Origin of the sequence: Streptomyces sp. NPDC086835, assembly GCF_044745705.1 — a bacterium.
In the GTDB taxonomy this organism is placed as follows: domain Bacteria; phylum Actinomycetota; class Actinomycetes; order Streptomycetales; family Streptomycetaceae; genus Streptomyces.
Window position 1 is genome coordinate 1 of record NZ_JBIVAU010000001.1, and the last position, 57671, is coordinate 57671.

45 protein-coding genes, 1 rRNA gene and 1 other RNA gene (1 of these 47 running past the window's edge) are annotated in these 57671 nt (G+C 70.8%); 29 read left to right on the plus strand and 18 right to left on the minus strand.

Annotated features, from left to right (window positions below):
• Nucleotides 1-147 precede the first annotated feature (147 nt).
• Nucleotides 148-264: ribosomal RNA gene (gene rrf / locus ACIPJI_RS00005) — 5S ribosomal RNA — on the plus strand.
• Between the two features lie 122 nt (nt 265-386).
• On the opposite strand, the gene ACIPJI_RS00010 is transcribed toward rrf, so the two are convergent.
• Genes ACIPJI_RS00010 through ACIPJI_RS00030 form a run of 5 tightly spaced genes read right to left on the minus strand, consistent with a single transcriptional unit; the run spans nt 387 to nt 5822 of the window.
• Nucleotides 387-1697, minus strand: coding sequence for a DUF58 domain-containing protein (locus tag ACIPJI_RS00010; RefSeq protein WP_402243658.1), 1311 nt, complete (start codon nt 1695-1697; stop codon nt 387-389).
• A gap of 7 nt (nt 1698-1704) precedes the next feature.
• Nucleotides 1705-2688, minus strand: a complete 984-nt coding sequence (locus ACIPJI_RS00015; protein ID WP_356622055.1) for a MoxR family ATPase — start codon at nt 2686-2688, stop codon at nt 1705-1707.
• A complete protein-coding gene (locus ACIPJI_RS00020) occupies nt 2685-3911 on the minus strand; it encodes a DUF4350 domain-containing protein (RefSeq protein ID WP_402243659.1) in 1227 nt (408 codons plus the stop codon). Before ACIPJI_RS00020 ends, ACIPJI_RS00015 begins: the two co-directional genes overlap by 4 nt.
• Entirely contained in the window at nt 3908-4594 is a 687-nt protein-coding gene (locus ACIPJI_RS00025) for a DUF4129 domain-containing protein (protein ID WP_402243660.1), read from the minus strand. Before ACIPJI_RS00025 ends, ACIPJI_RS00020 begins: the two co-directional genes overlap by 4 nt.
• 4 nt (nt 4595-4598) lie before the next feature.
• Nucleotides 4599-5822: a glycerophosphoryl diester phosphodiesterase membrane domain-containing protein gene (locus ACIPJI_RS00030; RefSeq protein WP_356622052.1), complete on the minus strand. Its 1224-nt coding sequence runs from the start codon at nt 5820-5822 to the stop codon at nt 4599-4601.
• Between the two features lie 182 nt (nt 5823-6004).
• Here ACIPJI_RS00030 and mtnA point away from each other — a divergent pair, with 182 nt between their 5' ends.
• The 7 genes from mtnA (at nt 6005) to ACIPJI_RS00065 (ending at nt 14488) form a co-directional block, all read left to right on the plus strand.
• Nucleotides 6005-7150, plus strand: a complete 1146-nt coding sequence (gene mtnA / locus ACIPJI_RS00035) for an S-methyl-5-thioribose-1-phosphate isomerase (protein WP_402243661.1) — start codon at nt 6005-6007, stop codon at nt 7148-7150.
• A gap of 4 nt (nt 7151-7154) precedes the next feature.
• Nucleotides 7155-7844, plus strand: coding sequence for a two-component system response regulator MtrA (gene mtrA, locus ACIPJI_RS00040; RefSeq protein WP_005316841.1), 690 nt, complete (start codon nt 7155-7157; stop codon nt 7842-7844).
• A 1-nt stretch (nt 7845) separates the two neighbouring features.
• A complete protein-coding gene (mtrB, locus tag ACIPJI_RS00045; RefSeq protein ID WP_307706715.1) occupies nt 7846-9843 on the plus strand; it encodes an MtrAB system histidine kinase MtrB in 1998 nt (665 codons plus the stop codon).
• Nucleotides 9833-11689 (plus strand): LpqB family beta-propeller domain-containing protein, encoded by a 1857-nt coding sequence (locus tag ACIPJI_RS00050; protein ID WP_402243662.1) that lies wholly within the window; start codon nt 9833-9835, stop codon nt 11687-11689. Before mtrB ends, ACIPJI_RS00050 begins: the two co-directional genes overlap by 11 nt.
• A 78-nt stretch (nt 11690-11767) precedes the next feature.
• Complete coding sequence (locus ACIPJI_RS00055; protein ID WP_356622050.1) at nt 11768-12481, plus strand: ComF family protein; 714 nt, start codon at nt 11768-11770, stop codon at nt 12479-12481.
• Nucleotides 12482-12826: 345 nt separating this feature from the next.
• Entirely contained in the window at nt 12827-13519 is a 693-nt protein-coding gene (hpf, locus tag ACIPJI_RS00060; protein WP_159691493.1) for a ribosome hibernation-promoting factor, HPF/YfiA family, read from the plus strand.
• Nucleotides 13520-13726: 207 nt separating this feature from the next.
• Complete coding sequence (locus ACIPJI_RS00065; RefSeq protein ID WP_356622049.1) at nt 13727-14488, plus strand: response regulator transcription factor; 762 nt, start codon at nt 13727-13729, stop codon at nt 14486-14488.
• 51 nt (nt 14489-14539) lie between these two features.
• Here the strand turns inward: ACIPJI_RS00065 and ACIPJI_RS00070 are convergent, their stop codons facing one another.
• Together ACIPJI_RS00070 and ACIPJI_RS00075 are read right to left on the minus strand one after the other, a co-directional pair.
• A complete protein-coding gene (locus ACIPJI_RS00070; RefSeq protein ID WP_402243663.1) occupies nt 14540-15700 on the minus strand; it encodes a winged helix-turn-helix domain-containing protein in 1161 nt (386 codons plus the stop codon).
• Between the two features lie 130 nt (nt 15701-15830).
• Nucleotides 15831-16406 carry a GNAT family N-acetyltransferase gene (locus tag ACIPJI_RS00075; RefSeq protein ID WP_356622047.1) on the minus strand — a complete coding sequence of 192 codons (576 nt, stop codon included), beginning with the start codon at nt 16404-16406 and terminating at the stop codon, nt 15831-15833.
• A gap of 239 nt (nt 16407-16645) precedes the next feature.
• Between ACIPJI_RS00075 and secA the strand changes: the two genes are divergently transcribed.
• Entirely contained in the window at nt 16646-19465 is a 2820-nt protein-coding gene (gene secA / locus ACIPJI_RS00080) for a preprotein translocase subunit SecA (RefSeq protein WP_307706711.1), read from the plus strand.
• 502 nt (nt 19466-19967) lie between these two features.
• Here the strand turns inward: secA and ACIPJI_RS00085 are convergent.
• Complete coding sequence (locus ACIPJI_RS00085; RefSeq protein ID WP_402243665.1) at nt 19968-20378, minus strand: Rv3235 family protein; 411 nt, start codon at nt 20376-20378, stop codon at nt 19968-19970.
• A gap of 278 nt (nt 20379-20656) precedes the next feature.
• On the opposite strand from ACIPJI_RS00085, the gene ACIPJI_RS00090 reads away from it, so the two are divergent.
• Nucleotides 20657-21163 carry a DUF6912 family protein gene (locus ACIPJI_RS00090; protein ID WP_402243666.1) on the plus strand — a complete coding sequence of 169 codons (507 nt, stop codon included), beginning with the start codon at nt 20657-20659 and terminating at the stop codon, nt 21161-21163.
• A gap of 99 nt (nt 21164-21262) precedes the next feature.
• Nucleotides 21263-21934: an HAD family hydrolase gene (locus ACIPJI_RS00095; RefSeq protein ID WP_402243668.1), complete on the plus strand. Its 672-nt coding sequence runs from the start codon at nt 21263-21265 to the stop codon at nt 21932-21934.
• 13 nt (nt 21935-21947) lie between these two features.
• On the opposite strand, the gene ACIPJI_RS00100 is transcribed toward ACIPJI_RS00095, so the two are convergent.
• Entirely contained in the window at nt 21948-22514 is a 567-nt protein-coding gene (locus tag ACIPJI_RS00100; RefSeq protein ID WP_005316866.1) for a DJ-1/PfpI family protein, read from the minus strand.
• A 371-nt stretch (nt 22515-22885) separates the two neighbouring features.
• Here ACIPJI_RS00100 and ACIPJI_RS00105 point away from each other — a divergent pair, with 371 nt between their 5' ends.
• Nucleotides 22886-27820 (plus strand): NAD-glutamate dehydrogenase, encoded by a 4935-nt coding sequence (locus ACIPJI_RS00105; RefSeq protein ID WP_402243670.1) that lies wholly within the window; start codon nt 22886-22888, stop codon nt 27818-27820.
• A gap of 57 nt (nt 27821-27877) precedes the next feature.
• On the opposite strand, the gene ACIPJI_RS00110 is transcribed toward ACIPJI_RS00105, so the two are convergent.
• The 3 genes from ACIPJI_RS00110 to ACIPJI_RS00120 are packed head-to-tail and all read right to left on the minus strand — an operon-like array spanning nt 27878 to nt 30678.
• A complete protein-coding gene (locus ACIPJI_RS00110) occupies nt 27878-28849 on the minus strand; it encodes a serine/threonine-protein kinase (RefSeq protein WP_356622041.1) in 972 nt (323 codons plus the stop codon).
• A 40-nt stretch (nt 28850-28889) separates the two neighbouring features.
• Nucleotides 28890-29744 (minus strand): ABC transporter ATP-binding protein, encoded by an 855-nt coding sequence (locus ACIPJI_RS00115; protein WP_402243672.1) that lies wholly within the window; start codon nt 29742-29744, stop codon nt 28890-28892.
• A complete protein-coding gene (locus ACIPJI_RS00120; protein ID WP_402244693.1) occupies nt 29737-30678 on the minus strand; it encodes an ABC transporter permease in 942 nt (313 codons plus the stop codon). Before ACIPJI_RS00120 ends, ACIPJI_RS00115 begins: the two co-directional genes overlap by 8 nt.
• Before the next feature lie 159 nt (nt 30679-30837).
• Here ACIPJI_RS00120 and ACIPJI_RS00125 point away from each other — a divergent pair, with 159 nt between their 5' ends.
• From ACIPJI_RS00125 to ACIPJI_RS00140, 4 genes are all read left to right on the plus strand, one after another.
• The gene (locus ACIPJI_RS00125) at nt 30838-31443 is read left to right on the plus strand and encodes a TetR/AcrR family transcriptional regulator (protein ID WP_307706703.1); all 606 of its coding nucleotides are present in this window, start codon (nt 30838-30840) and stop codon (nt 31441-31443) included.
• A gap of 162 nt (nt 31444-31605) precedes the next feature.
• The gene (locus tag ACIPJI_RS00130; RefSeq protein WP_402243674.1) at nt 31606-32862 is read left to right on the plus strand and encodes a glycosyltransferase family 39 protein; all 1257 of its coding nucleotides are present in this window, start codon (nt 31606-31608) and stop codon (nt 32860-32862) included.
• A 30-nt stretch (nt 32863-32892) separates the two neighbouring features.
• Nucleotides 32893-34422, plus strand: coding sequence for a methyltransferase domain-containing protein (locus ACIPJI_RS00135; protein WP_402243675.1), 1530 nt, complete (start codon nt 32893-32895; stop codon nt 34420-34422).
• A gap of 34 nt (nt 34423-34456) precedes the next feature.
• The gene (locus ACIPJI_RS00140; protein ID WP_229834870.1) at nt 34457-34831 is read left to right on the plus strand and encodes an SMR family transporter; all 375 of its coding nucleotides are present in this window, start codon (nt 34457-34459) and stop codon (nt 34829-34831) included.
• 126 nt (nt 34832-34957) lie between these two features.
• On the opposite strand, the gene ACIPJI_RS00145 is transcribed toward ACIPJI_RS00140, so the two are convergent.
• From ACIPJI_RS00145 to ACIPJI_RS00160, 4 genes are all read right to left on the minus strand, one after another.
• Nucleotides 34958-35857, minus strand: a complete 900-nt coding sequence (locus ACIPJI_RS00145; protein WP_402243676.1) for a carbohydrate ABC transporter permease — start codon at nt 35855-35857, stop codon at nt 34958-34960.
• Nucleotides 35854-37200, minus strand: a complete 1347-nt coding sequence (locus tag ACIPJI_RS00150; RefSeq protein ID WP_356622035.1) for a sugar ABC transporter permease — start codon at nt 37198-37200, stop codon at nt 35854-35856. The genes ACIPJI_RS00145 and ACIPJI_RS00150 overlap by 4 nt, the downstream gene beginning before the upstream one ends.
• 4 nt (nt 37201-37204) lie before the next feature.
• A complete protein-coding gene (locus ACIPJI_RS00155; RefSeq protein WP_307706697.1) occupies nt 37205-38569 on the minus strand; it encodes an ABC transporter substrate-binding protein in 1365 nt (454 codons plus the stop codon).
• A gap of 209 nt (nt 38570-38778) precedes the next feature.
• Complete coding sequence (locus ACIPJI_RS00160) at nt 38779-42036, minus strand: FHA domain-containing protein (RefSeq protein WP_402244695.1); 3258 nt, start codon at nt 42034-42036, stop codon at nt 38779-38781.
• A 434-nt stretch (nt 42037-42470) separates the two neighbouring features.
• Here ACIPJI_RS00160 and ACIPJI_RS00165 point away from each other — a divergent pair, with 434 nt between their 5' ends.
• The 4 genes from ACIPJI_RS00165 (at nt 42471) to ACIPJI_RS00180 (ending at nt 47627) form a co-directional block, all read left to right on the plus strand.
• On the plus strand, nt 42471-44093 hold the full coding sequence (locus ACIPJI_RS00165) for a serine/threonine-protein kinase (RefSeq protein ID WP_356622034.1): 1623 nt from the start codon (nt 42471-42473) through the stop codon (nt 44091-44093).
• 129 nt (nt 44094-44222) lie between these two features.
• Nucleotides 44223-45494: a serine/threonine-protein kinase gene (locus ACIPJI_RS00170; RefSeq protein WP_402243677.1), complete on the plus strand. Its 1272-nt coding sequence runs from the start codon at nt 44223-44225 to the stop codon at nt 45492-45494.
• Between the two features lie 61 nt (nt 45495-45555).
• Nucleotides 45556-46662 (plus strand): peptide chain release factor 2, encoded by a 1107-nt coding sequence (prfB, locus tag ACIPJI_RS00175; RefSeq protein WP_053557245.1) that lies wholly within the window; start codon nt 45556-45558, stop codon nt 46660-46662.
• A gap of 269 nt (nt 46663-46931) precedes the next feature.
• The gene (locus tag ACIPJI_RS00180; RefSeq protein WP_356622032.1) at nt 46932-47627 is read left to right on the plus strand and encodes a hypothetical protein; all 696 of its coding nucleotides are present in this window, start codon (nt 46932-46934) and stop codon (nt 47625-47627) included.
• A gap of 104 nt (nt 47628-47731) precedes the next feature.
• On the opposite strand, the gene ACIPJI_RS00185 is transcribed toward ACIPJI_RS00180, so the two are convergent.
• Nucleotides 47732-47917 (minus strand): hypothetical protein, encoded by a 186-nt coding sequence (locus ACIPJI_RS00185; protein WP_159691530.1) that lies wholly within the window; start codon nt 47915-47917, stop codon nt 47732-47734.
• A gap of 247 nt (nt 47918-48164) precedes the next feature.
• Here ACIPJI_RS00185 and ftsE point away from each other — a divergent pair, with 247 nt between their 5' ends.
• The 5 genes from ftsE (at nt 48165) to ssrA (ending at nt 52041) form a co-directional block, all read left to right on the plus strand.
• A complete protein-coding gene (ftsE, locus tag ACIPJI_RS00190; RefSeq protein ID WP_005316903.1) occupies nt 48165-48854 on the plus strand; it encodes a cell division ATP-binding protein FtsE in 690 nt (229 codons plus the stop codon).
• A gap of 32 nt (nt 48855-48886) precedes the next feature.
• Nucleotides 48887-49804 (plus strand): permease-like cell division protein FtsX, encoded by a 918-nt coding sequence (ftsX, locus tag ACIPJI_RS00195; protein WP_005316905.1) that lies wholly within the window; start codon nt 48887-48889, stop codon nt 49802-49804.
• 67 nt (nt 49805-49871) lie between these two features.
• The gene (locus ACIPJI_RS00200) at nt 49872-51029 is read left to right on the plus strand and encodes a S41 family peptidase (RefSeq protein WP_307706692.1); all 1158 of its coding nucleotides are present in this window, start codon (nt 49872-49874) and stop codon (nt 51027-51029) included.
• A gap of 18 nt (nt 51030-51047) precedes the next feature.
• Entirely contained in the window at nt 51048-51527 is a 480-nt protein-coding gene (gene smpB, locus ACIPJI_RS00205; protein ID WP_307706691.1) for an SsrA-binding protein SmpB, read from the plus strand.
• A gap of 144 nt (nt 51528-51671) precedes the next feature.
• Nucleotides 51672-52041, plus strand: a transfer-messenger RNA (tmRNA) gene (gene ssrA, locus ACIPJI_RS00210).
• Nucleotides 52042-52068: 27 nt separating this feature from the next.
• Here the strand turns inward: ssrA and ACIPJI_RS00215 are convergent.
• Entirely contained in the window at nt 52069-53415 is a 1347-nt protein-coding gene (locus tag ACIPJI_RS00215) for an MFS transporter (protein ID WP_402243679.1), read from the minus strand.
• A gap of 82 nt (nt 53416-53497) precedes the next feature.
• Between ACIPJI_RS00215 and ACIPJI_RS00220 the strand changes: the two genes are divergently transcribed.
• The 4 genes from ACIPJI_RS00220 to ACIPJI_RS00235 all read left to right on the plus strand — a co-directional run.
• Nucleotides 53498-54463, plus strand: a complete 966-nt coding sequence (locus ACIPJI_RS00220; protein WP_402243680.1) for a LysR family transcriptional regulator — start codon at nt 53498-53500, stop codon at nt 54461-54463.
• A 158-nt stretch (nt 54464-54621) separates the two neighbouring features.
• A complete protein-coding gene (locus ACIPJI_RS00225; RefSeq protein ID WP_402243681.1) occupies nt 54622-55278 on the plus strand; it encodes a hypothetical protein in 657 nt (218 codons plus the stop codon).
• Nucleotides 55279-55347: 69 nt separating this feature from the next.
• Nucleotides 55348-57468, plus strand: coding sequence for a glycosyltransferase (locus ACIPJI_RS00230; RefSeq protein WP_307710372.1), 2121 nt, complete (start codon nt 55348-55350; stop codon nt 57466-57468).
• Nucleotides 57465-57671, plus strand: partial view of an acyltransferase gene (locus ACIPJI_RS00235; RefSeq protein WP_402243683.1) — the beginning only. The gene runs 924 nt beyond the window's last position; 207 of the gene's 1131 nt are visible here — the first part of the coding sequence; the start codon lies at nt 57465-57467; its stop codon lies off the right edge, out of view. The genes ACIPJI_RS00230 and ACIPJI_RS00235 overlap by 4 nt, the downstream gene beginning before the upstream one ends.

Genomic DNA, 57671 nt, shown 5'->3' on the forward strand with positions numbered 1-57671 from the left:
CCTGTAAGGGGTGGAGTTGACCGGTACTAATAGGCCGAGGGCTTGTCCTCAGTTGCTCGCGTCCACTGTGTTAGTTCTGAAGTAACGAACTCGCCCGATCCCGTTTTGCGGGGTTGCCGGCTGGTAGTTCGGATATCTTCATAGTGTTTCGGTGGTCATTGCGTTAGGGAAACGCCCGGTTACATTCCGAACCCGGAAGCTAAGCCTTTCAGCGCCGATGGTACTGCAGGGGGGACCCTGTGGGAGAGTAGGACGCCGCCGAACAATCATTGTGGGAAAGCCCCGCACCTCTGGTGCGGGGCTTTCCTGCGTTCAGGGCCAATTCCCATGCGTGATGGCTCGCCGGTTCCGGGGCGAGCCGGCCGCATCTGACGGGACTTTCTGGCTCAGAGGCGACCGGCTGCTTTGAGAGCGAGATAGGCATCGGCGAGGGCGGGTGCGATCTTCTCCGGTGTCGCATCCACAACGGTGACTCCGTGGCGCTGCAACTGTTCCGCCGCCCGGTTCCGCTGGGACTGGGCCTGGGTCGCTGCCGCGGCGTCATAGACGCCCTCGACCGAGCCGCGCGTCGCCTTCATGCGTTCGATGTGAGGATCCGCCACAGAGGCCACCAGGACGGTGTGGCGCTGCGTGAGCTGCGGGAGGACGGGGAGCAGGCCTTCCTCGACAGGAGCGGCGTCGAGGCTCGTCAGAAGGACGATGAGGGACCGGCGGGGAGCATTCGTCAGCGCAGCAGCGCTGAGGCCGCGGGCGTCTGTCTCGACGAGTTCCGGCTCCAGGGGAGCGAACGCGTTGACCATGGCCGGAAGAACGTCCCCTGCGGACCGTCCCACGACCTGGGCGCGGATGCGGCGGTCGTACGCCAACAGTCCGACCCGGTCACCGGCGCGTGACGCCAGCGCGCCCAGCAGGAGCGCGGCGTCCATCGCGGCGTCCAGGCGCGGGACATCCCCCACGCGTCCCGCCGAGGTCCGTCCCGTGTCGAGAACGATGAGGATGTGCCGGTCACGCTCCGGGCGCCAGGTGCGGACGGCAACGGTGGTCCGCCGGGCGGTGGCCCGCCAGTCGATGGAGCGGGTGTCGTCCCCGGGCACGTAGTCGCGAAGACTGTCGAACTCCGTTCCCTGGCCCCGGATCAGCACGCTGGTGCGGCCGTCGAGTTCGCGCAGGCGCGCCAGGCGGGACGGCAGATGCTTGCGGCTCGTGAACGGAGGGAGGACGCGAACGGTCCAAGGCACCTTGTGATGGCCCTGCCGGGCCGCCAGGCCCAGCGGACCGTAAGAGCGGACCGTGATGCGCTCCGGCCGGCGGTCGCCCCGTCGTGTGGGCCGCAGGACCGTGGTGAGGCGGCGACGCTCGCCGGCCGGGACGGTCACCTTGTGGCGGGAGGCGGACTGCTCCGCCCCCGGCAGCCAGCTGCTCGGCGGCCAGGCATCGCGCAGGTCGGCCCGCAGACGCCGGCCCGAGGGGTTGGTGACCATCAGGTCGACCGTCGCCACGTCACCGAGTCGAACGGATGTATCACCACTTCGGGTGAACCGGAGCGTTCGTACTGGCGCGGCGAGGGCGTAGTCGCACAGGATTGCGAGTGAGAGGGGCGCGTTGACAGCGAGCATCCCGGTCCAGCTCGGAGCGAGGATGCCTACGGGGAGTGAGCCGAGCGCGGCCAGGAGTGCGGTTCGTCCGGTGAGGGCCATCGGTGCCTCAGCGCGGTACGGGGACGTGGGCGAGGATCGCGGTGATGACGGAGTCGGCGGTGACTCCCTCCATCTCCGCCTCGGGCCGGAGCTGGATCCGGTGCCGAAGGGTGGGCAGGGCGAGGGCCTTCACATCGTCCGGGATGACGTAGTCGCGTCCGGTGAGCCAGGCCCAGGCGCGGGCGGTGGACAGCAGCGCGGTAGCGCCTCGGGGGGAGGCGCCGAGCGTGAGTGAGGGGGATTCACGGGTGGCACGACAGATATCGACGACGTAGGCGGCGATCTCGGCGGAGACGGAGGTCTTGGCCACGGCGAGACGGGCCGCTTCCAGTTCCGCAGGGCCGGCGACGGGTCGCACCCCCGCCGCTTCGAGGTCGCGGGGATTGAAGCCCTCCGCGTGCCGGGTCAGGACATTGATCTCGTCCTCGCGGGACGGAAGGGGGACCGTCAGCTTGAGGAGGAAGCGGTCCAGCTGTGCTTCCGGAAGGGGGTAAGTGCCCTCGTACTCGACGGGGTTCTGCGTCGCGGCGACGAGGAAGGGATCGGGGAGCAGACGAGGGGTGCCGTCGACCGTCACCTGTCGCTCCTCCATCGCTTCGAGGAGCGACGACTGGGTCTTGGGCGGCGTGCGGTTGATCTCGTCGGCGAGAAGGAGGTTCGTGAAGACCGGCCCGGGCTGGAACGAGAACTCGGACGTGTGGCTGTCGTAGACGAGGGACCCGGTGACATCGCTGGGCATCAGGTCGGGGGTGAACTGGACGCGCTTCGTGTCGAGCTCGAGCGATGCGGCCAGTGCACGCACCAGGAGGGTCTTGGCGACGCCAGGCACTCCCTCGAGAAGGACGTGACCGCGGCAGAGCAGAGCCACGACGAGACCGGTGACAGCGGGATCCTGGCCGACCACGGCCTTGGCGATCTCGGTGCGCAGGGCCTCCAGGGAGGCGCGGGCGCGGTCCGAGCTCTCGGCTGTCTCGGGGGTCGGGGCGCTCATGAGGTGCGTACCTCTCTTTCGAGGGCGTCGAGTTGGTCTGCGAGTCGGACGAGTGCGGTGTCGTCGGCCGGGGGAGCGCCGAAGAGCAGTTCACGGAGGTCGTGCTCACCATGGGGGAGGTGCGCGGAGACCGCGGGAAGCAGGGCTTCAGGCGAGTGGGTGTCGGAGGCGGAGACACCGAGAAGCGGGGCAAGGCGAGTTCTGGTGGCGGAGCGGAGCGAGGCGGCGGCGCGGTCGCGCGCGTTCACCTTGCGGTAGAGGCGGGCGCGGCCCTCGGTGGTCTCCGACGCGCGGATGGCGACCGGCAGTTGTTCGGTCACCAGAGGGCCGAGCCGGCGGGCACGCCAGACGGCCGCCAGGACGGCCGCCACGAGGAGTTGCAGCGTGCCCCACAGCCAGCCGCCGGGGATCAGGTCGAAGAACGTGTCCTCGCCGTCCGTTTCACCGCTGCCCTGGTCGTCGCCGTCTCCGTCGGCGGGGTTCGCCGCGGAGGGGTCGTCGAGAGAAGGGATGTACCAGACCAGTTCGGGTCGGGACCCGAGAAGTTGAAGGGCGAGGGAGGCATTGCCGTGTTTGTCGAGACGATCGTTGTAGAGGATGTCCGGAGCGCCCAGGAGGACGGTGTCGCCGTCGTTCGGCGCGTCGAGCCGCACCAGGGAGGGAAGGCCGTCGCTCGGGTAACAACTGTCGGCGCCGGGCGCCTCGGTCGAGTAGCGCTCACCGCCGAGATCGGCGCTGCCCGCGCGGCGGGCGGCGGGGAGGTCGCACCGGGGACTGCGCTCGGACACCTCGGTCCGGGATTCGACGTCGACGTCCGGCGCGAGTGTGCCGACGGAGGCGAAACCGGGGGCGATCAGCACTGTTCGTCCGCCGGCGGAGGCGGTCCCGGACCGGAAGTCCCGCTGCTGAGTTGCCGTCAGCATGTCGGGGTCGGTGACGAGGACGGTGGTGTCGGCGCCGGCAGCGGCGGTGGCGTCCGCGAGGGTGGTGACCACGCTGGTCGAGACTCCCCGGCCCTTGAGGAGTTCGGCGACAGCACGGCTGCCGTGCTGGTCCACGGAGCGTGGGTCGAGACGGCCGTGGTGATCACCCGATTGCAGTGCCGCCATGGCGATGCCGCCCACGACGAGGAGCATGACCGCGAGGAGCAGGCCGCGGACGCGGTTCCAGACCTGGCGGGAGGAGGGCGACATGGACGTGGTGCTGCCCGTGAGGCCGGTCATTCGGCGGCTCCTTCGGCAGCGGTGGCCGACAGGGGCTTGGTGCTCTCCAGGGCGAGGTCGAGATCCCGGAGCCGTTCGTACGCCTGCCGGTCGGCGGTGCGACCGCCGTACGTGACGTCGTCGAAGACACGGGCCGCGGCGCGCAGTTCGTCGGCGTGGTGGGGGAGCGGGCGCCCCGCCTCCGCGGCGGCCTCGTCGGCGGTACGGCCCGGCCTGGCGTCGAGGAGCGTGCGTTCCTCGAGCGAGCGGACGATGGCGCGCATCCGCTCCTGCACCGCCTGGTTCCATCGCTCGGCGGCGGCGTGCTTGTCCGCCGCGGCGCGGTGCGCGGAAGCGCTGCGCGGGCCGTCTTCGAAGAGGGAGTCCGAGGTACGGACCGTGCGCTGGGGCTTACCGAGCCGCCACCACAGGGCGGCCGCGAGGGCGACGACGACGAGGATGACGGCGATCAGGCCGATCAAGCCGCCGGGGGTGCCGCTCGAAGCGGCGCCGAAGAGGCTGTCGACCCACTCCCAGAAGCGGTCGAGGGCGCGCTCGAGGAGGTTCGGGTCGTTCTCGTGGTACATCGGCCTGGACAGCTCGCGCTCCGCCGCCTCGCGGGCGGGCTCGCGCGGAGTGTCCACCGGTACGTCGTCGCTCGCGCCGACCAGCAGTGCCGCCGTCGCGCCCCCCGTGCCCAACACCGCATCAGCCCCCGGTGGAGCGGTCACCGGGAGGTGCCGACCCGTAGCCGGAGACGCCGGCTGCCCGCGCGAGTTCGAGGTCGAGCGCTTCGCGGCGGATGCGCTGGTCCACGTAGAGGAGCACCGTCACGCCGGCGGAGATCGGGTAGGTGATCGACGAGGCGATCACGGATCCGATGCCCGTGATGATCAGGAAGGGCCAGCCGAAGTCGGGGCCGGTCCCGGTGAACAGATCGCCGATTCCGGCGCCGTCCACCGCGAAGCCGATGATCGTGAACGGGATGGCGATGACCATGCTCACGACGAATACCAGCAGCAGAGTCAGCAGCGTGATCCCGAAGATGCGCCACCAGGCGCCTTGGACGAGCTTGGCGGAGCGGCGCAGCGAAGTGATGACGCCTTGACGTTCCAGCACGAGGGCGGGGGAGGCCAGGGCGAAGCGGACCATCAGCCAGATGATGACGGTGATGGCGGCGAGACCGCCGACCACGGACAGGAGCACGCCCGCGCCACCGATCAGCATTCCCGGCAGTACACCGACGGTCATGATCGCGGCGCTGCCCAGCGGCAGCAGCAGGGTGAGGCCCAGAAGGTGGGGCAGTCGCGGCCGGGCCTCGCGCCAAGCCTCGGCGAGGGTGATCGGGCGGCCGAGCACCGAGCGGCTGATCACCACGGTGAGCAGTGCGGTGGTGAGCAAGGTGCCGATCAAGGTGATCAACAGGGCGGGGCCGAGGGCCACCAGGCTCGATTGCAGCGACTCGACGGACTGCTCCAGGGCTTCCTCGGGCGTCGCGTCGGGATTGACCTCGGGAGGCGCGGGGAGCAGGTAACGCTCCACGAGGATGCTGCAGATCTGGGAGATGACGGAGACCGTGATCGTCACGCTCAGGACCGTGCGCCAGTGCGCGCGCAGCGTCGACACCGCGCCGTCGAGGATTTCACCGACGCCGAGGGGCCGGAGCGGGATGACTCCCGGTTTGGCTGCGGCGGGGGGCCCGCCCCAGCCGCCGCCGTGGTGCCCGCCGCCGCCCCAGCGCGGCGGGGGCGGGCCGGGGACCTGGCCGGGGCCGGTCGGCGCGGACCACTGTCCGGGAGGGGGCTGCTCCTTGGACCACTTCGAGGCAGGACCGCTTCCGTCCGCGGGCGGCGCGGGCTGCGGTACGCCGGGGCCGTTCTGCCCTTCGGAAGGAGCCGATCCGGGCGATGCCCAACCCGGAGTGTCGTTCACGGTCGTCCACCTCATGGATCGTTCACGGGGCCGGCTCGTCGAGCCGGCGCGTTCACAGTGTCCTTCCGCCTGTCCGGGCGGCCGGTTGGCTGCCATCGTGCCACGCGCGGGCTGTCGGCGGACCGGTGCCCGGGTCACCTTCGTACCTTCATTGTCGGAGCGGCACCGGGCAGACTGGGCGGATGGCTGATCAGTACGTACAAAACCCGGTGTGTGCCGAGCCGTCGAAGCTTCCCGTGCTGCGTTGGGACGAGCCGCCCGAAGGGCCCGTACTGGTGCTTCTCGACCAGACCCGGCTCCCCGCCGAGGAGGTCGAGCTGGTCTGCACCGACGTTTCCGTCCTGGTGCGGGCGATCCGTACGCTCGCGGTGCGCGGAGCGCCGCTCCTCGGCATCGCCGGTGCCTACGGAGTCGCGCTCGCGGCGCTGCGGGGCTTCGACGTGGACGAGGCCGCGGAACTGCTGGAGACGGCGCGGCCCACCGCGGTGAACCTCGGGTATGGGGTGCGGCTGGCGGCGTCCGCGTACCGGACCGCCGTCGAGCGTGGGGCCGACGGCGAAGAGGCGGCCCGCGCGGCGCTCGCGGCGGCCGAGGAACTGCACCGCCGTGACGCGGAGGCCAGCCGGCTGATGGCCGAGCACGGCCTGGCGCTGCTGGAGGAGCTGCTGCCCGGCGGAGGTCACCGGATCCTTACGCACTGCAACACCGGGGCACTGGTGTCCGGCGGCGAGGGGACGGCGTTCGCCGTAGCGCTGTCGGCGCACCGGGCGGGCCGGCTCCAGCGGCTGTGGGTGGACGAGACACGGCCGCTGCTGCAGGGCTCCCGGCTCACCGCCTACGAGGCGGCACGCAACGGACTGCCCTACACGCTGCTGACGGACAACGCCGCGGGATCCCTGTTCGCGGCCGGCGAGGTGGACGCCGTCCTGATCGGGGCGGACCGGATCGCCGCGGACGGCTCGGTGGCGAACAAGGTCGGCAGCTACCCGCTGGCCGTGCTCGCCAAGTACCACCATGTGCCGTTCGTCGTGGTCGCCCCTACGACGACGATCGACCTGGCGACACCGGACGGCTCGGCGATCGAGGTGGAGCAGCGACCGGGGCACGAGGTGACGGAGGTAACATCCCCGCAGTCCGCAGTGGCCGGCGCCGGAAGCGGCGGGCAGACAGTGGCCCCCCTGGGAACCCAGGCGTACAACCCCGCATTCGATGTCACGCCGCCGGATCTGGTGACGGCGATCGTCACCGAGGAGGGGGTGTTGTCGCCGGTCACCGTGGGTGGCGTAGCGGAGCTGTGTGCCAGGTCACGCCAGGTAACGATTAGCTAATGGGATGATGTCGTTTATGAAGGGACGAGTCCTTGTCGTCGACGACGACACCGCACTGGCCGAGATGCTCGGCATTGTGCTGCGTGGTGAAGGTTTCGAGCCGTCGTTCGTAGCGGACGGTGACAAGGCACTTGCCGCTTTCAGGGAGGCCAAGCCGGATCTGGTGCTGCTCGACCTCATGCTGCCCGGAAGGGACGGCATCGAGGTGTGCAGGCTGATCCGGGCCGAGTCGGGTGTACCGATCGTGATGCTCACTGCCAAGAGCGACACCGTCGATGTCGTGGTCGGGCTCGAGTCCGGGGCCGACGACTACATCGTCAAGCCGTTCAAGCCGAAGGAGCTGGTCGCCCGGATCCGGGCCCGGCTGCGGAGGTCGGAGGAGCCCGCGCCGGAGCAGCTGACGATCGGGGACCTGGTCATCGACGTCGCCGGTCACTCCGTGAAGCGGGACGGGCAGTCGATAGCGCTGACCCCGCTGGAGTTCGACCTGCTGGTCGCGCTCGCGCGCAAGCCCTGGCAGGTGTTCACCCGAGAGGTGCTGCTGGAGCAGGTGTGGGGTTACCGCCACGCCGCCGACACCCGGCTGGTGAACGTGCACGTGCAGCGGCTGCGCTCCAAGGTCGAGAAGGATCCGGAGCGGCCGGAGATCGTGGTGACCGTCCGTGGTGTCGGTTACAAGGCCGGGCCGAGCTGACATGTCCAATGGCAGCGTTGCTCCGAAGCCCGGCGAGCCGGGGGTCCGTACGGGGCGGGCTGCCGGACCGGGGCGTGGTCCCTCGCGATTCGGCCGTCTGCTCCATGGCGGACGGTTGCTCCAGGAAAGCGCCCCCGGCGGGCCGGTGCCCCGGCTCGTGATGCGCTGGGTGCGCCGTCCGCTGCTCCCTGCCGTGAGGCTGTGGCGACGGAACATCCAGCTCCGGGTGGTCGTGAGCACGCTCCTGATGTCACTGGGCGTGGTGGTGCTGCTCGGCTTCGTCGTCATCGGCCAGGTGCGCAACGGCCTGCTCGACGCCAAGGGCAAGGCGGCACAGAGTCAGGCGGCAGGCGGCTTCGCCGTCGCCAGGGAGAAGGCGAACGCGCCGATCGGCCCCGGCGGCGGGCAGGGCGACAACGCAGCGGACGGAAACGCCCGTACGTGGCGTTCCGATCTTGTGGTGCAGCTCTCCAGCGGCGGCCAGGGCGCTTTCAACGTGGTCGCGCTCAGCGCCGACGCACAGGGCGCGGGCACCAGTCGTGCGCCACGTACCTCAGGTGGCGTGGACCCGGCGAGCATCCCGCAGGACCTGCGGGACGCCGTGCGGCAGGGCGGGGGGACGTTCGAGACGTACCTCAGCATCCGGTACACGGACAACGTGGTCGATCCCGAGCCCGGGCTCGTCGTGGGCACGCAGCTGAACGACATCGAGGGCAACCCCTACGAGCTGTACTACCTGTTCCCTCTCGCGCAGGAGGAGCAGTCGCTGAACCTGGTCAGAGGCACCCTCGCCACGGCGGGACTCTTCGTCGTGGTGCTGCTCGGCGCGATCGCCTGGCTCGTGGTGCGCCAGATCGTCACCCCCGTACGGATGGCGGCCGGGATCGCGGAGCGTCTCGCGGCGGGCCGGCTCCAGGAGCGGATGAAGGTCACCGGCGAGGACGACATCGCGAGGCTCGGCGAGGCGTTCAACAAGATGGCGCAGAACCTCCAGCTGAAGATCCAGCAGCTCGAGGAGCTCTCCAGGATGCAGCGCCGCTTCGTCTCGGACGTTTCGCACGAGCTGCGTACGCCGCTGACGACGGTACGGATGGCCGCCGATGTCATCCACGAGGCGCGCAGCGACTTCGACCCGGTGACGGCACGCTCCGCCGAACTCCTCGGCGACCAGCTCGACCGCTTCGAATCGCTGCTCTCCGATCTGCTGGAGATCAGCCGGTTCGACGCGGGTGCCGCCGCGCTCGAGGCAGAGCCGATAGACCTGCGCGAGGTCGTACGGCGGGTCATCGGCGGCGCCGAGCCGCTGGCGGAACGCAAGGGCAGCCGTATACGGGTCGTCGGTGACGAGCAGCCCGTCGTCGCCGAGGCGGACGCCCGGCGCGTCGAGCGAGTGCTGCGCAATCTCGTGGTCAACGCCGTCGAGCACGGTGACGGCAAGGACGTCGTGGTCCGCATGGCCGTGGCCGGCGGCGCCGTCGCGGTCGCGGTGCGGGACTACGGCGTGGGTCTCAAGCCCGGTGAGGCGACCCGCGTGTTCAACAGGTTCTGGCGTGCCGATCCGGCGCGTGCGCGGACCACGGGCGGCACCGGCCTCGGCCTGTCGATCGCCGTCGAGGACGCCAGACTGCACGGTGGCTGGCTGCAGGCGTGGGGCGAGCCGGGCGGCGGCTCGCAGTTCCGTCTGACCCTGCCGCGTACGGCGGACGAGCCGCTGCGTGGCTCACCGATACCGCTGGAGCCGGAGGACTCCCGGCAGAACCGGGAGCGTGCCGCCTCGTCGGGGAAATCTGAGGGGAACGGGCACCGGATGACGTCCGTGCCCGTTCAGGGGGCGTCGGACCTGTCGCCGCTTCCGCCGCGTACCGCGCCTCCCGAGGTCGACCCGACGGCACTGCCGGGCAACGGCTCACGGGTGGTGGCGCGGCAGACAGGCGAGCGGGGCGACCTCCCCGCGGCAAGGTCTTCATCGGAGTGGGAGGACACGACTCGTGGGCGCTGATCCCCGTCGTCACGGGCAGACGGGCGTGCGGCGCGTATCGGCGCTGCTCGGCTGCAGCGGAGTGCTGCTGGCCGGGTGTGCCTCGATGCCGGACACCGGTGACGTCCATGCCGTCAAGGCGTCTCAGCGGGCCGACTCGCAGGTGCGGGTGTACGCGGTGCCGCCGCGGAAGGACGCGACCCCGGACGAGATCGTCACGGGCTTCCTCGAGGCGATGACCAGTGACGACACCAACTTCGACACGGCGCGCTCGTACCTGACCGAGGAGGCTTCGGAGAAGTGGCAGCCGGAGGCGAGCACGACGGTGCTGGCGTCGGCTCCCGATCCGGGCGTGCCGGTCCCGGGCCGCCGGGACAACCCCGGGATGAGTTACCCGCTGCTCGGACGGCACATCGCGACCGTCGACGCGCAGCACGCCTATCAGCCCGTCACGCCGAGCGAGTACCGCCGGACCATCCATCTGTCGCAGAAGGCCGGCCCCGACGGCAAGCAGTGGCGCATCGACAGCCTGCCCGCCGGGCTGCTGCTGGGCGCGTCCGACTTCGAGCGCAACTACCGCTCGGTCAACAAGTACTACTTCGCCTCCGGACGCGACGTCGTGGTCGCCGACCCGGTCTACATCAGGCAGCGGCAGGACCCGGTGACCCGGATGGACCCGGTGACCCAGGCGGTCAAGGCGCTGCTGGAAGGGCCCACGGCCTGGCTGAAGCCGGTCGTCGAGTCGCGGTTCCCGACCGGTACGGCGATGAAGCTCAAGGACGGCGCCACGTCGCTGTCGTTCGACGACCGCAACGGTCTGAAGGTGCCTCTGGACGACAAGGCGTCCAACGTGGGGCGCACGCAGTGCATGAAGATGGCTGCGCAGATCATGTTCACCATCAAGGACCTGTCGGCGGCGAGGCTCGAGCAGGTCGAGCTTCTGCGCTCGAACGGATCGCAGCTGTGTGTGATGAGTGCCGGCCAGGCCGAGGGCTACGCGCCGGACCACTCCTCCGGACGCCCGGACAACCAGTACTTCGTCGACAGCAAGCGCCGACTGGCCCTGCTGGCGGCGGGAGGCGCGGAGGCCGGCGAACCGCAGAACGTGGCAGGCCCCTTCGGTGACGGCCGCCTCGCGGTGGACACGGTCGGTGTGGCGAGGGACGAGCACAAGGCCGCGGCCGTCGCCGGCGACTTCAGTCGGCTGTACGTGGCGTCGATCGTCTCCGACAGCAAGCTGGGCGCCCCGGTGATCACCAGCTCCGGCAAGGGACCCGACAACCGTCTGACCGCGCCGAGCTGGGACGGGCGCGGGGATCTGTGGGTGGCCGACCGGGATCCGAACGCGCCGGCGCTCAAACGCCTGCCGAACGACGCGGACGCCCCGGAGGATGTCAAGATCGTTCCAGGGCTGGACGGCGCGCGTATCCAGGCGGTGAAGGTGTCCGCGGACGGTGCGCGGATCGCGCTGCTGCTGACCAAGGACGGCAGTACGACCCTGAAGATAGGGCGCGTGGAACGGCACGGCGACAGTGACGATCCCGTCGTGACCGTCACCGAACTGCGGCCGGCCGCACCGCAGATGGAGGCCGTCACGGCCGTGTCGTGGGCAGGGCCGAGCAGGCTTGTCGTGGTCGGCAAGGAGGCCGGTGGCGTTCAGCAGGTGCGGTACATCCAGACGGACGGCTCGACCGTCCCCAAGGGGATCCTGCCCGGCCTCAACCAGGTGAAGTCGGTCGCCGCGTCGGACGACGAGAGCCAGCCGCTCGTGGCCTACTCGCAGGAGGACGGCATCGTGCGCCTGCCCGCCGGCGCCAACTGGCAGACGCTGGTCAAGGAGGGCACCGCGCCGGTCTACCCGGGCTAGGCGGGCCAAGGGCGGACAGCCGGCCGCGTTGTCCACAGGGCAGGCCGGCCGATCGGCCGGCCTGCCACAGTGGTCCTCATGCGGGCGTGGTGGCGTGAAATCTCCGGTCTGGTGATCCCTGCGGTCTGCGGCGGCTGCGGCACGCCCCGTACGCAGCTGTGCGAGGTGTGCTGGCAGGCGTTGCACGGGCAGGCGGCACGTAGGGCCAGACCGGTGCCGGAGCCGGCGGGGCTTCCCGTGGTGCACGCCGCGGCGGCCTACACCGACTCGGTCCGCGCCGTGATCCTCGCGCACAAGGAGCGCGGCGCGCTCGGGCTGGCCGGACCGCTCGGGGCGGCACTGGCCGGATCCGTGCGGGCGGCCGTGGGGTACGCGAACGGGCCGGGCGGGCCCGTGCTGCTGGTGCCCGTACCGTCCGCGGCGGGCGCCGTCCGGGCACGGGGTCATGACGCGGCACGGCGGATCGCCCTTGCGGCGGCGGCCGAGCTGCGGCGCGCGGGCCGGGCCGCGCGGGTGCTGCCGGTGTTGCGGCAACGGCGCCGGACGGCCGACCAGGCGGGCCTCACGGCCCGCGAGAGGCTCGCGAACGTGGCGGGGGCCCTGGAGGTGCGGGCCGGTGGTGCACGGCTCCTGGCGGGCGGCAGGGCGGTGATCGTGGACGATCTCATGACGACCGGGGCGACGCTCGTCGAGGCGGCGCGGGCACTGAGTGCCGCAACGGGGGCGGATCCGCGCGCCGGGGTGCCGGCCCGGGCGGCGGTCGTCGCTGTTCCACCGCTGTCCTTCGAATAAACCGGAACTGAATGCGAACCCCTATCGTTGCAGCTAGTGACAGGGCAAAAACCCCTGATCGGAGGTACCTCCGAGTAGCGGGTGCCGACACCCGTCCCAGAGAGCTATGTTCGGTGTGAGGAATGGCGACAAGCACACCTCACCGAATGGCTGCCGGTTTCCCGGCCGGGAAAGCGCGGCGGCGACACTTCGAAAAAATTGGGGTGGGTGGAGACCTTGCCGATTGGGGAGGAGGAGGTGAAAGTCGCCAAGTCCGAGGCTCCGGAGATCACCGGAGCCTGGTGCAAGAGGGAGATGCTCCGCAGCCGGTGAGCGGGCGGAGCGAATCCGGGAACGGAGTTCTGCGTGGACATCGTCGTCAAGGGCCGCAAGACCGAGGTGCCCGAGCGGTTCCGCAAGCACGTGGCCGAGAAGCTGAAGCTGGAGAAGATCCAGAAGCTCGACGGCAAGGTGATCAGCCTCGACGTCGAGGTGTCCAAGGAGCACAACCCGCGGCAGGCCGACCGTTCCGACCGCGTGGAGATCACACTCCGCTCGCGGGGCCCGGTGATCCGGGCCGAGGCCGCGGCTGCCGACCCGTACGCAGCGCTGGACCTCGCGACCGGCAAGCTGGAGGCACGCCTTCGCAAGCAGCACGAGAAGCGTCACAACCGGCGTGGCGCCGGCCGCCTGTCCGCGGCCGAGGTGGTCGATGTCGTCCCCGGCGTCGCGGAGTTGAGCGCCACCAACGGCCGGCCCCTCGCCCAAGAGGCGACCGAGTCCGTTCCCACGACCAAGATCGGCTCGATCGAGGTGCAGGGCGAAGGACCGCTGGTGGTTCGCGAGAAGCTGCACACAGCAGCACCTATGACGCTCGACCAGGCGCTCTACGAAATGGAGTTGGTCGGGCACGACTTCTATCTCTTCGTCGACTCGGAGACGAAGCAGCCCAGTGTCGTCTACCGACGACACGCCTATGACTACGGCGTCATTCACCTGGAGACGGACCCCTTGGCCGGGTCCGAGGCCGGCGGCGCCGGAGGTGCACTCGGCGGCTGACGCCGGAATCCCGTAGCCCTGCCGACGAACAATCCCGGTGCCCCTGGAGCGTCTCGTGCGCCCCCAGGGGCACCCTCGTGCCCCAACAGGATCACCGCACTGTCGCCCGGGCATGAAAGCATGACGTCGTAAGCCAACCGGTGCGCCCCGCACTGGCGTTGGCGTACCACACATGATCTTCGGGCCACGGCCTCAGGGGGAGGAACGATGGCGGACACTTTCGGTCCGGTGCACGGCAGTACGGGCCACCCCGGTGCCACGCACTCGGACGGTGAACGGCACGGCGAGGAGGAGGGCGGCGGGGGCAAGGAGCCCATCCGGGTCCTGGTCGTCGACGACCACGCGCTCTTCCGGCGGGGACTGGAGATCGTCCTCGCGCACGAGGAGGGCATCGAGGTCGTCGGCGAGGCCGGCGACGGCGCTGAGGCCGTGGACAAGGCGGCCGACCTGCTTCCGGACATCGTGCTGATGGATGTGCGGATGCCGAAGCGAGGCGGCATCGAGGCGTGCACCTCCATCAAGGAGGTGGCCCCCAGCGCGAAGATCATCATGCTGACGATCAGCGACGAGGAAGCCGACCTCTACGACGCGATCAAAGCCGGAGCCACCGGCTACCTCCTCAAGGAGATCTCCACGGACGAGGTCGCGACCGCCATCCGCGCGGTGGCGGACGGGCAGTCGCAGATCAGCCCCTCCATGGCGTCGAAGCTGCTCACCGAGTTCAAGTCGATGATCCAGCGCACCGACGAGCGCAGGCTGGTGCCCGCGCCCCGGCTCACCGACCGGGAGCTGGAGGTGCTCAAGCTCGTGGCGACGGGCATGAACAACCGGGACATCGCCAAGGAGTTGTTCATCTCGGAGAACACCGTCAAGAACCATGTGCGCAACATCCTGGAGAAGCTTCAGCTGCACTCCAGGATGGAGGCCGTGGTCTACGCGATGCGCGAGAAGATCCTCGAGATCCGGTAGCCGAGGCTCCCGCGATCCGGCCGGTACGGGCGGGCAGAGCGGTCCGCGATGTCAGTCCAGGGCCTTGACCAGGTCCGCCATGAGCTCGGGGCGGTCGATCCGCTCGACGCGGACGGAGTCGCAGCCCACCCACTCCGCCGCCTCGCGCAGGGCCTGCGCCATCGGGGCCACGGCCTTGGGAGTGTCCAGCGATACCTGGCGGGCCACCAGCGTCCTGCCTTCGCGTGCCGGGTCGACGCGGCCCAGCAGCTTCCCGCCCGCGAGCAGCGGCATCGCGAAATAGCCGTGCACCCGCTTCTGCTTGGGGACGTAGGCCTCCAGCCGGTGCGTGAAGCCGAAGATGCGCTCCGTCCGCGCGCGCTCCCAGATGAGCGAGTCGAACGGGGAGAGCAGGGTCGTGCGGTGCCGGCCGCGCGGCGGGGAGGCGAGCGCCGCGGGATCCGCCCAGGCGGGCTTGGCCCAGCCCTGGACCTGGACCGGCACCAGCCCCGAGTCCACGACCACGGCGTCGAACTGCTCGCCCTTGAGGCGGTGGTAGTCCGCGATGTCCGCGCGGGTGCCGACGCCCAGCGACTCACCCGCCAGCCGGACGAGACGGCGCAGGCACTCGGCGTCGTCCAGGTCGTCGTGCAGCAGGGTGTCGGGGATCGCACGCTCCGCGAGGTCGTACACCCGCTTCCAGCTGCGCCGCTCGGTGCACACGACCTCGCCGTACATCAGAGCCCGTTCGACGGCGACCTTGGAGGCGGACCAGTCCCACCACTCCCCGCCGTTGTTCGCGCCGCCCAGACCGGTCGCGGTCAGTGGGCCCTCCGCACGCAGTTGCTTGATCACGGCGTCGTACGCGCCGTCCGGGAGCTCGTGGTACCACTGCGGGCGGGCGCGGTAGGCGCGCCGCCTGAAGGCGAAGTGGGGCCACTCCTCGACGGGCAGGATGCACGCCGCGTGCGACCAGTACTCGAAGCTGTGGCCGCCCGTCCAGTAGGCGTCCTCGACGGTCTTGCGGCCGACGGCGCCCAGCCTCGCGTACGGGATCAGCTCGTGCGAGCGGGCCAGCACCGAGATCGTGTCCAGCTGCACGGCACCGAGATGACGAAGAACGCCCCGCACTCCGCCCCGCCTGTCGGGAGCGCCCAGGAACCCCTGGGCGCGCAGGGCGATGCGGCGGGCCTCGTCGGCGGAGAGTTCGAGGGCGGGCGGCGGCGTCGTCATGTCCTGCACGATAGAGGGCGCCACTGACAGTCCGGCCTCCGCCCGACAAAGGGGTGCTCGCCGACCCGATCACGGCCGCCCGCCCGGCCACGCGGCCGATGACGGCCTCGGCGCGCGCGGGAATCCGGACTCAGCGGCGGGCCGGCAGATAGGCGTGGTTGCTCGCCAGCCCGAGGTCGGACGGGAGCAGTCCGCCGACCCACACGTCCCGCAGGGTGTCCTTGTTGAGCAGCGCCGCGCGCATCTCCCCCTCCATGCGGAAGCCGGCCTTCTGCGCCACCGCGCGGGAGGCGGTGTTGCCGACCTCGGCGCGCCATTCCAGGCGGGTGGCGCCCAGCCTCATGAAGGCCCAGTGGGAGACGGCGGTGACGCTCTCCGCCGTCACGCCCCGGCCCCGGTGCTCCTTGCCCGTCCAGAAGCCGATCTCCCACGTGCCGGAGAAGGTGCGCATGGTCACGGCGACCGAGCCCATCAGCGGGCCGCCCTCGCGTGGCAGCACGGCGAAGGTGCACATGGTGCTGTTGCGCCAGCCGTCGGGGACCGTCTGCTCGGTGAACTCGACGGCGTGCTGCCACTCGTAGGGCGAGGGAACCGTCGTCCACCGCTGGATGTCGGGATCCTGGCAGGCCTGGTGGACGGACTTCGTGTCCTCGGAGGTGAAGGTCCGCAGCAGCAGGCGTTCGGTGGTGAGGGTGATCGGCTCCATGCGGGGATTCTTGCCAGCGCGGCGCGCCGATGCGAGCACTTTCTGTGCTCCACCGGCACCTTCAGTGCTGCCCGCGCGTTCACCTGATGGCGGACAGCAGGCCTCAGGGGCCATGGACCTCCCGACGCGGCCGGGTCCTCGCTTACGATGGCCGATGCGGTGGGGCCCACCTGCCGTGCCCGCGCCAGTGTCCACCACAGACCCAGTGCCAGGCCCGACCGGCAAGGAGACCAACCTCAGTGTCCGTCTTCAACAAGCTCATGCGTGCAGGCGAAGGCAAGATCCTGCGCAAACTGCACCGCATCGCGGACCAGGTCAACTCCATCGAAGAGGACTTCGTCAACCTCTCCGACGCCGAGTTGCGGGCGCTCACGGACGAGTACAAGCAGCGTTACGCAGACGGTGAGAGCCTGGACGACCTGCTTCCCGAGGCGTTCGCCACCGTGCGTGAGGCCGCCAAGCGAGTGCTCGGCCAGCGCCACTACGACGTCCAGCTCATGGGCGGCGCCGCCCTGCACCTCGGCTATGTCGCCGAAATGAAGACCGGTGAGGGCAAGACCCTCGTCGGCACGCTGCCCACGTATCTGAACGCACTGTCCGGCAAGGGCGTCCACCTGATCACGGTGAACGACTACCTCGCCGAGCGCGACTCCGAGATGATGGGCCGCGTCCACAAGTTCCTGGGCCTCGAAGTCGGCTGCATCCTCGCCAACATGTCGCCGGCCCAGCGCCGTGAGCAGTACAACTGCGACATCACCTACGGCACGAACAACGAGTTCGGCTTCGACTACCTGCGCGACAACATGGCGTGGTCCAAGGACGAGCTCGTCCAGCGCGGCCACAACTTCGCCGTGGTCGACGAGGTCGACTCGATCCTCGTCGACGAGGCCCGTACCCCGCTGATCATCTCCGGTCCCGCCGACCAGGCCACCAAGTGGTACGGCGACTTCGCCAAGCTGGTGACGCGTCTCACCAGGGGCGAGGCGGGGAACCAGCTCAAGGGCATCGAGGAGACCGGCGACTACGAGGTCGACGAGAAGAAGCGCACCGTCGCGATCCACGAGTCCGGCGTCGCCAAGGTCGAGGACTGGCTCGGCATCGACAACCTCTACGAGTCGGTGAACACCCCCCTCGTCGGCTACCTGAACAACGCCATCAAGGCCAAGGAACTGTTCAAGAAGGACAAGGACTACGTCGTCATCGACGGCGAAGTCATGATCGTCGACGAGCACACCGGCCGTATCCTCGCCGGCCGCCGCTACAACGAGGGCATGCACCAGGCGATCGAGGCGAAGGAAGGGGTGGACATCAAGGACGAGAACCAGACGCTCGCCACGATCACCCTCCAGAACTTCTTCCGCCTCTACGACAAGCTCTCCGGCATGACCGGTACGGCGATGACCGAGGCCGCCGAGTTCCACCAGATCTACAAGCTCGGTGTCGTCCCGATCCCGACGAACAGGCCGATGGTCCGCAAGGACCAGTCCGACCTGATCTACCGCACCGAGGTCGCGAAGTTCGCCGCCGTCGTGGACGACATCGCGGAGAAGCACGAGAAGGGCCAGCCGATCCTGGTCGGCACCACCTCGGTCGAGAAGTCCGAGTACCTCTCGCAGCAGCTGAGCAAGCGCGGCATCCAGCACGAGGTCCTCAACGCCAAGCAGCACGACCGTGAGGCGACGATCGTCGCCCAGGCCGGCCGCAAGGGCGCCGTCACCGTCGCCACGAACATGGCCGGCCGTGGTACCGACATCAAGCTCGGCGGCAACCCGGACGACCTCGCGGAGGCCGAGCTGCGCCAGGCCGGTCTCGACCCCGTCGAGCACGTCGAGGAGTGGGCCGCGGCCCTGCCCGCCGCGCTGGAGCGCGCCGAGGCGGCCGTGAAGGCCGAGCACGACGAGGTCAAGGAGCTCGGCGGCCTGTACGTGCTGGGCACCGAGCGCCACGAGTCCCGCCGTATCGACAACCAGCTGCGCGGTCGTTCCGGCCGTCAGGGCGACCCCGGCGAGTCCCGTTTCTACCTCTCGCTCGGCGACGACCTGATGCGCCTGTTCAAGGCGCAGATGGTCGAGCGCGTGATGTCGATGGCGAACGTGCCGGACGACGTCCCGATCGAGAACAAGATGGTGACGCGCGCGATCGCCTCCGCGCAGTCCCAGGTCGAGCAGCAGAACTTCGAGACCCGTAAGAACGTCCTGAAGTACGACGAGGTGCTCAACCGGCAGCGCGAGGTCATCTACGGCGAGCGCCGCCGCGTCCTCGAGGGTGAGGACCTGCACGAGCAGGTGCGTCACTTCATGGACGACACCATCGACGCCTACATCCAGGCGGAGACGGTCGAGGGCTTCGCCGAGGAGTGGGACCTGGACCGCCTGTGGGGCGCGTTCAAGCAGCTCTACCCGGTGAAGATCACCGTCGAGGAGCTGGAGGAGGCGGCCGGCGACCGTGCCGGTATCACCGCCGAGTTCATCGCCGACTCGATCAAGGACGACATCCACCAGCAGTACGACGAGCGTGAGAAGCAGCTCGGCTCGGACATCATGCGTGAGCTCGAGCGGCGCGTGGTGCTGTCGGTCCTGGACCGCAAGTGGCGCGAGCACCTCTACGAGATGGACTACCTCCAGGAGGGCATCGGCCTGCGCGCGATGGCGCAGAAGGACCCCCTGGTCGAGTACCAGCGCGAGGGCTTCGACATGTTCACCGCCATGATGGAGGGCATCAAGGAGGAGTCCGTCGGCTACCTGTTCAACCTGGAGGTCCAGGTCGAGCAGCAGGTCGAGGAGGTCCCGGTGCAGGACGCGGCGGCGAAGACCTCGCTGGCCAAGGAGGACGCGGTGCCGGCCGGCGCGGGCCGTCCCGAGATCCGCGCGAAGGGGCTCGAGACCCCGCAGCGTCCCGACCGGCTGCACTTCTCCGCGCCGACGGTCGACGGCGAGGGCGGCGTGGTCGAGGGCGACTTCGACAACGGCGACGGCTCGTCGCGGTCGGAGTCGGACGGGATGACGCGGGCGGAGCGTCGCAAGGCCCAGAAGACGGCGGGGCGTCGTCGCAAGAAGTGACCGGGTACGCAGTATCCGACGGCCGGGGCCGGACACCGAGGGGTGTCCGGCCCCGGCCGCGTTTCCGCCGACGGGCGGGTCCGGCCGCCCGCGCGACCCGGGCTTCACCGAAGCGGCCCCGGCGGCCGGGCCCGGGCTTCTCGCCCTCGGACGTCCTCCCAGGCAGCGTGGCGGTTCTCCCGGCGGCGGGGCGGACGGATGCCCGGCCGGGGTCGCTCAGGGCCCTCAGCGGGCCGCAGGCCCGTGCGCCGGGCCTGCGCCAGTACCCGTCCCGCTCAGCACCCCTCAGGCGACCCCAGGCAGCACCCTGGCGCACGGGGCCGTTGCCCCGGCCGGACCGCTGAGGGAATGCCGCGTCGCACCTCCGGCCTGCGGCCCGGCCGGAAGCTCAGGCGGCCCACGCGACGGGACGCCGCGGCGCCCGCCCTCCGGCCGGAAGCCCTCAGCCGGCCCCCGGACGACGGGAGGCCGCTGCCCGGCTTCCGGGGCCACGGCCGGCCGCTCACCGGTCCACCGCGACCTCGATCGCCGCACAGCGCCAGCGCAGGTCCCGGCCCTGCTCCAGCCGGAACGCCATCGCGCTGACCCGGTCGCCCGAGCCGATGCGGGCGAACGCCTCGATCACGCCCGGCCCCGGGTGGAACTCGCCGCAGTGGCGGACGACCGGCGTGGCCCGGTCCGCCGGAAGCAACGGCGTCCCCGGGGCGAGCCGGACCAACTGTTCGTAGGCCTCGCCGATCGTGTGCCCGAGCATCCAGTGCACCGGGCGCCGGCCGCTCAGTACCGCGAGCAGGCGGTCGGCGAACCAGTAGTGCGGTTTGTGCAGCCTGCCGCGTGCCCGGGTCAGTGCCGCCGCCGCGTGGGCTGCGGGCCTGCGCTGGTCGTGGCGGCCTGCGGGCCTGGTCCTGTCCATACGGATCGCCCCCGATGTGCTGGTCCCGGGCTGGGTACCGGGAGGTAGCTTCGACGGGGAACTTCTATGGCGTCCGCACCTTTGCCGCAAAGCGGCGAAAGCACCCGAGGCGGCGGCCGTGAGCTTCACCTATCAGGGTGACGAGGCGCTGTACGGACGGGCCGCACGGGCCTTCGACGGGGTGCCAGGTGGACGGCGGGAGGGCGACCGGGCGCACCCCGAAGGGGTACGCCGCACGTATCCTGAGGGGCGATCACCGACTACGAAAGCGGCCTGTCATGCGCGTGTACGTCCCCCTGACCCTTCCCGGTCTCGCAGCGGCGCACAAGGCGGGCGAACTGGGCCCCGGCCCGCTGACCGCCTACGCCGTCACGCCCGGACTGCGCGAGTGGTACGTCTCCGACGACATCGAGGAACTGGAGTACGCGGCGCTCAGCCGCGCCGCCGCCGCTTCCCTGCGTCTGATCGCCGGCGACCCGGACGCGGCCCGGCGCCGCGCGGTCGTGGCCGTCGACGTGCCGGACCAGGACGCGGTCGCCGATCCCGACCAGATCCTCGACGCCGGTGCGCTCGGCGAGGTGCGGATCGCCAGGGCGGTGCCGATGTCCAAGGCGGCCGCCGTCCATGTGGACGCCGACGACGCGATGGACGACGTCTCGGCCGCGGTCGCGGCGCTCGGCGCGGCCGACCACGGTGACGACGACGCGCAGTTCACGGTCGACGGCGCGGAGGACCACGAGCTGCTCTGGTTCGGCGTGCAGGAGATCCCGAACATCGTCGGCTGACCGGCCGCGGCGGGTCGTACCGGCTGACCGGCCACGGGCTGTCGTACCGGCTGACCGGCCGCGCGCCGGGCTGTCGGTCCCGGCCTGTACCGTTTCGCCATGGGCAAGCAGGGGAAGCAGGCGCATCTGGTCTGGGACTGGAACGGCACACTGCTCGACGACATCGGCGCCGTCATCGCGGCGACGAACGCCGCGTTCGCGGAGCTGGGGCTGGAGCAGATCACGCTCGAGCGGTACCGGGAGCTGTACTGCGTGCCCGTCCCCCGTTTCTACGAGCGGCTCATGGGACGGCTGCCGACGAATGACGAATGGCTCGTGATGGACGCGGCCTTCCACAAGCACTACTGGACCCGGGCCGAGACATGCACCCTCGCCGAGGGCGCCGCGGAGCTGCTCACCCGCCGCCAGAGTGCCGGTCTGACCCAGTCGCTGCTGTCCCTCGCCCCTCACGAACACCTGGTGCCGATCGTGCGCCGGCACGGCATCGAGGAGCGTTTCGTCCGGGTCGACGGCCGGACCGGCGCGTCGACCGCGGGCAAGGCCGAGCACATGGTGCGGCACCTGGCGCAGCTCGCCGGCGTGCGGGCCGAGCACGTCGTCGTCATCGGTGACGCGGCGGACGACGCCGTCGCCGCCGCTCACGTCGGCGCGAAGGCCGTGCTGTACACAGGCGGATCGCACAGCCGCGCCAGTCTGGAGAGCGTCGGGGTGCCGGTCGTCGACTCGCTCCAGGAGGCCGTCGAGGTGGCGGAGGAGCTCGTGGCCGGCTGACCGGCCACGAGCGTCACGTCACCGGCGCCGTCGCCCGCAGCACCTTGAGGAACTCCCGCATCCACACCGGATGGTCCGGCCAGGCGCGCGAGGAGACCAGCGAACCGTCCACGACAGCCGCGACGTCCTGGAACGACGCCCCGGCGGCCTGCATGTCCAGTTCGAGCGCGGGGTACGAGGTGACCCGGCGTCCCTCCAGCCCGCCGGTCGCCGCTGTCAGCAGCGGGCCGTGACAGATCTGGGCCACCGGCTTGTCGGAATCGAAGAACGCCTTGAGGATCTTGCGGAGCTCGGGGTCGTTGCGCAGGTACTCGGGCGCGCGGCCGCCGGGGATCACGATGGCGGCGTACGCCCCGGGCTCGACCTCGGAGAAGGCCAGGTCCGCCTGCCAGGTGTAGCCCGGCTTCTCGGTGTAGGTGTCGAAGCCCGGCTCGAAGTCGTGCACGACGAACTGCAGCTTCTTGCGGGCGGGGGCCGCGATGTGCACCTCGTACCCCTCTTCCAGCAGCCGCTGGTACGGGTAGAGGACCTCCAGGGACTCTGCGGCGTCCCCGGTGACGATGAGGATCTTCGTGGTCATGGCTGCTCCCGGTTGATTGGTTGCCAAGAGGGCCTGTGTCGCTGTCCAGACTGTCAAACTTCGGACCCCGCTTTTGTACACATACGGCTCATGACGGGGCGGGGGTGCGGGGAGATAGCCTGGGGGCGTGATCAGCGCGATATGCCGTGGGGGCAGCGAAGCCCCCGGCCTGCGCCCGGACCGCCACCGCGTCCGGGCGATCGCTGACCCCTCCCGTCCGGACTGTCTCCGCCAGACAGAATTGGCCGATAACGGCTCGGACGACTCTCATCGCGGCATACCGTCGACTGCGACCGGACACCCCGGGACGCGGCGATTCGTCGCATCTTTCACCTACGTCACGCAACGGCGCGCGACAGGAGCCAGAGGACATGCAGACCAAGCTGGACGAAGCCAAGGCCGAGCTGCTCGCACGGGCCGCCCGGGTAGCTGAGAACAGCCCGGCCGGGGGGCACCTTCCGACTGGGACAGAGCAAGGGAAGCGTCCTGACCGGGACACCCTGCTCACGTACCTCCAGCGCTACTACCTGCACACAGCTCCGGAGGACCTCACCGACCGCGACCCGGTCGACGTCTTCGGTGCGGCACTTTCCCACTACCGGCTGGCGGAAAACCGCCCGCAGGGCACCGCTAACGTCCGCGTCCACACGCCGACCGTGGAGGAGAACGGCTGGACCTGCAGCCACTCCGTCGTGGAAGTCGTCACCGACGACATGCCCTTCCTCGTCGACTCCGTCACCAACGAGCTCTCCCGCCAGGGCCGCGGCATCCATGTCGTGATCCACCCGCAGGTCGTCGTCCGCCGTGATGTGACCGGCAAGCTCATCGAGGTCCTGCCCTCCGACACGCACGCCAAGGACCTCCCGCACGACGCCCTCGTCGAGTCCTGGATCCACGTCGAGATCGACCGCGAGACCGACCGCGCCGACCTGAAGCAGATCACCGCCGATCTGCTGCGTGTCCTGTCCGACGTCCGAGAGGCCGTCGAGGACTGGGAGAAGATGCGCGACGCCGCGCTGCGCATCGCCGAACAGCTGCCTGACGAGCCCAAGGCCGACGACCTGCCGGAGCAGGAGGTCGAGGAGGCCCGGGAGCTGCTGCGCTGGCTCTCCGCCGACCACTTCACCTTCCTCGGCTACCGGGAGTACGAGCTCACCGACGCCGACGCGCTGGCCGCCGTCCCCGGCACCGGCCTCGGCATTCTGCGCTCCGACCCGCCGCACCACGAGGACGAGGCCCACCCGGTCAGCCCGTCCTTCAGCCGGCTGCCGGCCGACGCCCGCGCCAAGGCCCGTGAGCACAAGCTGCTCGTGCTGACGAAGGCCAACAGCCGCGCCACCGTGCACCGCCCCAGCTACCTGGACTACATCGGCGTCAAGAAGTTCGACGCCGAGGGCAACGTCGTCGGGGAGCGCCGCTTCCTCGGCCTGTTCTCCTCCGCCGCGTACACCGAGTCGGTGCGCCGCGTGCCCGTCGTCCGCCGCAAGGTCGCGGAGGTCCTGGAGGGCGCGGGCTTCTCGCCCAACAGCCACGACGGCCGCGACCTGCTGCAGATCCTCGAGACGTACCCGCGTGACGAGCTCTTCCAGACGCCCGCCGACCAGCTGCGTGCGATCGTCACCAGCGTCCTCTACCTCCAGGAGCGCCGCAGGCTGCGGCTGTACCTGCGGCAGGACGAGTACGGGCGCTACTACTCCGCGCTGGTCTACCTGCCGCGTGACCGCTACACCACCGGTGTGCGGCTGCGCCTGATCGACATCCTCAAGGAGGAACTCGGCGGCACCAGCGTCGACTTCACCGCCTGGAACACCGAGTCGATCCTCTCCCGTATCCACTTCGTGGTGCGGGTCCCCGTCGGCACCGAGCTGCCGCACCTCACCGACGCCGACACCGAGCGCATCGAGGCGCGCCTGGTCGAGGCGGCACGCTCCTGGGCCGACGGCTTCGGCGAGGCGCTGAACGCCGAGTTCGGCGAGGAACGCGCCGCCGAGCTGCTGCGCCGCTACGCGGGCGCCTTCCAGGAGGGCTACAAGGCCGACCACTCGCCGCGCTCCGCCGTGGCCGACCTGGTCCGCATGGAGGAGCTCGCCGAGTCCGGCAAGGACTTCGCGCTGTCCCTGTACGAGCCGGTCGGGGCGGGCCCCGGCGAGCGGCGCTTCAAGATCTACCGGACCGGTGAGCAGGTCTCCCTGTCCGCGGTGCTGCCGGTGCTGCAGCGCCTCGGCTGCGAGGTCGTCGACGAGCGCCCGTACGAGCTGCGGTGCGCCGACCGGACCCACGCCTGGATCTACGACTTCGGGCTGCGCATGCCGAAGACCGGCGCCAACGGCGACTACCTCGCCGACGACGCCCGCGAGCGCTTCCAGGACGCCTTCGCCGCCGTGTGGACGGGCGAGGCCGAGAACGACGGCTTCAACTCGCTGGTGCTCGGCGCGGGGCTCAACTGGCGCGAGGCGATGGTGCTGCGCGCGTACGCGAAGTACCTGCGCCAGGCCGGTTCGACCTTCAGCCAGGACTACATGGAGGACACCCTCCGCAACAACGTCCACACCACCCGGCTGCTGATCTCGCTGTTCGAGGCGCGGATGTCGCCGGACCGTCAGCGGGCCGGCACCGAGCTGATCGACGGGCTGCTCGAGGAGCTCGACGGCGCGCTCGACCAGGTCGCCAGCCTCGACGAGGACCGCATCCTGCGTGCCTTCCTCACCGTCATCAAGGCCACCCTGCGCACCAACTTCTTCCAGGAGGCGGCAGGCGGCGCCCCGCACGGCTATGTGTCGATGAAGTTCGACCCGCAGGCCATCCCGGACCTGCCGGCGCCGCGCCCCGCGTTCGAGATCTGGGTGTACTCGCCGCGGGTCGAGGGCGTCCACCTGCGCTTCGGCAAGGTCGCCCGAGGCGGTCTGCGCTGGTCCGACCGGCGTGAGGACTTCCGTACGGAGATCCTCGGCCTGGTCAAGGCGCAGATGGTCAAGAACACCGTGATCGTGCCGGTCGGCGCCAAGGGCGGCTTCGTCGCCAAGCAGCTGCCCGACCCGTCGGTGAACCGTGACGCCTGGCTGGCCGAGGGCATCGCCTGCTACCGGATCTTCATCTCGGCGCTGCTCGACATCACCGACAACCTGGTCGCGGGCGAGGTCGTCCCGCCGGCCCAGGTGGTCCGGCACGACGAGGACGACACGTACCTCGTGGTGGCCGCGGACAAGGGCACCGCGTCGTTCTCCGACATCGCCAACGAGGTCGCGGTCGCGTACAACTTCTGGCTCGGTGACGCCTTCGCGTCCGGCGGCTCCGCCGGATACGACCACAAGGGCATGGGCATCACGGCCCGCGGCGCCTGGGAGTCGGTCAAGCGGCACTTCCGCGAGCTCGGCCACGACACCCAGACCCAGGACTTCACGGTCGTCGGCGTCGGCGACATGTCCGGTGACGTGTTCGGCAACGGCATGCTGCTCAGCGAGCACATCCGGCTCGTCGCGGCGTTCGACCACCGCCACATCTTCATCGACCCGAACCCGGACGCGGCCCTCTCGTACGCCGAGCGCCGCCGGCTCTTCGAGCTGCCCCGTTCCTCCTGGGCCGACTACAACAAGGAACTGCTGTCCCACGGCGGCGGCATCCACCCGCGCACGGCCAAGTCGATCCCGGTCAACGCGGCGATGCGCGAGGCCCTCGGCATCCGCCCCGGCATCGCGAAGATGACTCCGGCCGAGCTGATGCAGGCCATCCTCAAGGCCCCGGTCGACCTGCTGTGGAACGGCGGCATCGGCACCTACGTCAAGGCCTCCACCGAGTCGCACACCGACGTCGGCGACAAGGCCAACGACGCCATCCGCGTCAACGGTGAGGACCTGCGGGTCCGGGTCGTCGGCGAGGGCGGCAACCTGGGTCTGACCCAGCTCGGCCGGATCGAGTTCGACCGCAACGGCGGAAAGATCAACACCGACGCCATCGACAACAGCGCCGGCGTCGACACCTCCGACCACGAGGTCAACATCAAGATCCTGCTCAACGGCCTGGTCGCGGACGGCGACATGACCGTCAAGCAGCGCAACCAGCTGCTGGCGCAGATGACCGACGAGGTCGGCGCGCTGGTGCTGCGCAACAACTACGCGCAGAACACCGCGCTCGCCAACGCGGTCGCCCAGTCGCCGTCCCTGCTCCACGCCCACCAGCGGTTCATGCGCCGCCTCGGCCGTGACGGACACCTGGACCGGGCGCTGGAGTTCCTGCCCAACGACCGTCAGATCCGTGAACTGCTGGGGGCGGGCAAGGGACTCAGCCAGCCCGAGCTGGCCGTCCTCCTCGCCTACACGAAGATCACGGTGGCGGACGAGCTGATCGGGACGGACCTGCCGGACGACCCGTACCTGCGGCGGCTGCTGCACGCCTACTTCCCCAAGCCGCTGCGGGAGCAGTTCGGCGAGGCGATCGACGCGCACGCGCTGCGCCGCGAGATCGTGACGACGGTGCTCGTCAACGACACGGTCAACACCGGTGGTTCGACGTTCCTGCACCGGCTTCGTGAGGAGACCGGCGCGTCGATCGAGGAGATCGTGCGGGCGCAGACCGCGGCTCGTGAGATCTTCGGGCTCAGCGCGGTGTGGGACGCGGTCGAGGCACTCGACAACCAGGTCGCGGCGGACGTCCAGACCCGGATCCGGCTGCACTCGCGCCGTCTCGTCGAGCGCGGTACGCGGTGGCTGCTGGGCAACCGGCCGCAGCCGCTGGAGCTGGCCGGGACGATCGAGTTCTTCGCGGAGCGCGTCGAGCAGGTGTGGACAGAGCTGCCGAAGATGCTGCGGGGCGCGGACCTGGAGTGGTACCAGGGCATCCTCGACGAGCTCACCGGGGCGGGCGTCCCCGAGTTCCTCGCGCTGAGGGTGGCCGGCTTCTCGTCCGCCTTCCCGACGCTCGACATCGTGGCGATCTCGGACCGCACCGGCCAGGACCCGCTGGCGGTCGCCGAGGTGTACTACGACCTCGCCGACCGGCTCTCCATCACCCAGCTGATGGACCGGATCATCGAACTGCCGCGGGCCGACCGCTGGCAGTCCATGGCCCGTGCCTCCATCCGTGAGGACCTGTACGCGGCGCACGCCGCGCTCACGGCCGACGTGCTGTCGGTGGGCAACGGGACCTCGACCCCGGAGGAGCGCTTCAAGGCCTGGGAGCAGAAGAACGCGGCGATCCTGGGACGGGCGCGGACGACGCTGGAGGAGATCCAGAGCTCGGACACGTTCGACCTGGCCAACCTGTCGGTGGCGATGCGCACGATGCGGCAGCTGCTGCGCACGCACAGCTGACGGCCCTTCGCACGGACCCGGTCGCACCTTCGGGGGCGGCCGGGTCCGTTGCGTATGTCAGCCGTCGCCGCGCAGGCGGTGCAGCCAGCCGGTCCGCGGGTCGCGGGCGTCGGGCGAGGCCTTGGCCGACGCGCGGGCGACGGCCGTGACCGCCGAGGCGATGCGCTTCGGGAGCCACCCGGCCGTGGTGAAGCCCGGGCCGGTGCCGCACAGTTCGGCCACCTCCGCCGCTGTCGGGCGGTCCTCCGGGCGGGCCGCCAGTGCGGCGGCCAGGAGTCGGCGGAGGGCGGGCGGATGGGCGGAGAGGTCCGGGGGTTCGCGGTCGGTGCCGGCGATGCGGGTGGCGACGACCAGGCCGCCGCCCTCGCCGTAGGGGTGGCGACCGGTGGCAGCCTCCGCGGCGACGAGACCCAGCGTGAACACGTCGGAGGCGGGCGTGACCTGCCGGCCCAGCGCGTGTTCGGGGGACATGTACTTCGGCGTGCCCACCATCCGCCCGACGGTGGTCAGTACGGACGTGCCGTCCGCCGCGCGCGCGATGCCGAAGTCGAGCAGCCATGGCCCTTCAGCGGACAGCAGCAGGTTCCCCGGCTTCACGTCACGGTGGACGAGGCCCGCGGTGTGCACGGCGTCCAGCGCGCGAGCCGCCCCGGCCGTAAGCCGCAGCACGCACTCCGGGGGCAGCGGCCCGTGGCCGGCGAGGGCGTCGTCCAGGGGCAGGCCAGGGACGTAATGGGTGGCGAGCCACGGCAGGTCCGCCTCCGCGTCGTGGTCGACGACCTGGACCAGATGCGGGCCGCTGACCCGCCGCGCGGCCTCCACCTCGCGGGCGAAGCGCCTGCGGAACTTCTCGTTCCGGGCGTGCTCGCGGCGGATGAGCTTGAGGGCGACGGGATGCGACGCGCCGTCGCGGCTTCGCGTGAGGAAGACGGTTCCCATGCCGCCCTCACCGATCCGTGCCCGGAGCGGGTATCCGGCGATCTCGCGCGGGTCGTCGTCCCGCAGTGGCTGAGGCCCTCGACCGCCCATCCCAACCGCCCCCTCGGCTGTCCGGCACCGGCAGTGGAGCCTACCGCGCGGGCTGCTTCGCGGTCCCGGTCCCGGCGCCGCCCTTGTTCGCGGCGCCGCCCTTGTTCCCGGCCGCCGTGAACTCCTCGTACGCCGCCACGACTTCCTTCGCCGGGCCGTCCATCCGCAGGACCCCCGCTTCCAGCCAGAGCGCGCGGTCGCAGCTCTCGGTGATGGTCGCATTGCTGTGACTGACCAGGAAGACCGTGCCGGCCTCCCGCCGCAGTTCCTCGATGCGCTGCCGGCTGCGGCGGCGGAAGCGGGCGTCGCCGGTGGAGAGCGCCTCGTCGATGAGCAGGACGTCGTGGCTCTTGGCGGCGGCGATCGAGAAGCGCAGCCTGGCACCCATGCCGGAGGAGTACGTACGCATCGGCAGCGAGACGAAGTCGCCCTTCTCGTTGATGCCGGAGAAGTCGACGATGTCGTCGTAGCGGTCGCGGATCTGGTCGCGGGTCATTCCCATCGCGAGGCCGCCGAGGATGATGTTGCGCTCGCCGGTCAGGTCGGACATCAGCGCGGCGTTGACGCCGAGGAGGGACGGTTGCCCGGCCGTGTAGACCTTGCCCTTCGCGGTCGGCAGGAGGCCGGCGACGGCCTTGAGCAGGGTGGACTTGCCCGAGCCGTTGGAGCCGATCAGGCCGATCGCCTCGCCCCGGTACGCGGCGAAGCTGACGCCCTTGACGGCGTGCACCTTGCGTACGCCGGGGTGCGTGCCGCGGGAGACGATCCGGCTGAGGGCGGAGGTGGCGCTTCCCCGGCCGGTGCGGGGGCCGTTGACCTTGTAGGTGATGTGGACGCCGTCGACGACGACGGTGGGGGTGGGGTCTCCGGTCGGACGGGTCGGGTTCTCAGCCACGGCCGTACTGCTCCTCAGCCTTCCAGAAGTACAGGAATCCACCGGCTCCGCAGAGCACGGCCCACGTCAGGGCCGCGGCCCAGACGTGCGGCGGCAGCCGGTCCGCGGTGAACGACTCGATGAACGCGAAGCGCACCAGGTCGATGTAGAGCGCGGCGGGGTTGTACTGCAGCGCGAGAGCCACCAGGTGCGGCAGGTCGCGGTCGCCGACAACCTTGTCGACGGACCACATCACGCCCGACGCGTACATCCAGGTGCGCAGCAGGAACGGCACCAGTTGGGAGACGTCGGGGGTACGGGCGGCGACGCGTGCCATGGCCATGGACAGGCCGGTACTGAAGACCGCCTGGAGCAGCAGCGCGGGGACCGCGAGCAGCCAGGAAGCCGTCGGGAGCTGGCCGAAGCCGACGAGGATCACGACCAGTGCGCCGAGCGAGAAGAGCAGTTGCTGGAGCTGTTGCAGGGCGAGCGCGACGGGCAGCGCGGCGCGCGGGAAGTGCAGGGCTCTGACGAGGCCGATGTTTCCGGAGATCGCGCGGGTGCCGGCCGTGATCGTGTTGGCGGTGAAGGTCCAGATGAACACGCCCGTGACCAGGAACGGCACGAAGTCGGGGACATGGTGTGCGGTGCCGAGCAGCACGCCGAAGATCAGGTAGTAGACGGCGGCGTTGAGCAGCGGGGTCATCAGCTGCCAGAGCTGCCCGAGGCGGGCCTGGCTGTACTGGGCGGTGAGTTTGGCGGTCGCGAACGCGGTGATGAAGTGTCGCCGCGACCAGAGCTGTCCGACGTAGGCGGGGAGGCCCGGCCGGGCGCCGCTGACGGTCAGCCCGTGGCGCGCGGCGAGCGCGGCCAGGTCGGTGGGTGCGGCGGGAGCGGGTGGGCCGGCAGGGGCCGTTCGTGCCGGGTCCGCCGGGGGTGCGGTAGGGCTGGCGATGGTCACGCAGGCTCGCTTTCGAAGCGCGTGCAGGGGCGGGGCGCGGTCCGGAGCCTCGATGGGACCGATGGAACGGGACCGTATCGTCGCTACGGGAACAGTAGGACGTCTTCACGTCGGAACGCAACCGTTTCGTCGTCGCCGCGTATGCTCCTGGGCATGACGACCGACCCCAGAAGCCCACGACGCGCCCCCGCAGGAGCCGCCGTGCTCCGGGAGGACGTGACCGACGCCATCCGGGCCGCCGTCTTCGACGAATTGGCAGCGGTCGGCTTCGCCCGGATGTCGATCGAGGGCATCGCCCGGCGGGCCGGTGTCGGGAAGACGGCCGTCTACCGGCGCTGGAAGTCGAAGCTGTCCCTGGTGCTGGACCTCGTCTCGGCCTTCGCGGCACAGGGTCTGCCGGCGCCGGCGACGGGATCCCTGTACGGGGACGTACGCGCCCTGCTCGAGGTCGCCGCGCACGCGCTGCGCCATCCCGTGGCCTCGCAGGTCATCCCCGACCTGCTGGTGGAGGCGGCGCGCAACCCCGAGATCGCGGACGCGATCAAGGCGGCGCTGCTGGACGGCCAGCGGGGCGTGGCCGCTCTGATCGTCCGGGACGCGGTGGCGCGCGGCGAACTACCGGAATCGGCGGACCCGGACCGGGCGCTCGACGTGATCGTCGGACCGCTGTACTGGCGGCTGGTGGTGGTGCGGGGCGAGCTGCCGGACGGCTACCTCGACGACGTGGCACGGGGAGCCGTGGCGGCGCTCCAGGCCTGAGACGCCGCGGGGCCGATGCTCGAGGCGATCGGCCGACCCCGCCGTACGGGTGATTCACGTGCCGGGAATGCACCGAAGATCGCAGCGCAGTCAACTCCCCGGCATTTAAGTGTGTTTATCGGTGCGAGATGTTGACGTTCCGGATTGCTACGTTCGGCGGCCATGGACCTGCGAACGCGAACGGCAACGGCGACGCTCGATGTGCGAGGAGCCAGGATCCTCGTCATCGGTGTCTCCGCGCTCGCTCTCGTCGCCAAGATGATTCTCGCGGCCCAAAAGCGCGGACCGGCGGACGTCCGCATCTTCGACGCCTTCGCCACCGCGATCGCCCAGGTCGGACCGGTCCGCATCTATGAGCACCCGATGCCGCGCCTGCCCGTCTACAACCATCCGCCGCTCGCGAGCTGGATGCTCGCCGGATTCCATGAACTGGAGAATCTCGGAATTCCGTTCGGCAGCCTGATCCGTGCGCCGGCCTGCCTCGCCGATCTCGTCTCTGCCCTGCTCGTTCTCGAGATCCTGCGCCGCCGCCGCACACTTGCGACGGCCACGGCGTGCGCGCTCGGATGTGCCCTCAGTCCCGTCCTCTTCGCCACCTCCGGATATCACGGGAACACCGACTCCGTCGCCATCATGTTCATGCTCCTGGCGGCCTTCCTGCTCGTCGACCGCCGTGCCCCGCTCGCCGCCGGCGTCGCCGCGGCGCTGGCCGTGAGCGTCAAGCTCGTCCCGGTCGTCGCGATCCCCGCCCTGATCGTGGCGGCGGTGCGGGCGGGCCGTCCGGCCGCCGTCCGGTTCTGCGCGGGTCTGGCGGCCGTGATGCTGCTCCTGTGGGGGCCGGTGCTGGCGGCCGTACCCGTCCCGTTGCGGGAGAAGGTCCTCGAGTACGAGGGCGGGCGGGCCAGGCTGTGGGGCGTCGTACGCTTCGCCGATCTGGCGGGCGCGTCCGACTCGTTCGTCGAGGCCCTGCACAGCGACTTCCATCTCCTGGTGGTGCTGGCGTGCATGGCCGCGGGTGCCTGGCTCGCCTGGGTGCGCCCCACCGGCGCCGCGTACGCCGTCTCGCTCTCCCTCACGCTGCTGCTTCTGCTCAGCACCGGCTCCGCCGTGCAGTACCTCGCCTGGCCCGTCGTCGGCCTCTGCCTCTTCGGACTGTGGGAGGGCCTCGGCTACGGGCTCGTCGTCGGCGTCACCACCGTCATCGTCTACGCGGGCGCGAGCGCCGTCCGCTGGAACGACTGGGCCTTGCATCTGGCAGAGGCGGGATGGCTGCTGCTCGCCGCCGGGATCGTGAGCGGCGTGCGCCGGGCGCTGACCGAGCCGCCGGCGCCCGCCCCGGGAGAGCACGTACCCCTCGTCGCCCAGCGCAGCGACCGGCCCGCCGCCCCCGCCCCACCCGTCGACCGACCGCACCGATGACCCGCGCCAACGGAGAGTAGAGAAGCCCCAGTGAAGGAAATCCCAAGCCCGCGGATCGGCATCCTCGTCGTCGCCTACAACGCGGAATCCACGCTGGAGAAGACGCTCGACCGCATCCCCAAGGACTTCCGGTCCCGTATCGCCGAGATCCTGATCCTCGACGACGCGAGCAGCGACGGGACGTTCACCGCGGGCTGCCGCTGGTCGCAGCTGGACGGCATGCCGCCGACCGTCGTCATGCGGCACACCAAGAATCTCGGCTACGGCGGCAACCAGAAGGCCGGCTACGCTCTCGCCGCCGAACGGGGCCTGGACATCGTGGTGCTTCTGCACGGCGACGGCCAGTACGCCCCCGAGCTGCTGCCCGAGATGGTCGCCCCCATCGAACGCGGCGAGTGCGAGGCGGTGTTCGGCTCCCGGATGATGCGCTCCGGCAGTGCGCTCAAGGGCGGCATGCCGTTCTACAAGTGGCTCGGCAACCGCGTCCTCACCCGCTTCGAGAACGGTCTGCTCGGCTCACGGCTCACCGAATTCCACTCCGGCTACCGCGCCTACAGTGTCGCGGCGCTGCGCAGGCTGCCGATCGACCGGAACACCGACGCCTTCGACTTCGACACCCAGATCATCGTCCAGCTGCTCGACGCCGGCATGCGGATCAAGGAGATCCCCGTCCCCACCTACTACGGCGACGAGATCTGCTACGTCAACGGTCTGCGCTACGCGAAGGACGTCGTCAAGGACGTCCTCGAGTACCGGCTGGCCCTCAAAGGCTTCGGCACCTGCCCCTGGATCCCCAAGCCGGTCGACTACGCCTTCAAGGAGGGCGACGGCTCCTCGCACTCCGCCATCCTCAAGATCATGCGAGGGCTGCCGCCCGGCCGGGTCCTCGACGTCGGCTGCTCCGGCGGCCTGTTCGCCGAGCGTCTCGAAGACCTCGGCCACACCGTGACCGGCCTGGACTTCGTCGAGGTGCCCGGCGTGCGGGACCGCTGCTCCGAATTCCTCCTCGCCGACCTGGAGGAGGGCCTGCCGCCACAGGTCGGCGCCGACTACGACTACGTGGTCGCCGGGGACGTCATCGAGCACCTGTCGCGGCCCGAGCACGTGCTGCGGGAGCTCCGGGAGGTGCTGCGTCCCGGCGGCCGGATGCTGCTGTCCGTGCCCAACTTCAGCCACTGGTACTCACGACTGAGGGTCGCTTTCGGCGCCTTCGGCTACGACCGGCGGGGCATCCTCGACGAGACCCACCTGCGTTTCTTCACCCGCAGCAGCCTGCGCCGCACCGTGCGGGCCGCCGGCTTCGACCAGCTCCAGGTCACCTCGACCGGCGCGCCCTTCTGGTCCGTGCTCGGCGGCGGCACCGTCGCCAGGACCCTCGGCGGGATCTCCCGGCTGCTGACCCGTGTGCGGCCGACACTCTTCGGCTACCAGTACGTCGCCGTGCTCACCCCGCACGCGGCGCAGACGATCGTCGCCGGGGAGCACGTCGATGTCCAGGACATTCTCAACCACCAGTACGTCCCCGCCGGACTCGCCGGCCGGGTGGGCGCCGGGACCTGACGCCGGGCTCCGACCGCCGCCCAGGAGGAAGAACTTGACCCTGCCCAGCGTGCTGCTGCTGCTCTTCGCGGTCTTCTCGTCGGCGGCCGGGCAGATCATGCTGAAACACGGCATGCGCTCGGCGGCCGCCGTGGCGGAGCACAGCGGGGGTTCGCTGATGACGCGCGCCGCGACGACGCCCTGGGTCGTCGTCGGCCTCGTCGTATTCGGCGTCTCCGCGGTGGCCTGGATGTCGACGCTGGCCCAGGTGCCGCTGAACATCGCCTATCCGTTCAACGCGCTCGGCTATCTGCTGATCGTGCTGGCCAGTTCCACCGTCCTGCACGAGCGGACCTCGGTGTGGACCTGGGCCGGTTCCCTGATGGTGGTGGCCGGGCTGGTCACGGTCATGGCCGGGCAGCAGCGCTGAGCGCGTACCGCGGCTCGGTGCCGTGCGCCTGCCGGGACCGCGTCACGCGGTGGGCGGCCCGGTCACGGGGTGACCGGGCCGCCGCTCGCGAAGGACGGTGTGCCGTTGTCCGTGTCCGTCAGCCGGTTACTTGACGGCGCCCGCCATCACACCGGAGACGAACTGGCGCTGGAAGGCGAAGAACACCGCCAGCGGGATGATCATCGACAGGAACGCGCCGGGCGCGAGCACGTCGATGTTGTTGCCGAACTGCCGTACCTGACGCTGGAGCGCGACGGTGATCGGGGCACTCTCCGAGTCGGCGAAGATCAGCGCGACCAGCATGTCGTTCCACACCCACAGGAACTGGAAGATCCCGAGCGAGGCGATCGCCGGGGCGCCCAGCGGCATCACGACCCGCGTGAACAGACGCATCTCGCCCGCGCCGTCGAGCCTGGCCGCCTCCAGCAGTTCCCGTGGGATCTCCGCGAAGAAGTTCCGCAGCAGGAAGATGGCGAACGGCAGACCGAAGGCCACATGGAAGACGACCACGCCGATCGTCGTCTCGAAGATGCCGATCACACCGAAGAGTTCGGACACGGGGACCAGCGCGACCTGCACGGGGACCACCAGCAGGCCCACCACGACCATGAACCACCAGTCGCGGCCGGGGAACTCCATCCAGGCGAAGGCGTATCCGGCGAGCGCCCCGATGACCACGACCAGCACGGTGGCCGGGACCGTGATCACCACCGTGGACAGCAGGGAATCGGTGATGGTCTCGTTCTGCAGCAGCCGTGAGTAGTTCTCGGTGGTGATCTCGGCGGGGGCGGTGAACACCTTCCACCAGCCGCTCGCCGCGATGTCGCCGCTGTCGCGCAGCGAGGAGAGCAGCAGGCCGATGGTGGGCATCAGCCAGAACAGGGCGGCGAGGATCAGGAAGACACGCAGTGCGCCGCCCCCGGCGGCGGCCGCGATCCGGGCGGCGACGGACTGCTTGGCCCTGATCGGGGAGCCGCTCTTCGCCGCGGTGTCGCTCGTGCTCATCGCCGGGTCTCCCTTCGCATCCGCCGGACGTTGAAGAACATCACCGGCAGCACCAGCAGAAGCAGCAGTACCGCGATCGCGCTGCCGAGGCCGAGGTCCGCGTCGGTGCCGAAGGAGGAGCGGTAGAGCTGGAGGGCGAGGACGTTGGCGTCGTCCTGGGAGGAGCCCGGCGCGATGATGAAGACCAGGTCGAAGATCTTCAGCACATTGATCATCAAGGTGACCAGGACGACCGCGAGCACGGGCGCCAGCAGGGGCACCGTGATCCGCCGGAACACCTGCCATTCACTGGCGCCGTCGACGCGTGCCGCCTCCAGGAGCTCGCGCGGCACACTCGCCAGACCGGCCGCGATCAGCACCATGGCGAAGCCCGCCCACATCCACACGTAGCTGCCGATGATCGCCGGGGTCACCAGGGACGGGCCGAGCCAGTCGACGCCGTTGTACGGCTCGCGGAAGTTGTCGGCGGGCAGCCGCAGCAGCGCGCCGTCGGCGGAGGCCGGGAGGGTGAAGGTGCCGTCGGCGGCGGCACGGGTGTCCGCCACCACCTTGCCGTCCTTGACCGCCTCGATCTTGAGGCCCTTGAGCCCGAGCTCCTGGGTGTCGACGACATTGGGTCTGCCGCCGCCGCCCCGGGTGAAGTCCAGCCAGGCGGTGCCGTGGATCTCGCCGTCGCCCGGCTCTGCCGCCTTGGCGGGTTCCGCGTCGGACGGCATCTTCGCGGGCGCCACGCCGATCAGCGGAAGCTGCACCGGTGTCCCGGCGGAGACCGGCTCCTTGGTGACGAACGCGCCGCCGCCGGCCGCCTCGAGCGGGTGCACCGGCAGGGGCCGGGCCCGTGGATATCCGGCCGACTCCTCGAAGGTGTCGTGCACGCCCACCCAGATCGCGTTGGCCACACCGCGCTCCGGGTCCTGCTCGTAGACGAGCCGGAAGATGATGCCGGCGGCCAGCATCGAGATCGCCATCGGCATGAAGACGATCAGCTTGAACGCGGTGCCCCAGCGGACCCGTTCGGTGAGCACCGCGAATATCAGACCGAGGGCGGTGGAGACCGTCGGTGCGACGACGACCCAGATCGCGTTGTTCTTGACCGCGGTCAGGATGGTGTCGTCGGTGAAGATCTCCACGTAGTTGTCGAGTCCGGCGAAGCCGGCACCGGACTGGTCGAAGAAGGACCTGTAGAGCGAGTACCCGATCGGGTAGACCACGAGCGCGCCCAGCAGCACGAGCGCGGGCAGCAGAAAGCCGGCCGCGACTATTTTACGTGTTCCTGTCACGCTCTTACGCTGACGGGCGGGGGGCTCCGGACGAGCCGGGCCCCCCGCTGTGACGGCAGACACGACCTCAGCTCTTGTACGCCTTGGCCGCTTCGGCCTCCAGCCGCTGCTGGGTGCCCGCGACGTCCTGCGGGTTCTTCAGGAAGTCCTGGAGGATCTTCCACTCGCCCTTGCCGGGCGTCCCGCCGAACGACTGCGGCATCTGGTCCGACATGTCGAAGCGGAAGTCGTCGCCCGCCGCGATCAGCGCCTTCGCGATGTCCCGCTGCACATCGTTCGGGTACGCGGCCACGTCCAGCGACTTGTTCGGCGAGATGAAGCCGCCGGCCGCCGCCTGGATCGCCGCGGCGTCGGGCGACGCCAGGAACGTCAGCAGCGCCTGGGCGCCCTTGCTGTCCGTCAGGGCCACAGCCGCGTCCCCGCCGGTCACCACCGGCGGCTCCGCGCCGACGGCCGGGAACGGGAAGACCTTCGCGTCCGTACCGATCTTCGCGTCGGTCTGCGCGATGTTGACGGTCACGAAGTCGCCCTCGAAGACCATCGCGGCCTTCGGGGCGTCACCGCCGCTGAACGTCTGGGTGACGGATGCAGGGAACTCCGTCTGGAGGGCGCCGTCCGTGCCGCCCGCGATCAGATTCGGCTTGCCGAACAGCTCACCGAGCGTGGTGAGGGCGTCCTTCACCGACGGGTCGGTCCACTTGATCTCGTGCTTGGCGAGCTGGTCGTACTTCTCCGGTCCCGCCTGGGAGAGGTAGACGTTCTCGAACCAGTCGGTCAGTACCCAGCCGTCCGCTCCGGCGATGGACACCGGCGTGACACCCGAGGCGGAGATCGTCTCCGCCGTGGACATGAAGTCCTTCCAGGTCTTCGGCGGCGTGGCCCCGGCATTCTCGAAAACGGTGTTGTTGTACCAGATCAGGGACTTGTTCGCGGCCTTGTAGTACACGCCGTACTGCGTGCCGTCGACCGCGCCGAGGTCCTGCCAGCCCTTGGAGTAGTTCTTCGCCAGCTGCTCCTTGGCCTCCGCGCCGACGGGCTTGGCCCACTTGCGCGCCACCGCCTGCTGGATCGCGCCGACCTGAGGCAGCATCGCCACGTCGGGCGGGCTGCCGCCGGCGATCTTCGTGCCGAGGAAGTTGACGATCGGGTCCTGCGCGGGGACGAAGGTGACCGTCGCGCCCGTGCGCTTCTCGAACTCGTCCAGGACCTTGGTGAAGTTCTCCTGCTCCGGGCCGCTCCATACGGCGGCGACCTGGATCTTCTCGCCGTTCAGCTTGGGCAGCTGGACCGACGAGGGCGACTCGGTGCCCTTGGTCGGGCCGCCGTCCCCCGGCTCTCCGCCGTCGCTGTCGCCGCCGCATCCGGTGAGGGCGAGAGCGCCGATCGCGGCGAACACCACTGCGGCCCTGCTCGTACGAAGAGTTCTGCGCATTACTGCCCCGTCTCTCCTGTGCGCTGCTTCCGACTGACCTGTTGCGCTGTCCCGTTGCGCCGGACCGGTTGTCCGACGTCCCGTTGCCGGTCCGTGCCGACAGGTCTACGCCCGCGATACGGGTGTCGCAATACCGCCCCGGGGCCCTATCACTCTTTCGTGATGCCCTCGTGACGTGATGTCAGGTCAAATGGCCGCAGCGCCGCCCGTCAGGGATGCGCCGGCGTCAGCGGCCCCACCGGCGCCGCGTCCACCGACCGCGCCGCGCGCTCCAGCGCACTGGCCAGCAGTGCCAGGTCGGTCGGCCCGTTGCCCAGTTCCCGGACGGGGCGGCGGGTGGGTGGATCGCCCATCCGCTCCCACTCGAGCGGAACGACAGTGGGTCTCAAGGTGGCCGTACGCGGGATGCGACCGGTCACCCGGCCGCTCTGGAACGGGGTGACGCGGCCGTCCGGATGCCCCAGCCTGCCCCGGCCGGGAGCCGGGTCGTCAGGGCCGGGCGCGACCGGCGGCGCCTCCAGCACGACCCGCAGCCGCGCACCCTCTGCCAGCTCTGTGTCCGCCGTGCGTTCCGGCCGCGACGACGTGGCCACGAGGTGGACGCCCAGACGGGCGCCGTCCCTGGCCACCGAGTCCAGGGCCCGCACGACCGAACCTGCCGCCGGCCGGCCCGGGCTGCCCAGCGCCGGGGCGACCAGCGCGTCGAAGTCGTCGACCAGCACCACCAGACGCGGCAGTGGATCCGGCTCCTGGCTCCGCGTACGCCCGCCGGGACGGAGCCTGAGCGTCCCCGACGAGGGGGAGTCGATGTCGCCCCGGTCGGCGGCTTCCGGTGACGTCCGCTGGCCCACCATCCGGCCGGCGACCTCCCACCGGGTGCGCCACTCGGCGAAGTCGGTGACGCCCGCCTCGTCCAGCGCGGCCGCCCGGCGCTTCAGTTCCGCGCCGAGCGCCTGCGCGAACGCCCGCATCCGCACCGGGTCGTTGGCCACCAGGTGCTCGGTCACATGCGGCAGTTCGGTGCAGACGGTCAGCCCCTCGCCGCGCTCTCCGCCGGCTCCGTCGACCAGCAGCAGGCCGAGCCGGTCGGGGCGGCCCGCCGCGGCCAGCGACGCGGCGACCGAACGCAGCAGTTCCGTACGGCCGCTGCCGGCGGGGCCCTCGATCAGCAGATGCGGGCCCTCCTGCGCCAGGTCGACGGCGAGCGGGCCGCGGGGACCGGCGCCGAGGACGACGGTGCCGTCGCAGGCCGCCGCCCAGCGAGCCATCAGCGAGGCCGGGGTGGCCCGCGCCAGCTCCAGCTCGTCCAGCAGCCGCGCGGACTGCGGCAGTACCGCGGCCCGGCCGGGCCGGACGCTCGAGCCCTCCGCGCGCAGCGGGGCGAGCGCCCTCCCGAAACGCTCCGCCCAGGCGGCGGACACCGCGTCGACCACGCCGACCATGCCGTGGCCGGCGGGCTGCCCGGAAGCGACCCGCATCAGGCGCAGCGCGGTGGCCACGTCCCCGCTGAGCAGGGCCACGGCCCCGCACTCACGGAAGGGCAGCGAGGCCGCGCAGGCCGCCTCGTAGGTGGCTGCGACGGGGGAGAGCGGGGAGGCGGCGGGCGTCTCCGCCAGGCAGATCAGATGGATCCCGGCAGCCTGACCCGCGCCGGCCAGGCGGGCGGTGGTCTCGCGCAGCGCGGCCGAACCGGGATCCCCGTCGACGATCACGACCGTGCGGGGGCCGTCGTGGCGCGCGGCGGCCTCGGCGACGGTCCGGGAGTCGGCGCTCGCCCAGCCCGTGCCGAGCGGGCCGTCGTCCAGACGGCGCGTCAGTTCCGCGGCGCGTGCGGTGGCCTGGTCGCGGTCGTAGGCGAGCAGCAGCCGGCAGTCCTGGCCGTGGGCCGGGCGCAGATGCGGCAGCCAGCCGAGCCAGGACCACTCCGCCTTGCGCTCCTCCAGGGACCGGGCCCGGTCCGCGCTGATCAGCACGATCTCGAGGTCACCGGGCGAGTGCAGCGCGGCGAGCTGCGCCACGGCGGACCTGGCGAGGCCCGCGAGCCGCGCGCGCGGACCGGCGAGGCCGAGCGACCCGGCCTCCCTGAGGGCGACGGTCACGGGCACGGACGGCAGTTCGGCGCGGTCCGCCGTGCCGAGCCTGAGGACGAGCGACTCGGGGTGCCGCGGGCCGCGCTCCCACAGCCTGGGGCCGGGGCCCAGCGCCGTGAGCAGTACGGCAGCCGGGTCGGGCCAGCTCTCGACGGTGGGCGCGGCGGAGCGGGCCGCGGGGTCGCTCATGCCGCTCGCCGGCGGGGCGACGGCCTCCCGGCCGCCGGCCAGCCGCCTGGCCCAGGCGCCTATGCCCCGGCGCCGGGGCGCCTCTGCCGGCTCGTCCGTCCCGCGGGCGGGCGCGCCCTCGGGGTGCGGCTCGCCGGGCCGGTCCGGGACGCGGTCATGGGCGTCGTACGCGTACTGCGCCGGTACGCGGGGCGCGGTGTCGTCGCCGAGGGGGGCGTGCATGTGGTGCGTCCGGGACGAGTCACCGTGCGCCGGGGCGGCGGCCGGGCGGCCCGATCGATCCGGCGGCTCCGTGATGGCGTGGCCGTGTGCGGGTGTCACCACGGCGTCGGTGCGGTACGGCCAGGTCGCCGGGCCGCCGTCGGGTGCCCGGTGGGACCGGCCGGTGTCGGCCTGCGGCGTGTCGTCCCCGCCGTAGGGCGAGGCCCATGAAGGCACCGGCCGTGTCCCGTGGGGGGACGCGGGGCCCGCGGCCCCCGCCTCGTACGCGCCCGCGGAGCCGCCCGGACCTGGCAGGGGCCCGCCGTCGACGGCGGGGGACGCCGGACCCGGGACGCGGAGGTGACCCTCGCCGTCCGGGGTGGTGGGGAGGGCCGGGGGAGGCGTGCCGGGGGAGAGGCGCAGGGTGGACTCGCCCAGCCGGAGCAGCGCACCGGCGGGCAGGCGCACCGGGCGGGCGTGCACGGAGGTGCCGTCGACCGTGGTGCCGTTCGTGGAGCCGAGGTCGGTCACGGTGACCCGGCCGTCGTCCGCGACTGTCACCGCGCAGTGCAGCCGGGAGACGTCCGGGTCGTCCAGCGGTACGTCGGCGTCGGCAGAGCGGCCGATGCTGATCCGGCCGCCGTGCAGCAGATGGACCCCTCCGGCGTCGGGCCCGGCCACGACATGCAGCTGTGCCGACACCTCGCCGTCGTGGGTCTCGTCGTCCGCCGGCGTCTGGAGGGACAGCACCGCGCCGTCGACCAGCGGCGGTTCACCGAGCGTGCGGCGCTGCGGGTCGAGGCGTTCCTGTCCCGCGTAGAGGACGACGGTGCCGGAGACGTCGGGGCCGGAGACCGCGGCGGCGAGACCGGAGGCGACGGCGGCGAGCGCGGTACCCGCCGGCGCGGTCACGATCACGTCGCAGGGGCGCGCGGCGGGCGCGGACTGTCCGCCGCGCGGCGCGAGAACAGTCAGCCGGATCTGCATCGCCGTCAGCCATCCCTTCTGCGCGGGGTGCCCGGCAGGGAAGCCGCCCGGATCGCCCCCACCCGGCAGGTCGGCACGCGCCAGGGGCTCCCTCCCCACGGCTCCGTGCTGGAGGCATCCTCGCATCCGCCACCGACAACACGCCCGCCGCCCACCCATAAGTGATCTTGACCGGTCGGCCCGGGTGACAAATCCGGACGGAAAAGCACGTGGTGGTATCCCGTAAAGGTCATCTTGAGGAACTACGGACGGAGGGGATCGTGATGTTCAGTGCGCGCGGACCCGGCAACCATCCGTACGATGCCCGCGTCTGTCCATCGAACAGGGGCGACCGGACGGACACCCCCTAAAGTGGGTGGACAGACCCGGTGGGCCGAAATCATCCGGCGGACCGGGACCCATATGAGGATCACGATCAGCAGGGAGCGCATGACGTGCGGCCGGTAGGCAGCAAGTACCTGCTCGAGGAGCCGCTCGGGCGCGGCGCCACGGGCACCGTCTGGCGAGCCCGTCAGAGGGAGACCGCGGGCGCCGAGGCGGCCGTCGCGGGCCAGCCCGGTGAGACCGTCGCGATCAAGGTCCTCAAGGAGGAGCTGGCGAACGACGCGGACGTGGTGATGCGTTTCCTCCGGGAGCGCTCCGTCCTGCTCCGCCTCACCCATCCGAACATCGTCCGGACCCGGGACCTCGTCGTCGAGGGCGATCTCCTCGCCCTCGTCATGGACCTGATCGACGGCCCTGACCTGCACCGGTACCTGCGCGACAACGGCCCGCTCAGCCCGGTCGCCGCCTCGCTGATGACCGCCCAGATCGCGGACGCGCTCGCCTCCAGCCACGCCGACGGCGTCGTCCACCGTGATCTGAAGCCGGCGAACGTGCTCCTCAAGACGGACGCCAACGGTCAGATGCACCCGATGCTGACCGACTTCGGCATCGCGCGCCTCGCGGACTCCCCGGGTCTGACCAGGACGCACGAGTTCGTCGGCACCCCCGCATACGTCGCACCCGAGTCGGCGGAGGGCCGCCCGCAGACCTCGGCGGTCGACATCTACGGCGCGGGCATCCTGCTCTACGAGCTGGTCACCGGGCGCCCCCCGTTCGCCGGGGGCACGGCGCTCGAGGTACTGCACCGCCACCTCAGCGAGGAGCCGCGCCGCCCCTCGACCCTTCCTGAGCCGCTGTGGACGGTCATAGAGCGCTGCCTGCGCAAGGAGCCCTCGGAGCGGCCCAGCGCCGAGAACCTCGCCCGCGGTCTGCGTACCGTCGCGGCCGGGATCGGCGTGCACGCGAACGCCGCCCAGGTCGACGCCGCCCTCGGTGTCGCCGCGCTCCTCGTGCCGGACCCGGCGCCGGCGCCGGTGCCGCAGGCCCCCGGCGCCGCCGACCCGACGCAGGTGTTGCCGAACACCGGCGGCAGCAGTGCCTACGACCCCTCAGCGGCGACCAGCGTCATGCCGCAGACCGGGCAGCCCGGTGGCACGGCCGACCCGACCGCCGTGATGCCGCCCGTGCCGCCGGGACCGGAGGAGCCGCACCCCTGGCAGTCCCAGCTGCGTGCGGCCCGGGACCGCAACGAGCAGACGCAGGTCCAGTACCTCGACCCGAGCCAGGACCCGCTGCGCCGGCGCCCGCAGCGCCAGGCCCCGCAGCAGCCCCCGCAGAACCGTCCGCAGCGGCCCCAGCAGCAGTACGCGCCGGCGCCGCAGCAGCGTCCGCAGCACCAGCCCCAGCGTCAGCAGTACGCACCGCCGCCTCAGCAGCAGCAGTACGCACCTCCGCAGCAGCCGCCGGCGCAGCGCCCGCCCCGTCAGCCGAGGCAGCGCGCCAACCCGATGCGCATCCCCGGGCTCGGCTGCCTCAAGGGCTGCCTGTTCACGGTGCTGCTGTTCGTCGTGGCCGGCTGGCTGATCTGGGAGCTGACCCCGCTCCAGGACTGGGTCGCGGAGGGAAAGAGCTACTGGGACGCGATCGGCGACGGCATTTCGACGGTCACGGACTGGATCTCGAAGCTCGGCGAGGCGAAGGACACCGCCGACCAGATCGGTAACCAGCAGTAACTCTGTCGTTTTGTCGACTTCTGCGGGCTCATTTATCCCGCAGAAGTGGAGGTTGGTGTCATCCGGGGCACACAGGCCCCTGATGCCCGCGTACGTTGTGGGGCAACGCCAGCCGCTGAGGGAGCAGTCTTGGCACGGAATATCGGCAGCCGGTACACGGCCCACCAGATCCTGGGGCGGGGCAGCGCCGGCACGGTGTGGCTCGGCGAAGGACCCGAGGGGCCTGTCGCCATCAAGCTTCTTCGCGAGGACCTCGCGTCCGACCAGGAGCTGGTCGGACGCTTCGTCCAGGAGCGCACCGCCCTGCTCGGGCTCGACCATCCCAGGGTCGTCGGCGTCCGCGACCTCGTCGTCGACGGCAACGACCTGGCGCTGGTCATGCAGCTCGTGCGCGGTACCGACCTGCGGACACGTCTCGACCGTGAGCGCCGGCTCGCGCCGGAGGCCGCCGTCGCGATCATCGCGGACGTCGCCGAGGGACTGGCGGCGGCCCACGCGGCGGGCATCGTGCACCGGGACGTCAAGCCGGAGAACATCCTGCTCGACATGGAGGGCCCGCTCGGCCCCGCCGGCTCGCACCCCGCGCTCCTCACCGACTTCGGCGTCGCCAAGCTGATCGACACCCCGCGCCGCACCAAGGCCCAGCGGCCCACCGGAAGCGGTGCGCCGAACCCCTCGGGCATCATCGGGACCCCCGACTACATCGCGCCCGAGATCGTCGAGGGTCTGCCGCCCCGCGCGGCGGTCGACATCTACGCCCTCGCCACGGTCCTCTACGAAATCCTGGCCGGCTTCACCCCGTTCGGCGGCGGGCACCCCGGCGCGGTCCTGCGCCGCCACGTCACGGAGACCGTGGTGCCCCTGCCCGGCATCCCCGACGAGCTGTGGCAGCTCATCGTCCAGTGCCTGGCCAAGGCGCCCGCCTCCCGGCTGCGTGCCTCCGAGGTGGCGGCCCGGCTGCACGACCTGCTGCCGACGCTGAAGGGCATGCCGCCCCTCGACGTCGACGAGCCCGACGCGGAGCCGGCCGCCGAGCCCTACGAGGACGCCCTGCCGCCCACTCCCGGGGAGCCGCGCCGCCGTGGCGCCGTCCCGCTCGTCCCCGGCGCCGCCCCGGCCGACTCCAACCGCGACACCCACACCTCGATGCGCGTCCCCGCGCCCGACGAGCTCGCCGGTGGCGCCCACGGCACGGCGAGGGCACCGCGCGCCCCCGGCCAGCGCCGGCCCGGGTCGGCCCGCAACAGGTCGACCGCGGTCCGCAGGCGCCGGATCACTCTCGGTGTGGCCGCTCTCGCCGTCGTCGCGGCGGTCGGCATCGGTGGCTGGCTGGCCGTGAGCGACGACGACGGCCAGGTACCGCCCCCGGATTTCCAGCAGTCGGCGCCCTCGGAGCCCTAGCGCCGCTGCCGGCCGTCCGGGGCCAGCACGGGTCCGGCCGCTCAGCCGTTACGCTGGACCCGTGGCAGTCGTCGATGTATCCGAAGAGCTGAAGTCCCTTTCCTCGACCATGGGGTCGATCGAGGCCGTTCTGGACCTCGACAGGATGAGGGCAGACATCGCCGTGCTCGAGGAGCAGGCGGCGGCACCGTCCCTGTGGGACGACCCCGAGGCGGCGCAGAAGATCACCAGCAAGCTTTCCCACCTGCAGGCCGAGGTCCGCAAGACGGAGGCACTCCGCGGCCGGATCGACGACCTCGAGATCCTCTTCGAGCTCGCGGAGGCCGAGGACGACCCGGACGCGCGGGCCGAGGCCGAGGCCGAGCTGGAGTCGGTGCGCAAGGCGCTGGACGAGATGGAGGTCCGCACCCTCCTGTCCGGCGAGTACGACGAGCGCGAGGCGCTGGTCAACATCCGCGCCGAGGCCGGCGGTGTCGACGCGGCGGACTTCGCGGAGCAGCTCCAGCGCATGTACCTGCGCTGGGCCGAGCGGCACAACTACGGCACCGAGGTCTACGAGACCTCGTACGCGGAGGAGGCCGGCATCAAGTCGACCACCTTCGTCGTCAAGGCGCCCTACGCGTACGGCACGCTCTCCGTCGAGCAGGGCACGCACCGGCTGGTGCGTATCTCGCCCTTCGACAACCAGGGCCGACGTCAGACGTCCTTCGCGGGCGTCGAGGTGCTGCCGGTCGTCGAGAAGACCGATCACATCGAGATCGACGAGTCCGAGCTGCGCGTGGACGTCTACCGCGCGTCGGGCCCCGGCGGCCAGGGCGTCAACACCACCGACTCCGCGGTGCGGCTGACGCACATCCCGACCGGCATCGTGGTGTCCTGCCAGAACGAACGCTCGCAGATCCAGAACAAGGCGAGCGCGATGAACGTCCTCCAGGCGAAGCTGCTCGAGCGCCGCCGCCAGGAGGAGCAGGCCAGGATGGACGCCCTCAAGGGCGACGGCGGCAACTCCTGGGGCAACCAGATGCGTTCGTACGTGCTGCACCCGTACCAGATGGTCAAGGACCTGCGCACCGACTTCGAAGTGGGCAATCCCCAGTCGGTACTTGACGGTGAGATCGACGGATTCCTCGAAGCGGGAATTCGCTGGCGCAAGCAGCAGGACAAGTAGCGAAGAGCTTTGTCGACAAGGGAACTGCCGCCCAGGGGGCGGCAGTTCCCTTTTATGTCACAGTTGCATCCCCGCAGGTCAGGCAACTGACAGCATTTCGGACATCGCGTCCGCTAACGACCTTGACGCCCTTGCCAGAACTGGGAAAGGTGGCACGCGGCATGCGTAATTCTGGGGCGTGTGCGAACGGGGGCAAGTGCAACGGCTCCTGAACCCGCTGCCCCTGACGCTGCTCCGACAACGAGATAGCTACTGGGGGTAGCAGCCAGATGACCAAAAAGACGCGGATCCGTGTCGCACGTATAGCCGCCGGCGCCGTGATCGCCGCGGGTGCGTCGCTGACCGCCGCAGGCGCCGCGAGCGCCGTCGGAATCGGGATCGACGTCGGCCCCGTCGAGGTGTCCGCCAACGCCGGCGAGGGCGGCATCGACGCCGGCATCGGCATCAAGGACGACTGCGAGATCGACCCGACGCTCTGCAGCACGCCGCCGGTGGACCCGCCGACCACTCCGCCGGTGGACCCGCCGACGACCCCGCCGGTGGACCCGCCGACCACTCCGCCGGTGGACCCGCCGACGACCCCGCCGGTGGACCCGCCGACCACTCCGCCGGTGGACCCGCCCACGACCCCGCCGGTCGACCCGGACCCGACCGAGGACCCGGACCCGACCGAGGACCCGGACCCGACCGAGGACCCGACGCCGAGCAACCCGGGCGACGGTAACGACAACGACACCGACGGTGGCGTCATCGACGGTGACGCTCCGGTCGGCGGCGGTGACGGTACCGACACCGACAGCGCCGGTTCCGAGCCGGTGCAGCAGGGTGAGGCCAAGGAGGAGCTGGCTGAGACCGGCGCCGCCGAGACCACCTTCCTGCTGCTGGGCGCCGCGACGATGATCGCCGGTGGCATCGGATTCCGTATGCTGCCGCGCCTCGTCGGCGGTGGTCGCACCGTCGCCTGACCGGCACGGTGCGTAGCTGACAGCTGACACAGAAGGGCCCGGAGTGCTCGGCACTCCGGGCCCTTCTGCCGCTCTCTCCGGCCGTACCGGCGCGCGGGGCGCGCCTAGACCGCCAGCAGGGCCACCGCGGCGACCAGTACCACCAGCAAGGCCAGCAGTGTCACCGGGCTCAGACCGGCGAAGGGGCCGTCTCCCTGCTGCAGCCGCTCACGATTCGCCCGGCACACCGGGCAGCGGCCCTCGGCGACGGGCGCCGCGCAGTTGGCGCACACCAATCGGTCATAGGTCATGCGCTCTCCTCTCCCGCGCCGGGGCCGCAGGCGCGGACCGCAAGCACATTTCTCTCGAGACAACGCCCGGGGAAACGCGACTGTTCCCCTACCACTGTGCCAGCTCCCGCGCTTTTCGTCGCGGCCCGCCGGATTTGCCCCCGATCGATGAACGGACAAAATGCGCAAGTCAGGACGGGGACTGCGCGGCCGTGGCGCAGTCGCGTAAGGTCACGCTCACCTACTCCCGGCCGACCGTGGTGCACCCGTGATCCGATTCGACAACGTCTCCAAGACATACCCCAGGCAGAACCGACCTGCTCTGCGCGACGTCTCCCTCGAAATCGAGAAGGGCGAGTTCGTCTTCCTCGTGGGCTCTTCCGGTTCGGGCAAGTCGACGTTCCTGCGGCTGGTCCTGCGTGAGGAGCGTGCCAGTCAGGGCATGGTCCATGTCCTGGGCAAGGACCTGGCCAGGCTTTCCAACTGGAAGGTGCCGCAGATGCGCCGCCAGCTGGGCACCGTTTTCCAGGACTTCCGCCTCCTGCCCAACAAGACCGTCGCGGAGAACGTGGCGTTCGCCCAAGAGGTCATCGGCAAGCCGCGTGGCGAGATCCGCAAGGCCGTGCCCCAGGTGCTCGACCTCGTCGGGCTCGGCGGCAAGGAGGACCGGATGCCCGGTGAGCTGTCCGGTGGTGAGCAGCAGCGCGTGGCCATCGCCCGCGCCTTCGTCAACCGCCCGATGCTGCTCATCGCGGACGAGCCGACGGGAAACCTCGACCCGCAGACCTCTGTCGGCATCATGAAGCTGCTCGACAGGATCAACCGCACGGGCACCACGGTGATCATGGCGACCCACGACCAGAACATCGTCGACCAGATGCGCAAGCGCGTCATCGAGCTCGAGAAGGGCCGTCTCGTACGCGACCAGGCGCGCGGCGTCTACGGCTACCAGCACTGAGCCCGGACAGACTGAAAGGCTGAAAGCACGCCATGCGCGCCCAGTTCGTCATGTCGGAGATCGGCGTCGGTCTCCGCCGCAATCTCACGATGACCTTCGCGGTGATCGTCTCCGTAGCCCTCTCGCTCGCCCTGTTCGGCGGCGCGCTGCTCATGCGTGAGCAGGTCAGCACGATGAAGGACTTCTGGTACGACAAGGTCAACGTCTCCATCTTCCTCTGCAACAAGAACGACGCGGCGACCTCGCCCCAGTGCGCCAAGGGGGCCGTCACCACCGCGCAGAAGGAGCAGATCGAAGCCGATCTGAAGAAGATGGACGTCGTCGACGTGGTCCACCACGAGACTGCGGAACAGGCGTACAAGCACTACCGCGAGCAGTACGGCGACACCCCCATCGCGTCCACCATCACCCCGGACCAGATGCAGGAGTCGTTCCGGGTGAAGCTGGACGACCCGGAGAAGTACAAGGTCGTGGCGACCGCCTTCGCCGGCCGGGACGGGGTGCAGTCCGTCCAGGACCAGCGCAACATCCTGGAGAACCTCTTCTCCCTGATGAACGGCATGAACGTGGCCGCCATCTTCGTCATGGGCCTGATGCTGATCATCGCGCTGATGCTCATCGTCAACACCGTGCGTGTTTCGGCGTTCAGCCGTCGGCGTGAGACCGGCATCATGCGGCTCGTCGGCGCCTCGAGCTTCTACATCCAGATGCCGTTCATCATGGAGGCCGCGTTCGCGGGCCTGTTGGGCGGTGCGGTCGCCTCCGTGATGCTGCTGGTGGGCCGTTACTTCCTGATCGACCACGGCCTGGCGCTCTCCGAGAAGATGCAGCTGGTCAACTTCATCGGCTGGGACGCCGTGATCACCAAGTTGCCGCTGGTATTGGCGATCGGGCTGCTGATGCCCGCTGTGGCTGCTTTCGTCGCATTGCGCAAGTACCTGAAGGTGTGACAAGCGCCCCGGGCGTCGTGCGGTCAACCTCCGTACGGCGCCCTTTGCTTGTCCTAGACTCGACGCCATGTCGGACCCCGAGTTCAGTCCCCGGCCCCACGGCATCCGCCGCGGGGCCGTGCTGACGTTGGCCTTCGGAGTCGTCCTCGCCACCGCCGCGGCCACCAACTGCCTGCCGCACGACGAGCCGGCCTCGCCCCGTCCGCTCTCCGCGCATGCCGCCGCCGCGACGGTGGACCGTGAGGACGTCGCCCGCGCCGCCGCGAAGGCCGCGGCGGAGGGGAAGTCGGGCACCAAGGCGGCGGAGGAGGTCGTCAGCCGCAGCGGCGACCGCTGGGGCGCCGTCTACGACAAGCACGAGTACGAGGAGTTCGCCAAGGCGCTCGACGGGGAGTACACCGGCGTTGGCCTCGGCGCGAGACGTGCCGCGGACGGCCGGATCGAGGTGGCCAGGGTGCAGCCGGGCAGCCCTGCCGAGCGGGCCGGGATAAGGGCCCGCGACCGGCTCCTCGCGATCGACGGCCGCGACACCGCCCGGCGGCCGGTCACCGAGGTCGTGGCCCTGCTCAGGGGCGCCGACGGCACTGCTGTGACGGTCGACCTGGAGCGGGACGGGCGCCGCTGGTCCGAGACCCTGACGCGCGCCCGGCTGACCACGGAGACGGTCACCGTGGACCGTCTCCCCGACGGTGCGGTGGTGATCAGGGTCTCCTCGTTCACCAAGGGCACCGGCGAGCGGGTGCGCAAGGCCGTGCGCGAGGCCCCCGCGGGCGCAGGGGTCCTGCTCGATCTGCGCGGCAACGAGGGCGGCCTCGTCTCCGAGGCGGTCACCGCGGCGTCGGCCTTCCTCGACGGCGGCCTCGTCGCCACGTACGACGTGCGAGGCGAGCAGCGCGCTCTCCATGCCGAGCAGGGCGGTGACACCGAGCGGCCCGTGGTCACGCTCGTCGACGCCGGCACCATGAGCGCGGCCGAGCTCGTCACGGGAGCGCTCAAGGACCGTGGCCGTGCGGTCACGGTCGGTACACGGACCTTCGGCAAGGGCTCGGTGCAGATGCCGAGCAGGCTGCCCGACGGCTCGGTCGCCGAACTCACCGTCGGTCACTACCGCACCCCGTCCGGTCACAGTGTCGACGAGAAGGGCATCACTCCCGACCTCGTGACGGCCGAGGGGGCCGAGAAAAGGGCCCGGACGGTATTGAGTGGCCTCGGGGGCGGGTCGTAGTGCGAAAATGTCCGCACTATGGCTAAGGAAACAGGGCGCAAACTGATCGCGCAGAACAAGAAGGCGCGGCACGACTACCACATTCTCGACACCTACGAGTGCGGTCTCGTGCTGATGGGCACCGAGGTGAAGTCGCTGCGCCAGGGCCGGGCCTCGCTCGCGGACGGCTTCGTCCAGATCGACGGCAACGAGGCATGGCTGCACAACGTCCACGTGCCCGAGTACAGCCAGGGCACCTGGACGAACCACAGCGCACGCCGCAAGCGCAAGCTGCTGATGCACCGGGAAGAGATCGACAAGCTGGAGTCGAAGTCGCAGGAGACGGGGCACACCATCGTGCCGCTGGCCCTGTACTTCAAGGACGGCCGGGCGAAGGTCGAGATCGCGCTGGCGAGGGGCAAGAAGGAGTACGACAAGCGCCAGACGCTGCGCGAGAAGCAGGACCGCCGCGAGGCGGACCGCGCGATGTCCGCCGTCCGCCGGAGGCAGCGGGCGTAGCACGCGACCGGCACCGGCCGCAGCCGCGCGGAATAGGCTGGCACCGGCCCGTGTTGTTCCCGTACGATGGCACCTGCCCCGCCTAGCCGGGGTCCGGCTCCGCAAGGGGTCGTGAGCTGTACCAACTCAATAGTGGTCAAACATGGGGATGATCGGTTTCGACAGCGGATGTCGAAGCAGGGGAAGCGTGTCGAGGAAGCGGCAATGATCTCGTAAACCATATGTCGCAACCAATAATCGCCAACACCAAGCGCGATTCCTTCGCCCTCGCTGCCTAAGTAGCGACTTGCGAAGTGTCAGCCCGGGGCTGTTCCCGACCCGGATCCTGGCATCAGCTAGGGAACTAAACCTACGAGCCCGGTCACGGGGCGCGTAGGGAAACCAAACAGTGACTGAGCCCGTCGGAGACTTGTCCGCGTGATCTCCGGGGCTGAGAAAAGCGCAGTGGACTGCACACGGAGAAGCCCTGATTCTGCACCGTTGGACGCGGGTTCGATTCCCGCCATCTCCACTCATCCCATGTACGACGAAGGCTCGGCGGCTACGGCTTCCGGGCCTTTTTCGTGTCCTGGGCCGTCCCCCACGCCAGTACGAGCGCGAGCGTCGCGGCGCACACCGGGATCGCGTAGCCCTGCGCCGCGCCCAGGTGCTCCACCATGTATCCGCCGCTCGCGGAGCCGGCCGCGACGCCGCCGAGCAGAGCGGTGACCGCGAGCGTCATGCCCTCGTTGATCTGCGCCGGCGGGGTCAGCCGCTGGACCATGGTCATGGCCGTCACCATCGTCGGGGCCGTCGCCATCCCGGCGACCAGCAGCGCGCCCGCCACCGCCGGCAGCGACCCGTTGCCCGCGGCGGCGAGCAGCGGCAGCGACATCAAGGCCGTCATCGCGGCGATGCAGGCGGGCAGCCCCGCCCCACGCCGGGACCGGCCGTAGAGCAGGCCGGCGGCGCAGGAACCCGCCGCCTGGAGCGCGAGGACCGGACCCGCGACCGGGCCGTCGGCGAAGGCGATGGTGACGACCTCCATCGAACCGAAGACCGCGCCCGTGGCGAGGAGGACCGCGAGCAGCGCGGGCATGCCGGCGGTCCGCAGCGGCGAGCCGGCCGGGACCCGTGGGGCGACCGGCGGCTCCGTGGAGCGTCGGCTCGCGAAGATCAGCACGCCCGTCAGCAACAGGACCGCGCCCACCAGCGTGCCGGCCTCCGGGAAGAGCGCGGAGCACAGGAACGCGGCCACAACAGGGCCGAGCATGAAGCAGAGTTCGTCGGCGGCCTGCTCGAACGAGTTCGCCGTGTGCAGCGCCGCCGCGTCCCCCCGGTACAGATGCGCCCAGCGGGCACGTGACATGCCGCCGGTGTTGGGGGTGGTGGCGGTCGCCGCGTACGCGGCGAAGAGCGTCCAGTCGGGCGCGTCGAGGCGTACGCACAGCAGCAGCGCGAGCGATCCGAGGACGGCCAGGGCGGTGGCGGGGACCGCGATCCGCGCCTGTCCGTACCGGTCGACGAGCCGCGCCGTCCAGGGAGCGACCAGCGCGGTGGCTGCCAGGCCGGTCGCGGTGACGGCCCCGGCGAGGGCGTAGGAGCCGCGGGACCCGGCGATCATGATGACGGCGCTGACGCTGAACATCCCCATGGGGAGCCGGGCGACGAGGTTCCCGGCGGTGAAGGCGCGGGTGCCGGGTGCGGAGAACAGCCGCCGGTAGGGGCCTGGTGGCCGGCCGGTTCCGGCGAAGGCCGCCGTGGGCGACCCGGTCCGGCGGCGCGGCGCGAGCACCAGCGAGTCGCCGGTGACCGCGAGCAGCGGTGCGCAAGCCGTGTCCTCGACACGGGCACGACGGGACACGGCGGAAGGAGGCGTGGCGGAACGCGGCATGGCTGGCCTGGGCATGGCTCCACCCTCGCTGCCGTCCCCGCCGCCGGTCCAACACCTGCTCGGTGGCCGTTCACGCACCTGTGTTGTTGAATGCGCTGTGCCCCGTGATCTGGAACCCAGGCTGCTCCGCGCGTTCGTCACCGTCGCCGACGAGCTGCACTTCACCCGCGCCGCAGCCCGTCTCTACGTCGCCCAGCAGGCCCTGAGCCGCGACGTCCGGCGGCTGGAAAGGGAGTTGGGTGTCGAACTGTTCGTCCGCACGACCCGGCAGGTCGCGCTCACGGGCGACGGCGAGCGGCTGCTGCCGTACGCCCGGCGGGTGCTCGAGACGCAGGACGAACTGCTCGCCGCCCTCTCCGGCGCCGCGCGGCCGCTGCTCGTCGACCTCAACAGCGCGGGCATGACATCGGGCCGGGTCCTGGAACGCGCCCGTGAACTGGCCCCCGACTGCGAGTTGATGGCCCGTTTCGAGAGTGGGCTCACCGGGGCCGCCGACGAGATCGCCGCCGGGCGTCTCGATGTCTCCTTCGGCCGGTTCGCCGGCCTGGACGCCGGCCGGCAGGCGCTGCTGGCCCAGCAGCCCGTACGGTACGAGCCGATGGCGGTCCTGCTGCCCGACGACCATCCGCTGGCCGACGGCGACCGGATCGAGTTGAACGCACTCGCGGGTGAGACCGTATATGCCGGTGCGGGCAACCCTCGGACGCTGGAGTGGACGGAGCTGGCACGGCTTCTCTTCGCCGGTCGGGGTATCGCCGTGGCGCCGCCGGCACCCATGGCCGTGGGGGTCGAGGAGTTCCGGCGGGTCATGGCGAAGACCCGCAACCCGGTCCTCGCGGTCGTGGGCTTTCCGGCCATGCCGGGGACGGTTCTTCGGCCGATAGTCGACCCCGTTCCGCTGTCGCCGTTGTCGATGGTCTGGCGTGCCGGGCTGCGGCATCCCGGCCTCGACGCGCTGCGGCGGGCGGCAGCCGAACTTGCCGCGCGCGAAGGGTGGCTGAAAAGGGTGCCCGACGGATGGTTGCCGGAACGTGATATGTCGCTGATGTGTGACAACCGCTGAGCGTGGCGCGCGACGTGCAGCAGGTTGCGCTACATTCATGGACCGGGTGAGTGAGTGGGATAGAAGCGCTCGGAGCGGGTTGGGGACCCGAATTCGGACGCGGCCGGTCGGTTGTGCGCGCACCCGATTCCAGTCAGTGGGGGGATGTGCCACAAGCCATGGAAAATTGGCAAGAAGACGTCGGTACCGGTCACACGCACGAGCCGCACGAGGTGACGATTCAACTCGACGGCCTCGGGCGGAAGCTGCGCGACCTGCCGGTGGAACCGATCGCCCTCCAGGACAGCGCGGAGGGGCCCGTCTTCGTCGACGAAAGCGGCCGGCGCAGCAAGAAGTTCCGCCGTATCGGCTGGGTCCTGGCCACCGCGTGCGCGGTCTACGCGATCACGCTCGTCGCCGCGCTCCTCGGTGGCAACTCCAGCGCGCCGTGGATGCCGGGCCTCGGGTCGGCCGGGGAGCAGCAGCCCGAGCACGTCGAGATCCAGCCCGCACCCACCGACCTCGTGTCCACGGTGCCCACGCCGAACGCCCCACCGGGCGTCCCCGCCCCCTCCGACTCCGCCGGCGCGGCCCTGCCGCTGCCCTCCGGCAGCGCGGGCGACAGCAGCCCGCTGCCGGACGTGCCGCCGCCCGCCTCGAAGTCCCCTTCCCCGCGGCAGCCTGCCCCCGGGACGGGTACCACCGGCCCGGCCGCGAGCCCCGGCGCACCCCGCAACAGCGCTCCCGCCCCGGCGGTCAGTCCTCCCGCGGACCCCGGCGCCTCCGCGGCGCCCAGTGATACTCCCGGACAGCCCGTGCAAGAAGGCGCACTGTAGATGACCCTCCCCGCCTCAGGGGCTCCGCGACGGCGGAGCCCCAAGCGCGTCGTACGCCGCAGACTGCCCATGCGCTATCTGCTTCCCGTGCTCTTCCTCGTCGCGCTGCTCGCGATGCTCATGCTGCGCGGCTATGTGCACAGCGAGATCCTCGCCGACCACCGCGTCCGGCCCCCGGCCCCCACGGACCAGGTCCCCCAGCACATACTCGACGGCGGTCCCGTCATCGACGCTCGCGACAAGCACAACCCCAAGGCGCTCAGCGTGCCCGACCAGCGGCTCGTGCTGACCTTCGACGACGGTCCGGACCCCGTCTGGACGCCGAAGGTCCTCGACGCTCTCGCCCGGTACGACGCGCATGCCGTCTTCTTCGTCACCGGCACCATGGCCTCGCGCCACCCGGACCTGGTCGAACGGATGGTGCGCGAGGGCCACGAGATCGGCCTGCACACCTTCAACCACCCGGACCTGTCCTTCCAGTCCACCGACCGCATCGACTGGGAGCTGTCGCAGAACCAGCTGGCGCTCGCCGGCGCCGCGGGCATCCGCACCTCTCTGTTCCGTCCGCCGTACTCCTCCTTCTCGGACGCCCTCGACAACGAGTCCTGGCCGGTCACCCAGTACATCGGCACGCGCGGCTACATCACCGCCTTCAACAACACCGACTCCGAGGACTGGAAGCGCCCCGGCGTCGACGCGATCATCAAGCGCGCCACCCCCAAGGGCACCCAGGGCTCCATCGTGCTGATGCACGATTCCGGCGGCGACCGCTCCCAGACGGTCGCGGCCCTGGAGCGCTTCCTGCCTGACATGAAGGAGCGCGGCTACCGGTTCACCAACCTCACGGAGGCGCTCGGCGTGCCCAGCGCCCACAGCCCGGTCACCGGACCGGAGCTGTGGAAGGGCAAGGCCTTCGTCGGCGCCGTCGCCGTCTCGGAGAACACCACGGAGGTCATGGTCGTCGGGCTCGCCGTGATCGGCGTGCTGGTCTTCGCCCGCTTCGGGCTGATGCTGATCCTTTCCTTCGCGCACGCCCGCAAGGTGCGCCGGAAGGGCTTCAGCTGGGGGCCTCCCATCACCAGGCCGGTGTCCGTGCTGGTCCCCGCGTACAACGAACGCGAGTGCATCGCCAACACGGTCCGCTCACTGATGGCGAGCGACCATCCCCTCGAGGTCATCGTCATCGACGACGGCTCCAGCGACGGCACCGCCGACATCGTCGAGGCGATGGGCCTGCGCGGCGTACGTGTCGTACGGCAGCCCAACTCGGGCAAGCCCGCCGCCCTCAACAACGGCATCAGGAACGCCCGCTACGAGATCGTCGTCATGATGGACGGCGACACCGTCTTCGAGCCGTCGACCGTCCGAGAGCTCGTGCAGCCCTTCGGCGACCCGCGCGTCGGCGCGGTGGCCGGCAACGCCAAGGTCGGCAACCGCGACACCCTCATCGGGGCCTGGCAGCACATCGAGTACGTGATGGGCTTCAACCTCGACCGCCGGATGTACGACCTGCTCGGCTGCATGCCCACCATCCCCGGCGCCGTCGGAGCCTTCCGCCGCACCGCGCTCGAGCGTGTCGGAGGCATGAGCGAGGACACCCTCGCCGAGGACACCGACATCACCATGGCCATGCACCGCGACGGCTGGAGGGTCGTCTACGCGGAGAAGGCACGCGCCTGGACCGAGGCCCCCGAGTCCGTGCAGCAGCTGTGGTCGCAGCGCTACCGCTGGAGCTACGGCACCATGCAGGCCATCTGGAAGCACCGCCGCGCCCTCGTGGAGAAGGGGCCCTCCGGCCGCTTCGGCCGGGTCGGCCTGCCCCTGGTCTCCCTGTTCATGGTGCTCGCCCCGCTGCTCGCGCCGCTGATCGACGTCTTCCTGCTGTACGGGCTGGTCTTCGGCCCCACGCAGAAGACCATCGCCGCCTGGCTGGGCGTCCTGGCGATCCAGGCCGTCTGCGCGGCCTACGCCTTCCGGCTCGACAAGGAACGCATGGTCCACCTCGTCTCCCTGCCGCTCCAGCAGATCCTCTACCGCCAGCTGATGTACGTGGTCCTCCTCCAGTCGTGGATCACCGCACTCACCGGTGGCCGGCTGCGCTGGCAGAAACTGCGGCGCACCGGGGCCGTCGAGGCCCCCGGAGTCGTCCAGCAGCGGCAGCGCGCCGGGGAGCGGAGGCCCGTCGCATGACCCCGTACACCGCACCGCAGACGGCGCCGCCGCAGCCGGCGGGCACCTCTCCGGTGCCCGCGGGCGGCCGGGACCGCTACTTCGACCTGCTCCGGGCGCTCGCCCTGTTCCGGGTCGTGCTCTACCACCTGGTGGGCTGGGCCTGGCTGCCGCTGGTCTTCCCGTCCATGGGCGTGATGTTCGCCCTCGCCGGGTCACTGATG

Bases quoted from the DNA above. Each gene is read 5' to 3' on its own strand.
- ACIPJI_RS00010 (WP_402243658.1), bottom strand. From the start codon at position 1,697: ATGGCCCTCACCGGACGAACCGCACTCCTGGCCGCGCTCGGCTCACTC.
- ACIPJI_RS00015 (WP_356622055.1), bottom strand. From the start codon at position 2,688: ATGAGCGCCCCGACCCCCGAGACAGCCGAGAGCTCGGACCGCGCCCGC.
- ACIPJI_RS00020 (WP_402243659.1), bottom strand. From the start codon at position 3,911: ATGACCGGCCTCACGGGCAGCACCACGTCCATGTCGCCCTCCTCCCGC.
- mtnA (WP_402243661.1), top strand. From the start codon at position 6,005: ATGGCTGATCAGTACGTACAAAACCCGGTGTGTGCCGAGCCGTCGAAG.
- mtrA (WP_005316841.1), top strand. From the start codon at position 7,155: ATGATGTCGTTTATGAAGGGACGAGTCCTTGTCGTCGACGACGACACC.
- mtrB (WP_307706715.1), top strand. From the start codon at position 7,846: ATGTCCAATGGCAGCGTTGCTCCGAAGCCCGGCGAGCCGGGGGTCCGT.
- ACIPJI_RS00055 (WP_356622050.1), top strand. From the start codon at position 11,768: ATGCGGGCGTGGTGGCGTGAAATCTCCGGTCTGGTGATCCCTGCGGTC.
- ACIPJI_RS00065 (WP_356622049.1), top strand. From the start codon at position 13,727: ATGGCGGACACTTTCGGTCCGGTGCACGGCAGTACGGGCCACCCCGGT.
- ACIPJI_RS00070 (WP_402243663.1), bottom strand. From the start codon at position 15,700: ATGACGACGCCGCCGCCCGCCCTCGAACTCTCCGCCGACGAGGCCCGC.
- ACIPJI_RS00075 (WP_356622047.1), bottom strand. From the start codon at position 16,406: ATGGAGCCGATCACCCTCACCACCGAACGCCTGCTGCTGCGGACCTTC.
- ACIPJI_RS00085 (WP_402243665.1), bottom strand. From the start codon at position 20,378: ATGGACAGGACCAGGCCCGCAGGCCGCCACGACCAGCGCAGGCCCGCA.
- ACIPJI_RS00090 (WP_402243666.1), top strand. From the start codon at position 20,657: ATGCGCGTGTACGTCCCCCTGACCCTTCCCGGTCTCGCAGCGGCGCAC.
- ACIPJI_RS00095 (WP_402243668.1), top strand. From the start codon at position 21,263: ATGGGCAAGCAGGGGAAGCAGGCGCATCTGGTCTGGGACTGGAACGGC.
- ACIPJI_RS00100 (WP_005316866.1), bottom strand. From the start codon at position 22,514: ATGACCACGAAGATCCTCATCGTCACCGGGGACGCCGCAGAGTCCCTG.
- ACIPJI_RS00105 (WP_402243670.1), top strand. From the start codon at position 22,886: ATGCAGACCAAGCTGGACGAAGCCAAGGCCGAGCTGCTCGCACGGGCC.
- ACIPJI_RS00110 (WP_356622041.1), bottom strand. From the start codon at position 28,849: ATGGGCGGTCGAGGGCCTCAGCCACTGCGGGACGACGACCCGCGCGAG.
- ACIPJI_RS00125 (WP_307706703.1), top strand. From the start codon at position 30,838: ATGACGACCGACCCCAGAAGCCCACGACGCGCCCCCGCAGGAGCCGCC.
- ACIPJI_RS00130 (WP_402243674.1), top strand. From the start codon at position 31,606: ATGGACCTGCGAACGCGAACGGCAACGGCGACGCTCGATGTGCGAGGA.
- ACIPJI_RS00145 (WP_402243676.1), bottom strand. From the start codon at position 35,857: ATGAGCACGAGCGACACCGCGGCGAAGAGCGGCTCCCCGATCAGGGCC.
- ACIPJI_RS00155 (WP_307706697.1), bottom strand. From the start codon at position 38,569: ATGCGCAGAACTCTTCGTACGAGCAGGGCCGCAGTGGTGTTCGCCGCG.
- ACIPJI_RS00160 (WP_402244695.1), bottom strand. From the start codon at position 42,036: ATGCAGATCCGGCTGACTGTTCTCGCGCCGCGCGGCGGACAGTCCGCG.
- ACIPJI_RS00180 (WP_356622032.1), top strand. From the start codon at position 46,932: ATGACCAAAAAGACGCGGATCCGTGTCGCACGTATAGCCGCCGGCGCC.
- ACIPJI_RS00185 (WP_159691530.1), bottom strand. From the start codon at position 47,917: ATGACCTATGACCGATTGGTGTGCGCCAACTGCGCGGCGCCCGTCGCC.
- ftsX (WP_005316905.1), top strand. From the start codon at position 48,887: ATGCGCGCCCAGTTCGTCATGTCGGAGATCGGCGTCGGTCTCCGCCGC.
- ACIPJI_RS00200 (WP_307706692.1), top strand. From the start codon at position 49,872: ATGTCGGACCCCGAGTTCAGTCCCCGGCCCCACGGCATCCGCCGCGGG.
- smpB (WP_307706691.1), top strand. From the start codon at position 51,048: ATGGCTAAGGAAACAGGGCGCAAACTGATCGCGCAGAACAAGAAGGCG.
- ACIPJI_RS00215 (WP_402243679.1), bottom strand. From the start codon at position 53,415: ATGCCCAGGCCAGCCATGCCGCGTTCCGCCACGCCTCCTTCCGCCGTG.
- ACIPJI_RS00225 (WP_402243681.1), top strand. From the start codon at position 54,622: ATGGAAAATTGGCAAGAAGACGTCGGTACCGGTCACACGCACGAGCCG.
- ACIPJI_RS00230 (WP_307710372.1), top strand. From the start codon at position 55,348: ATGCGCTATCTGCTTCCCGTGCTCTTCCTCGTCGCGCTGCTCGCGATG.